We start from the raw sequence: 57,435 nt of genomic DNA, 5'->3' as shown, positions 1-57,435 counted from the left end.
CCGCCGACCGCGATGAAGGCGACCAGCACGCCGACCTTGATCGCGACGATGATCGTGTTGACCTTGGCCGATTCCGCTACGCCCCGCACCAGCAGCGCGGCGAGTGCTAAGCAGATCAGGAAGGCCGGCAGGTTGAAGATCGTCGTCACCGGCTGTCCGTCGACGAGCACGGGTACACCGCCCCGCATCAACGGGTACCCGGCCGGTCCCGTGAACTGCGGCGGAATGTGCACGCCGAAATCGGCCAGCAGGCTTACCATATAGCCCGACCACCCTACTGCCACCACCGACGCCGCCAGCCCGTATTCGAGCATCAGCAGCGCACCCATCATCCACGCGACGAACTCGCCCAGCGTCGTATAGCCATAGGTGTAGGCGGATCCGGACACCGGCAACGTCGAGGATAGCTCGGCATAGCACAGCCCGGCAAACGCACAGACGATGCCCGCTACGACGAACGACAGCAGCACCGCCGGTCCGGCATGCAGCGCGGCCGCCGAGCCGGTGCGCACGAAGATGCCCGCGCCGATGATGCAGCCGATGCCCAGCATCAGCAGGTTCCATTTGCCCAGCGTGCGCTTCAGTTCGCTCGCCGCGGTTTCCCGCTGCACCTGCGCGATGGACTTGCGCGCGAACATCCGCTCGACGATGCCCCTCCGGGCCTGAATTGCCATAGTTCCCCCGGCGTCAAAACGATCCAACCACTCCCGTCCATGCCTAGCGGACAACCGGGACGACGCAATCTTCTTAATGAACTACGGGGCTTAGCGGGTTAGCAAGCTGAACGATGCGCGCACCCCGCTCCCGGGACCATGCAACGCGACCTGGATATCGAACTCCCCCGGTTCCGCACGGGTCGTGCCGTCCTGTGTCACGAACGCGAGATCCGCACGAGTGAGAGACATAGCGAACCGCTGACGATCGCCGGCTCGTACGGCGACCCGCACGAAGCGCTTGAGCTGCTGCACCGGCCGCGTGCGGCTGGCGACGCGGTCGTGGATGTAGAGTTGAACGAGAGCAACGACATCGTGGGTGCCGGTATTGTTCACGAACCCGCCAACCGAAAGTTCGCCGTCCCACGTCATTATAGGGGCTACGACGACCTCTTCCAACACCGCGCGTCCATAGGTCAGCCCGTGCCCGAAAGCGTAGAGCGCACGGTCCGGCGCATCTCTCCACCGCGCGCGGCCCCCTTCCAGCGGGTCCGCGTCGCTCGCAGGGCGCCCGGTCGAGCGGTGATCGTAGGACCAGGGCTGTTGTCCGCTCGCCAGGGGAAAGCTGACCGGCAAATGTCCCGACGGCCCCTCGATCCCGAAGATCACGTCGGCGACTGCGTCTCCAGTCGCTTCGCCCAGAAACCACGTCGCGAGTATGGCGGCTGCGTCTCGTATCGCGCTCTCCAAAACCAGCGCGCGGCCGTGGCGCAACACTATGACGACCGGCGTACCGGTTGCCGCGACCGCCTCGGCAAGCTGGCGTTGTGCGGCGGGGACGTCGATCTCGACGCGGCTATTGCCCTCCCCCGACATGTCGCCGCTCTCCCCTACCGCCAGCAGCACGACGTCCGCCGATCGCGCTGCGGCGACTGCGCGCGCGATACCGTCCGGCAGGGGCTCTTGGATACCGGAGCCTGGTTCGACGACCAGCGACGTCGGGTTGGCAAGCCGCGCAAGGATGCCGGTTGCAAGGTCGATGCCCACACCCTGTTGGCCGGCGAACGACCAGGGACCGTTGAGATTGGCGCGATCGGTCGCGAACGGTCCGATCAGCGCGATCCGCTTCCCGGCACGCGGCACCGGCAGGATGTCGCGCTCGTTCTTCAGCAAGACGATCGACCGTGTCGCCACCTCGCGCGCCAGACGGCGGATCGCAGGGCTCCGCGTCTCGCGTCGTTCGACCCGCGCATCCATCGAGCGGTACGGATCGTCGAACAACCCGAGGGCATCCTTCAGCGCGAGCACCCGCCGCACTGCCTGATCGACGGCGGCGATCGGCACCGCCCCGCTCGCGACCAAGCCGGGCAGGTGACGATTGTACAGCCCGCTCTGCATCGACACGTCGATCCCGGCGAGGATTGCCAACCGCGCGGCATCGGCTTCGTCCGCCGCGATCCCGTGCGCGATCAGTTCGCGGTCGGCGTCATAGTCCGACACGCAGACGCCGGTAAAGCCAAGCTCGCCGCGCAGGACGTCCGTCAGCAGATGATGGTTCGCGGTTACCGGCACGCCCCCGAAATCCGTGAACGAGGCCATCGTCGCGCCGGCTCCTGCGGCGAACGCATTGGCGAACGGCGGGAGATAGGTCTCGCGCAGTTCCGCCTCGCTCATGTCGACCGCGGCATATTCCATCCCGCCACGCACCGCCGAATAGCCCGCGAAATGTTTAGGCGTGGCGAGCATCGTGTCGGCGCGCTTCAGGTCAGGGCCCTGGAACCCGCGCACCCGCGCGACCGCGAGCAGGCGGTTGAGATACACATCCTCGCCCGCACCCTCCGCCACCCGCCCCCAGCGCTGGTCCCGCGCGACGTCGACCACCGGCGCGAAGGTCCAGTGGAGCCCGCCCGCCGTCGCCTCTCGCGCCACCGCCCGCGCCGCGCGTTCGGACAGGTCGGGATCGAACGCAGCGGCCTCGGCCAGCGGGATGGGGAAGATCGTGCGACACCCGTGGATCACGTCGGCGGCCAGCACGAGCGGGATTTTCAACCGACTTTGCAACGCTGCCGCCTGCAACCGTCGCGCCCCCGCCACGCCGTAGCCGTTGAACAGCATCCCAACGCGTCCCGCCCGGACCTGCGCCAACATGGCGTCCGCGCTGCTGGCGTTGACGACCGGATTGAACACCGCGCCGACCGGGCGGACGTCGTCGTTGAAGCAACTAAGCTGGCCCGCCTTCTCCTCGATCGTCATCGCCGCGATCAGGTCGTCGATCCGCCGTGCCGCCGCCCCGGCCGGCATCGGCACCACGGTGGCAGCGGCGAGCAGTCCGGCACGCGTAAACAGCACGCGACGGTCGATCATCATTTCGGCGGGCGGAGCGCAAGAAACACCGTGCTCCACAATTGCGCCGCGTTGGACTCGTCGACGTCCGCACTCGACGCACCGAACGGCGCCACGGTGTAGCGGCCGTTCGCATACGCCCAGGACCAGAGCTCGGACGTCCGCACCTCACCCGCCGCGTCGATCGCGCGCCACAAGCGCGCGCGCGCCAACATCAGCCGGCTACGTGTCGCCCCCGAGAGATCGCCGCGCGCCAGCTGCCTATCAAGCCCCGCCGCGAGGATCGCCTGTTGCCACGACCACACCACCGTCCCGTGATAGGCGGTCGCACCGAACCGCGCTTGCACGTTCGCCGGCGCGAACGCAGGGTTGGCGACGAGCAGTCCGATATCCGTCATCAGTCCGGCCGGGAACGGCCGCATCATCGCGTCGACCGACCGATCCAGATCGGCAGCCGAAGGCGTGCCGAACAACAGCGCGAACCCGTCGTCCGAATGCACCACCGGGACCGGCTTACCCGCATCGTCCACCGATAGCGCGTTGAACGCGAGCGGTGCGGTCCCGAGCGACGTCAGAGCCGGCGCGGACGGCACTCCGACTTTGCGCGCATAGGCGGTGATGTCGGCACTAGCCTCCGCATTCGGCACGGTCATCATAAAGAACCGGGGCGCGCTGCGCTGCCAGACTTGCGCCTGCGTCGCCGCCTTCGCCATCGCCGCGCGGTCTTTGGTCGTGCCGTACCGATCGAGCAGGCCACTCGCGGCAAACCGCTCGATCGCGGCCAGCGCGGCCGGCACCCATACCGCATTCACGTCATACGCGTACCGACCGCGCCCCAGCCCTTCCTCGCTGTCACGCCACTGGCCGGTCAGTCGTCCGGCCTTGATCGCGACCAGTGCCTTGTATACCGGCTGCCTTGCGAACGCCGCCGTCCGATCGACAACCCAGGCAAAGTTTCGCGCGATCAGATCGCCCTGCCGCAACCCCTTCCCCGCCGGCGCAGCGAGAAACGCGGCGGCGCGCGCGCGACCCCGAGGTGCGTCCAGCAGCCACGCCCGCGCCACCGGCGCCAGCATGAAGTCGTCGTCGACCATCGCGTAATCATAAATTGGCATCGCGGTCCGCCCACGGCCTTCCCTGGCGTTACGCAGGACCGCGAACTCGCCGATATCCTCCTCGTGCGCGACCTCGCCATTGGCCGCGAGCCGTGCCAGCACCGCTCCGATGCCATCCTCGACTGCGGCAGGTTGCAGAACCGGCATCAGCAACCGCAGCGACATCAGCGTGTCGCGACCGAAATACGTGTCGAACCGCCACGACCCCGCCAGGAACTTTTCCTTGTACGACAGGTACGACAGCGCGTTGCGGGCACGCGGATCGGTGCGGGCGGTTGCAGTCAGCAGCGCAGCGCCACCAAGCGGGGTGAGCGGTGTCTCGCCACTGCCCGCGACGATCGCGATCCGGATGCGCCCGCCCTTCCCTGCGCGGATCCCGTCCCTGTCGACCACCGTCCCGTCGAGCCCGCGAACCGAGAGGACATAGCCTGCCGCGCCGTCGAACCGGTCGCGCGTCCAGACCATCCGGGGCCCACCGCGAAGATCGGGATCATACCGTCCCGCCACCAGGATCTCAGCAGGCGCCTTTCCCAAAGCCTCATAGTCGCGCAGCACCCGGATCGAAGACAGCACCGCCTGCCGGAAATGCAGCACCGGCACGTCGATGCTCGCGACTGCCTGCACCGCATGCAGCGGCCGCCCCTTCGCGTCCGTCATCGGCGACGGTGTCGGCGGCGTATCGAGCGTCCAGGTTGCGGGGCGATCGATCCTGTCGAACCACAACCCCACCGCGCTGTTGCCCGCCGGAAACGCCGACAGGATGCGCGGCACGTTGCCCGATCGCAGCAGCAGGTGCGCAGCGTTCTGGCCATCGCGCACGAACGCATTGATGTTTCGCCCTTCGTCGATCCGGAACGCAAGCGGTGCGGCATCGCGCTCGCTTGGGCTTTTAGTCGGCGTGCGTTGCGCGGACCCGGCGACACCGCCGGCAAGCGCGACGACGAGCGCCAGCGCGGAGGTGAAGCGGATCATGATGTCTCCGAAGGAAAAGGAGCGCGGTTGGGGTGAACCGCGCCCAAGGGGGACCTAGAAGTCGAAGCGCACGCTCGCCACCGCATTGCGGCCGTTGATCGGGCGTGCGAAATACGTGTTCTGACCGGTGTTCTCGACGAACCCGCCGCGCGGATTGCCTTCGGTCAGCCCGATCACGTTGCCGATATTCTCGACGCTCGCCGACAGCGACACACCTTCGTCGAGCCGGAACAGCACGCCGGCCGAAAACACCGAATAGGCGGGCAGTTCGAGCGAGTTGGACACGTCGGCATAGATCTTCCCGATCCGCTTCCAGCTGCCATAAATCTCGCCCAGATTGTTCGGCAGCACGATCGCCGGGGTCACGTTGATGTTGAGCGCCGGCGTCCGTTCCGGCCGGTTACCGCCGAAGCCCTGCACGGTCGCCCGTAGCGCAGGATCGATCGTGTTGAGATCCACGACGACACCGTTGCGGCGTGCGATCAACTCACCGATGCTGATGCTCGAATCCTGGATCACGCCGCTTGCCTGCAGGCGGAACCAGGTCGTCGGGCGCAGTGTCACATCGAACTCGCCGCCATACACCTTGATCCCCGAATTGGCGGTCAACTGCTGCGTGATCTGCACGCCGCCGACGGTCGAGGTGATGTCGCGCGACTGCGGGTAGTCGAGGAACTTGGTGTAGAAGCCGGTGATCGATGCCTGAAGGAAGCTGCTCGAGTAGCGCACGCCGCCTTCCGCGAAGCGCAGGTTGGTCGGCGTGTTCTGCTCCTGCGCCTGGAACCCGGTGGCGTAGCGGCCATAGACCGCCAGCTGCGGGGTGATCAGGTAGTTCGCACCCAGCGTCCACGCGACCTTGTTGAACTCGCGGCGCTGCGCCGTGTAGGTGCCGGCAAAGCTGTTGTTGATGTAGTTGTTGGCGATGATGTTGTCGTTGTCGACCAGCAGATTGCCCGCGGCGTCGTAGGTGCCCGAGCCGGGGACGGGTGCGCGGTTGAGCGTGTCGCCCGCCAGCCGGTTGAATACGAAATGCTCGAAGCGCGCGCCGCCATCGATCCGCAGCTTGTCCCAGAGCGTCAGCTGGTCGGTGGCATAGGCGGAGATAGAGCTGAACTTCGCACGGCTCGGGCCTTCGCCGAACGTGCCGTAGGTCAGGAAGCCGTTCTCGCTCAGCGATCCGACCACGTTGTTGGCGGCGTTCAGCGCGACCACGTCGACGCGGCGCGCCCGGTCCTGCACGTCGGTCAGGAACGTCGCGGTACCGATCGCATCGTTGTAACGGCTCGACCGCGTGAACAATCCGCCCAGCGTAAGCGAGTTGCTCGCCGTCTGCCACGTGATCCCGGTATCGCTGTTGAACTCCTTCACCGACGCGCGATTGCGGCCGATCACGCTCTCGGCGACCAGCCCGTTGCCGTTGATCGCGTTGAGCGCCGCGGTACCGGTAATGACTTGGCCGGTATCGACATAACGAAGGCCGAGTTTGTTGGCCCCCTGCGGCGCGAACCGCGCAAGCGTCTGCGCGCTGGTCGGGTTGTTCGCGAGCCGGTCAGAGGCGAGCCCCAGTCCGGAATTGTCGTACGAGAAGATCGAGTTGAAGTCGGTGCCGAAGTTCGTGTAGCGGCCGCGCGCGAAAAAGTTGAAGTCGCTGCCGATATCCTGCGTCAGGTCGTAGCCGTAGGACTGCGCCTTGGTATGTACGCCGTCCTCGAGGTCGATCGGCTGGAACGACCGCCCGGTGGTCGGCGAGGTGCGCGTCTGGACGAGCGCGAAGTCGCGGCTCTGCAACAGGCCGTGCGTGGCGGACAGGCCGGGGATCGACTTCGGATCGCCGACGCCGGTGAGCGGAATGCCGACATAGAAGATGTTGCTATCGTCGACGACCTTGGCCGACAGCGTCAACTTGCCGCCGGTCCAGCGCTGCGCGATCGCGCCGCGGAAGATGAAGCCGTGGTTCGCGTCGTAGCCCGGATCGCGGATGCCATCGTCCTTGCGGTAGAACCCGCCGATCGAGATCGCGGTGTTCTCGGCGATCGGCTTGGTCATGAATGCATCGACGCGGGACGTGCCGAAGCTCGACGTGGTCAGCTGGAACGTGCCGCCGGACTTGTCGAAATCGGGTTTGCGCGTGATGAAGTTGACCGTCGCGCCAGCACCGTTGACGGTCAGGATGCCGGACGAGCCCGAGCGGACCGCTTCGAGACGGTCGATCGAGACTTCCTGCTTCAAAATCGTGTCGCTCAGCGCGTTGATGTAGAAGACGGGCAGCCCGTCCTCCTGCAACTGCACGAATTGCTGGCCACCACCAGCGAGTCCGCGGACCGAGAAGTTGTTCGACACTTCGCCGCCCGAACCCTCGACGAACACGCCCGGGATCAGTTCGAGCGCCTGTGCGGTCGAGCGTGGCGCCTTACGGTCGAGGTCTTCACGGGTAGCGACGGTGACGGCGGACGACGAGGTCAGGACGGTCTGGCCGCGGGCGCGCGTGCCGGTGACGACGATCTCGTTGAGTTCGTTGCTGGCCTGCTGCGTCTCGGGCTGCACACCCACCGGGGTCCCGGGATTGGTCTGCGACACCTGCGGCGCGGCGATGGCACCGGTCGCGAGGACGGCGGTGCGGCCATCGAACGACACTAGCCTCAAGCCGGATGCGCTGGCGATGCGGCGAAGCCCGTCGGCGACCGCGAGGTTGCCGCGGATCGCGACGATCCGCCGACCGTGCGTGGCATCTTCGGGTGCTATGATCTGGATGCCCGCCTGGCGCGCGAAGGCGACGATGCCGGTCGAGGCGGACTGCGCGGCGACGTCGAAGCTGCGAGTCTGGCCAAAGGCGGCCGCGGGCGATGCAACGACCAGGGCGCTGGCCAGCACCAGACCCGTATACAGCTGTGAACGCATGATATTCCTCCCCTGCGATGTCCCGAACGCGTCTTCAGCGCGTCTATGGACAGAGATGCGTCGCCAACGGTTTTCCGTCAGGCCGTTTTGGATTTATTTGACGACGCGCAGGTCGCTGCCATCGCGCTCGATCCGCGCGCCCGTCATCGCCGCCGCCGACCGCGCGAACCCTTCCATGTCGTCGGTCCGGAACCAGCCGACGATCCGGCGATCCGCAAGCGGCGCCTCGACCGACAATTGCCGCGTGTTGTAGCGGTTGAACTCAGCGGCGGCATCGCCGAGCGTCATGCCGTCGAGCACGATCTCGCCCTTCCGCCATGCGAGCATCTCGGCAGGCTTGGCGGCCGTTACGATCGTCTCGGCGGTGCCGGATGCGTCGGCGACGACCGCGTGCTTGCCCGCATCGAGCGTGACGAACCGTTCGGGCGCTGCCACCGACCAGACTCGCACGCGCCCCTCGGTCACGGTCACTTCGGCGCGCCCGACATGACGCCGCACGGCAAAGGCGGTACCGACCGCCCGCACGCGGACGTCGCCCGCCGAAACGATGAACGGTCGCGCACGGTCCTTCGCGACCGCAAACCAGGCCTCGCCGTCGTCGAGCGCGACCGAGCGTTGCTCGGGCGTCATCCGCACATGCGTCCGGCTCGCGGTGTTCAGGACGATCGTCGAACCATCGTCGAGCTTGGCGATACGCCGCTCGCCGACTTTGGTGGCCAGCGCGGTATCGCGCTGCGCGCCCAACCAGACCGCACCGACGGCCGCGGCGGCAACCGCCAGCCCCCCGCTGGCGACCAGCACGCGACGACGTGACACCAGCGGCTCAGTCTCGATCGAGTCTTCGTCCACCTCATCCGCGCCGATCCCGCTCCACACCGCACGGGCGCGCAACAATGCGCCAGCGTGACGCGGATGCTCCGCGCACCAGTCCGCGATCTCGCGCACCAGATCGTCATCGTCCGGTGCCCGGTCCAGCCGGGCAACCCACCGCGCCGCAGCCGTTTGGATCGCGTCAGGCTGGTCGTGCATGACGGCTCCTCACGGTGCGGGCAGGCAGGTCGGCACGGTCTTCCGCCGAAAGTCCGTTCAAGATGGTCTTCAATCCGCGTGCCAAATCATTCTCGACGATGGTTTCGGTAATCCCCAGCGTGCACGCGATGTCGCGCTGAGACAGACCCTCGACCTTGCGCAGGCGAAAGATCGTGCGGCTACGCTCGGGAAGGTCGGCTAGCAGATGCTCGACCCGTGCCAGCAGCCCGCGCCCGGCGACGATCCGCTCGGGCGACAGATGATCGGCCGCCAGCGCGACTTCGAGGTCCGCGCTGGTCCCGACGGCATCGATCCGCACGACACGCGCACGACGCAGCTCGGCGAGGACAACGTTGCGCGCCGTCTGGAACAAGTATCGTCGAGGATCTTCCACCCGCCTGAAATCGGGCAGCGCCGCCAACCGGCAATAGGATTCCTGCACCACGTCATCGACATCGACGCCGGGGAACCCGGTACGGAGCCACCGCCGCAACGCCGGCTCGTGCGGCAGAATCTGCCGCGCGACCCATGTCACAAGCTCGGTACTCAAACGCGTCATATCACCCCTTGGCCGTAGCATGGATGCACGGCACGGACACTTCCGTCACGGTCTATCGCGAATGAGCCCGGCGCGCATCTTCATGAAAGCCGAGGTCGTTGGCGTTTGGCAGGGCATTCGCCTAAGCCGCATGGATGCGCATGCCAACGGTCTCCATCCTCATCCCGACATTCAATCGCGCGCATTACGTCGGTGATGCGGTCGCCAGCGCACTCGCACAGACGCTGACCGATACCGAGGTGATCGTCGTCGACGACGGATCGACCGATGCCACGCCCGACCTGCTTGCCAGCTTTTCCGATCCGCGGCTGCGGTACGTACGCCACGACGTCAATCGCGGCATCCCGGAGACGCGGAACACCGCCTTGGCCGCCGCGCGCGGAGACTATATCGCCTGGCTCGACAGCGACGACACGGCAAGACCGACCCGATTGCAGAAGCAGGTCGAGTTCCTCCACGACAATCCCGCCATAGCGATGGTCGGATCCGCCGCCGGCAAGATGAACATCGACGGATCGCCCAAGCGCGGCACCCGCATGCCGCCGCTCAGCCCGCCGATGATCGCAGCCTGGCTGTTGTTCCGGTCCGCCTTCCAGCAATCCTCCATTACGGGTCGCGCCGACATATTGAAGGCGTACCGATACGACCCGCGCTACCGTGTCTGCGAGGACGTCGACATGTTCGTCCGCCTGCAACGCGACCATGATCTCGCGAACCTGCCCGAGATCCTGATCGACCGTCGCCTCCACCCCGAGCAAACCGTCCGCCAATTCCGCGGCGAGATCCTGACCAGCCGACAAACGCTGATCCAGCCGATGCTCGCATCGCTGCAGATCGACGCCACGACCGAAGACGTCGAACGCCACGTGCTGCTGGGCTTCGCCGACTTGCGGGATGCCGATGTCGACGGGGCGTTCCTCGTCTGGGCCCGGGATTGGCTGGCGCGGCTACGCGAGGCGAACGACGCTACGCACGTGTTCGACAAGGACGCACTTGCCACGGCGAGCGACTATTTCTGGCTCCTTGCCTGCCGCGCCCTGATCCCGAAGATCGGCCGCGCTCAGGCGATCAAGGCGTTCCTGACGCGATTGCCGACCAACCTGCTCGGATCCAACGCCCGGCAATGGGCGAGAAGCGCGCTGCCGTCCTACCTGCCCTGCACCAGTCGGCGCAGCGTGCAATAAATCCGCACGCGCGTCAGGCGGTCTGGGTCTTCTTTGCGTAGGTGATGGCGAAGAGCAGGCTCGTCACCGTGACCGAACCAGCGACGACGGCGATCGCCATCCCGACTTCCCCCCAGAGCGGCAAAGTGACCAGCGCGGTCGCCAGCATGACCGCCACGCTGGCGATCCGGATCAGGAAAATACGTCCGGCGTAGCCGCGCGCGGTCAGCACGGTATCCAGCCCGACCGCGACCAGATCGATCGCCCCCGCGGCCGCCATCCAGGTCAGCACCAGATGACCCTGGCCGAACACGTGCCCACCCACCAGCTTGAGCACCGATTTCCCGAACAGCAGCGCGATCACCATGATCGCCGATCCCGCGACCGTACTCATCAGCACGGTTCGCAGCACGAGCCGTTGCACCGTATGATCCTTGGCCTCCTGCACCGCCCGCACGATTTCGGGGAACGCCGCGCGCGAGATGAGCTGGCCGATCTTCCCGAGCGACTGCGCGAGCTGGGCGGCAAGCCGAAACGTACCGGCCGCGGCGACGCCAAGTTCATTACCCACCGCCAGCAACGGCAATTGCTTGCTCGCCAGCGCCAGCGTCGAACTCGCGTTCGTACTCAGCGCGAAGTTCAATATGCCATCATTCTCCTCGACCATCCGCTTGAAACCGACACCGTTCCACAGCAGCTTCAGATCGCCGATATGCGCCACCATGCCCCAATAGGTCGCCGATGTGAGCACCTCGGCGATGGCCCACACCGCCAGGAACGCCTGCACGGTGGGATGGAAGATCATGACGAGGACGGCGCCGATCGCGCGCGCGATCGGCGTGATGCTGTCGGCGATCGCGGCCAGCCGAAACTTGTCCCTCAGGCGCAGGATGCCGACGGCGGCGGACCGGATCGTCACGAGCTGGACAACGGTGAATATCAGCGCGGCCCGCTTGAGCGTCGCGCCGATACCGAAGGCATCGCTCCAAAGCTCGAGAATGGCGATCGCAAGCGCGGCCCCGATCAACGCACTCCCCAGATCGAGAATGAAGCTGCCGCGAAACAGGCGGGCGAGCTTCGACTCGTCTTCGCCGTGCGAAAGCCCGACGCCGAACTGGACGATCACCTGCCAGCTCTGGAAGGCGACCAGCGTCGCCAGCGCCTGTGCCGCGCCGGTGATCAGCGAAAATCGACCGAAACCGGTCACGCCCAGCGTGCGCGCCGCGATCCCCAGATACAGCAACGACAGGACGGCAACGACGCCCCTGCTGCCGACGAGCCAACCGAGATTGTGCCCGATCGAGCGTAGCACATGGCCGCGGGATTGCGGGATCGGAGGACGCTGGACGCTGGACATGATGCTCTCGACCTACCGGGGGCGGCCCCGCCTCACAAGCGTCGCGATGTCACCCGAACCGGCATGACCGGGGTCGACGTCGGCCAAACGCCCCGCGATCGAGGTCGAGCGACGATATGGCGCGGCATCCAACGCGCATCGCCTGCGTTGTACGGCCGCTATCATCAGGAGACGCGGCATGAATCCGACCGGCAACACCATCCTCATCACCGGCGGCGGGTCGGGTATCGGCGCCGCTCTAGCGCAGCGTCTCCACGATGCGGGCAACGCGGTGATCGTCGCCAGCCGTCGCCAGGAAGCGCTCGACGAGGCAACCGCAGGGCGCGAGAACATGAGCGCGATGACGCTCGACATCGACGATCCCGCCGCGATCGAGGACTTCGCGCAGCGCCTCGTCGCTGAACATCCCGCGCTCAACGTGCTGGTCAACAATGCTGGCATCATGAAGCTGGAGGATATTTCGACCCGCCGCGATCTCGCCGACGCGGAGGCGACGATCGTCACCAACCTGCTCGGGCCGATCAGGCTGACCAACGCGCTGGTCGATCATCTCGCGGGACAGCCCGGCGGCACGATCGTCAACCTGACGTCCGGGCTGGCTTATATACCGCTAACGACCGCGCCGGTCTATTCGGCGACCAAGGCGGCGATCCACTCCTACACCGTCAGCCTGCGTCGAGCGCTGGACGGCAAGGTCGAGGTCATCGAGATCGTGCCCCCCGGCGTGCAGACCAGCCTCACCCCCGGACAGGAGACGCGCTCGGCCTACATGCCGCTGGATGCGTTTGCGGACGAGGTCATGGCGCTCTGGACGCAACAGCCAACGCCGAGCGAGATCCTCGTCGAACGCGTCCGCCCATTGCGCAATGCCGAAGCCGATCACCGCTTTTCGGAAACGCTCGACCAGTTCAACGAGATGGCCGAGCGCGCACGACGCGGAGACTGATGCTATCGCCTCGACGCCCTCCTGCGACGTCGAGGCACCACTCGTCATTTCTGCTAACTATTCTCAATAGCCTTGATCTGCCTGTCACGAGCCGATAGGCGGACATCTGTGAACGCGTCCCAAACTTCCCCGTCGCCTGCGACGACCGCCAAGCGCAAACGCAAGTGGCGAAGCTGGTGGCTCAAGCAATTGCACAGCTGGCACTGGATCAGCGCGGCGCTGTCGTTGACGGCCATGCTGCTGTTCGCGATCACCGGCATCACGCTTAATCACGCCGCGACGATCGGTGCCAAACCGGTCGTCGTGGAGAAAAGCGGCACGTTACCGCGCTCGCTGCTCCACATGCTGAGCGCACCGCATACCGCCGACGCGCCGCTTCCCGTTCCCGTGGCTAAGGCGGTCGTCACCGCGGTCGGGCTCGATCCCGCCGGCAAGCCCGTCGAATGGTCCGATAGCGACGCCTATGTCGCCTTGCCCCGCCCCGGTGGCGACGGCTGGGTCAGCATCGCGCGCGCGACCGGCGCGATCACCGCGGAAACCACCGATCGCGGCTGGATCTCGTATCTGAACGACCTGCACAAGGGTCGCAACGCGGGCGCGGCGTGGTTCTGGTTCATCGACGTCTTCGCTGGTGCGTGCATCCTCTTCACGCTCACCGGGCTGCTGTTGCTGCAACTCCACGCGCGGCACCGGCCTTCGACCTGGCCGATCGTCGCGGCCGGGCTCGCGCTCCCGGTCTTGCTCGCCATCCTGTTCATCCATTGAGGGGTTTCGCCATGCGTCCTACCGCGTTCCTGTTGCTCGGCGGGGCGATCACCGCGCCTGCCCTGTTGTCCCCTGCGGTTGCAGCGCCGCCCGGTGCCGTGACGATCACGATCCCGCGGCTCGACGTCGCGGAATATCATCGCCCCTATGTCGCGGTATGGCTGGAGCCGGTCGGCGGGGGCGCGCCGCGGACGCTGGCGGTCTGGTATGATCTCAAGAAGCGCGGCAACGATCCCGGTACCAAATGGCTCGCGGACCTGCGCGCGTGGTGGCGCAAGGGCGGCCGCAGCATGACGATGCCCGCCGACGGCGTCAGCGGGGCGACGCGGACGCCGGGCCAGTACACGATTCCCCTGCCCGCCGACGTCAAGCCCGGCCAGTATGTCCTCAACGTCGAGGCTGCGCGCGAGACCGGCGGTCGCGAACTCGTCTCCGTACCGCTTACCGCCGGAGCCCGCACCACGGGCAAGACCGAGCTCGGCGCCGTCGCCATCTCCGCCCGCTAAGGATCACAGCATGAAGCCTTTTGTTGCACGCCTGATGGCCGCCGCCGCGCTGCTGTCGATCCCCGCCGCACTGTCGGCGCACCGCATGTGGCTGTTGCCGTCGGCCACCGTGTTCTCGGGGACCGATGGCTGGGTGACGGTCGACGCTGCCGTCTCGAACGACCTGTTCTTCTTCGATCATCAGCCGCTTCGCTTGGACGGCATGAAGGTGTGGCAACCCGACGGTAGCGAAGGCGCACTGCAGAACGGCGCGACCGGGCGCTATCGCTCGGTGTTCGACGTGAAGCTCGACAAGCCGGGCACCTGGAAGATCGGCACGCAGATGTCTGCGGTCATGGGCAGCTTCAAGGTCGATGGCGTCGAGAAGCGCCTCGGCGGTCGTCGTGGTCCGCCGCAGCCGAACGCGCCCGCCCCGCTGACCGTCGCCGACATCCCCGCCAACGCGACCGACGTGAAGGTCACCGAGGTTTCGGGCCGCAACGAGATCTTCGTGACCGCGGGTGCGCCGACCACCACCGTCTTCAAGACGACCGGCAAGGGCCTCGAATTCGCACCGATCACGCACCCCGACGAACTGGTCGCAGGCGAGACCGCCAAGTTCCGCTTCCTCGTCGACGGCATACCCGCTGCGGGGCTGAAGGTGGCAGTGATCCCCGGCGGCAAGCGCTATCGCAACGACGAGGGCGCACGCGAGCTGACCACCGGCGCGGACGGCGTGCTCAGCGTCTCGTGGCCGACCGCCGGGATGTATTGGCTCAACGCGACGCTCACCGACGCCAAGGCAACGAGCCCGCGCGCGACCGAGCGCCGGATGAGCTACGTCACGACGCTCGAAGTCCTCACGCCCTGAGGCGTCCGGGTCTAAGTTTGGCGGCATGAGTTTGGCGGCATGAGGATCGCACTGCCACCGACGATCGACGCCGCGGCGTTCGCGGCGCGCGATCCGTCGGCGGTGGTGCTCGATCTGCACGGCGAGACGATGGGGACGTCGTGGAGCGTGCGCTTCGCGGCGCCCGTCGGCACCGATCCGTCGTCGATCCGCGCGGCGATCATCGCGCGGCTGGCCGGGCTCGTCGCCGAGATGAGCCACTGGGCCCCAGACTCACTCCTGTCCCGCTTCAACCGGGCGCCGGGCGGCACCTGGACGACGCTTCCACCCGACTTCGCGCATGTCATGACGCGCGGCCTGGCGATCGCCGAGATAACCGGCGGCGCGTTCGATCCGACGATCGGCAAGCTCGCCGATGCCTGGGGTTTCGGCCCCGTGCCTGTTGCTTCCCCCCCAAGCACTGCCGAAATCGAGACAGCGCGCGCGACATCGGGTTGGCCCCGGCTCTCGTTCGCCCCCACCGACGCGCATCTCCGCCAACCCGGCGGCACCGCGCTCGACCTGTCGGGGATCGCCAAGGGCCACGCGGTCGACGCCATCGCGGACCTGCTTCACGACGCCGGTATCGCGAACGCACTGGTCGAGATCGGCGGCGAACTCGCCGGTCGCGGGATCAAGCCGGACGGCGATCCCTGGTGGGTCGACCTCGAAAGCCCGCCCGGCCTGACACTCCCCCCGCTCCGGATCGCGCTGCACGGCCAAGCGGTGGCGACCTCCGGCGACTACCGCCGCGGCGCGCACACGCTAGATCCCCGCACCGGACGCCCGATCGACACTGCCGTCGTCTCCGCCAGCGTCATCCACGAGACCGCGCTCGACGCCGACGCTTGGGCAACCGCACTCACCGTCCTCGGCCCGGACGGCCTCGACCTCGCCAACGGCATCGCCGCTCGCCTCGTCACCGAGATCGACGGCACCGCGCAGGAGTACCTGTCGCCTGCCCTGTCGGCGATGCTCGAAGACTGACCACCACCGTCATTCCCGCGGAGGCGAGAACCCATATCGGCAAGCCTCACGATACGATCATGAACTTTCCGAGGGTAAGCATTTCCGTCGGCGCAGCGATCAAGCCTGCACGAAACCAGCCTTCGCAAAGTTGGGACGCAGGAGGATACCCCCTCTACCCCACGACGCTACCCGATCCCGCCCTCGCGCGTTACCAAAGCCAATGACCGACGCGCTCCCCCCCGCCATTCCCGCCGCGACGCTCGTCATCTTCCGCGACACGCCAGCCGGCCCCCCGGAACTGCTGATGGTCGAGCGTGCCAAGGCGATGGCGTTCGCGGGCGGCGCCTTGGTATTCCCCGGCGGCCGCGTCGATCCCGGCGACCACGCGCTGGCGGCGGTACTAGGCTCGCCCGACGACGAAACCGCCGCGCGCATCGCCGCGATCCGCGAAACGATCGAGGAGGCCGGCCTGCCGATCGGATTGTCGCCGATACCTTCCACACAAGTCTTCGAACGGTTGCGCGCCGCCCTTCACGCCGGAACAGCGTTCGGCGAAGCATTGGCGGAAGCAGGCACATCCCTCGACCTCGAAACGCTGGAGTATTTCGCCCGCTGGCGGCCAGCACACGCCCACGCGCGCATCTTCGACACGCGTTTCTATCTTGCCCGCCTGCCCGCCGACGCCCCCGCGGCGCGGGTCGACGAAACCGAGAATGTCCGCCTGTTCTGGGCAACCGCCGCGCACATTCTCGCTGAGACCGACGCCGGACGCGCGACTATCATCTTCCCGACCCGCCGCAATCTCGAACGCCTCGCGCAATTCGCCGATTTCGACGCCGCGGTCGCTGACGCCCGCGCGCATCCGATCCGCACCGTCACGCCGTGGACCGAGATAAGCAACGGCGTCGAGCATCTCTGCATCCCCGACGACCTCGGCTATCCGATAACGTCGGAGCCGATGTCGGACGCGGTGCGCGGCTGACATGCGCGCGGTGCGAAGGACGATCGGGTGGCTGGTGGCGCTGGTCGTCATCGCGAAGCTCGCGCTGATGCTGTGGGCGGGCCTGCGCGGCCGGCCGCAGGACGTGCCTTGGGCGCCGCTCGATCTCGGCCAGCCGGTCGGCCTGTTCACTGGGCGCAAGCTCACCGCACTGACCGAGGATTTCCCGCAATGCCGCGTGCTGCTCGACCGCGCCGGCGTCCGCTACACCGTACTGCCGCCACGCAAGGGCGAGGGGCAATGCGGCTATGCAGACGGCGTGCTTCTAACCGGCGGTGCTCGAAAGATCGCCTTCGCGCCTGCCGGGTTGGGCGTCGCCTGTCCCGTCGCAGCTGCGCTGGCGATGTGGGAATGGAACATCGTCCAGCCTGCCGCCGAACGGCACTTCGGCGCACGCGTCGCGACGATCGATCATTTCGGCAGCTATAGTTGCCGCCGCATCGCCGGCAGCCATTCGAGCAACTGGAGCGAACACGCGACCGCCGACGCGGTCGACATCGCGGGATTCCGCCTGACCGACGGCACCCGCATCACCGTCGCGCGAGACTGGAAGGGCGACGATCCCAAAGCCGCATTCCTCCGCGACGTCCGCGACGGCGCCTGCCAGCTGTTCGCGACGACGCTGTCCCCCGACTACAACGCCGCGCACGCCGATCACCTGCATCTCGACCAGGCAAACCGCGGCGCCACCGGCTGGCGCGCGTGCCGGTGAGTCAAGGACGAAGATCGATCCTCCCCCGCCAGGGGGAGGATCAGGAGGGGTCAGCTCGCCAAGGTCGTCCCCGAATCCACCTTCTCGACCCAGTACGGAAAGAACGCCGGCTGCCGGTTCGACCAGCCCGACGCGGTTGCCGCCGCCTCGCTGATCGACTGGAGTAGCTTCCGCCGCAATTCCGGATGCAGATGCGGCAGCGCCGCCGCCGCGCAGAATGCCGACGGCAGCCAAGGCCGAACCTCCGCGCCGATCAACCGCTCGTACAGGAAGCGCAACGCCGAGAAACTCGTCAGCCGCCCCTGCCCCAGGTCGAACGCCACCAGCGTCATCAACGGCGCCAGGAACGGCTCGATCGCATCCAGGCCGCTGTCGTCCGGCACCATCGCGCGCAGATCGGGGAGGTTGTTGTAAAGCCGCGCTTGCGCCCTGATGCTTGCCGCCTCGACCACATCGCGCGACCAGCGCTGCATCGCATCCTCGCGGTCCAGGCCTACATCGAGCGAACGCCGGATATACCGCTGCGTCGAACTCGGAAAAGCCGCGAATTCCTTCATCTCGGCGAGGGTCATCGATCCCTGTGCCGGTTTCATTCTGGAAGCCATGTCGTCACCCCGCTCTCGTCAAGGAACCGGCAGACTATGCGCTCGGATGGTTAACAACGACCCTAATGCGCGTCATCTTTCCGTAACACCAAGCGACCATGAAAGCTGTTGCGCTGCAACAAGGCTGCGACGAACCGAACGAAACTAAGCGATTTGATCGTCTTGCGAGGCGTTTGGGCAACAAAAAAGCGCCGGTCGTTGCCGACCGACGCCCGTTCGTTGAGCAGATGCAAGGGTTACGCCTGCTTTTCGCGCAGCGCTCGTTCTGCGTCCTCGTCATAGCCCGAAGATTTTGCCGGCTCGCTGCCCGACCCCGGCTGCGTCGCCGAAATCGGATCGCTGCCGTCCATCGACTCGTCGAGCCCGTTGTCGAGACGTGCGTCGGCGCTATCCGGGTTCTTCTGCAGCCGCTTGCCGATCGACTTGTCCTGGCCCGCTTCCTGGCGCGGATCGCGACCGGAGCTCTTGCCCTCGGCATCCTTGTCGTCGGGCGCTACGGACAGGCTATCCAGCGCGCTCTTGTCTATGTCGGTCATTGCGACGTCCCTTTTTAATCTTGGCGATGACCAACGGTCGAAGGGGCGGACCGTTCCGCCACTGCGCCCCTCCCTGGAAGGGAGGGAAGAACAACCCTCAATCCAGCGGTGTCACCTTGACCGTCTGCTCCCACAGATACGCTTGCCCGAACACCGTCATGAACGCGATATCGGTCGCATCGCGCCCGACGCAGACCCGCGCAATATCGCTGCACGTCGCCATCTTCGTCGCATCGATCAGCCGCCAGTCGCCCGCGAGCCACAGCTCCGCGACCGCATGGAAGTCGGGCGGATCGACCCCCGGCGCATAGGCCGACACGCACCGCGCCGGGATCCCGCCCGCCCGCGCGAGCGACACCAGCAGATGCGAATAATCCCGACACACCCCCGAGCGCGATGCAAACGTATCGAGCGCGGTCGTCTCTCCGCTGCTCGATCCACAGCGGTAGTCGAGCGACTGGTACACCCACTCGGTCAGGGCCGCCGCCAGCGGACCACCTTCCAGCCCACCGAACTCGCGCGCGACGAAGCCCTCGAAACGGTCCGAGGGACAATAGCGGCTCGGCATCAGATACGGCGTCAGCTCGCCGTCTAGCATCCGCGGCGGCGTCGGCGGATACAGCTCGAGCTGCACCCGCTCGCGCTTCACCGCGACGATGGCCTTATACTCGGCCGTGAACCGCCCATGCCCGCGCGACCAGCAACGCTGACCTATCCCGTCCTCGCCGCGCACAGCGCGGATCGGACTGTCGGACCACAAGGTGAGTGATTCCGACTCGATCGTCTGATCGGCCATCGCCGCAGCCTCGATCTGGACGAGAACATCGGCGTCCCCCGTGATCCCATAGTCCAGACGCACGTCGATCGAGAGCCGCATTGCGCGTCCCATTCCTGTCTCGAGCCATAAGAAAAAGGGCCCGGCGGTGTCCCGCCGAGCCCTGCGTTCGTCACACCCTTAGCGGGAGTTAGTTGCGGCTGCTACCAAACAGACGCAGCACGAACATGAACATGTTGATGAAGTCGAGGTACAGGCTCAGCGCCGACATGATGACGACCTTACCGACCATGTCCGTGCCAGCGACCTGCGCGTACAGGCTCTTGGTACGCTGCGTGTCGTAGGCGGTTAGGCCCGCGAACAGCAGCACGCCGACGCCACTGATGACCAGCTGCATCACGCCCGACTGCAGGAACATGTTGATCAGGCTCGCGACCAGCAGGCCGACGACGCCGATGATCAGGAACGTCCCGAACGCCGACAGGTCGCGCTTGGTGGTGTAGCCGTACAGGCTGAGACCAGCGAAACCGGCTGCGGTGGCGAAGAACGCACCCGCGATCGACGTGCCGCTATAGACCAGGAAGATCGTCGACATCGACAGCCCCATCAGGACGGCAAAGCCCCAGAAGAGCATCTGCATCGTGCCGGTCGACATCTTGTTCTGGCCATAGCTCATGCCGAACACGATCGCGAGCGGCGAGAACATGATGACGTACTTCAGGATGCCACCGCTCATGAACACCTGTGCGGCAGGCGACTCTGCGCCGCCCCATGCGAACAGCATCGCGACGATGCCCGTCAGCAGGACAGCCGAGCCCATGTAGTTATACACGGACAGCATGTACGACCGGAGACCAGCGTCGTAGGCCTCGGTGCGCTGGCCCGTGGCCGTCGTTCCGAACGGCGCGGCGCGGGGCCGGGGGTCAGACCAATTAGCCATTGTGAAATCAGCTCCTTTGTCCGGCATGGTGCCGGTTACAGTGAATATCGTCCTTTACAGGACGCTTTTCAAGCAGAGTGGTTGCATCGGTACGGTGGTTCGCGGTTAACCTGCCGCAATCCATGATCCGCCTTTTCGTAGCCCTCCGCCCGCCACCCGCTATCCGTCAGAGCTTGCTCGACATAATGGAGGGCGTGCCGTCCGCCCGCTGGCAGGACGAGGAACAGCTGCACGTGACGCTGCGCTTCATCGGCGAGGTCGAACGGCCGGTCGCCGAGGACATCGCGGTCGCGCTGAGCCAAGTCGTCGCGCCGATCCCGAGCGTCTCGTTGACCGGAGTCAGCCGTTTCGAGAAGCGTGGGCGGACCGATACGCTCTGGGCCGGCGTGACGCCGCACGAGGCGCTCGCCGCGCTCCACCGTAAGGTCGACCAGGCATGCGTTCGCGCCGGCCTCCCGCCCGAACATCGCGCGTATCTTCCGCACATCACCGTCGCGCGGCTGGCGCGGTCGGCGGGCGTCGGGTTCGCGATCGAGGACTGGCTCGCCACCCACGCCGCGCTATCGAGCGCACCCTTCCCGCTACCCCATCTCGTACTGTACCAGAGCCATCTCGGCCGCGACGGCGCGACGTACGAACCCGTCGCTCGCTGGGCGCTCGATACCGAGGGTGGAACCTGAGCCACGGCGAAGGGTTCGCCAAGAGATCAACAGGGAGAGACACTATGCGGATTGCGACACTGGCACTGCTCGGCGCGGCAACGATCGGGCTGACCGCCTGCGAGAAGACTGGCATGGAGACCGGTGCCCCCGTATCCGGCGGGCAGCGCGCCACGGCAACGCTCCAGACCGCGACCGGCAGCGATGTCGGCCGCGCGACGGCGACCGAAGTGGCCGGCGGCCTCCGCTTCACGCTCGACGCCAAGGCAATGCCCCCCGGCACGCACGGCGCGCATATCCACATGGTCGGCCGCTGCGACGCCCCCGACTTCACGACCGCGGGCGGCCACTGGAACCCGACCGGCATGAAGCACGGCAGCATGAACCCGCAGGGCCCACACGAAGGCGACCTGCCCAACCTCGTCATCGGCACCGATGGCCGCGGCACGATCGGCATCACGATCCCAGGCGCGACGATGGCAGGCCTGATGGATGCGGACGGCTCGGCGTTCGTGGTGCATGCGGGTCCGGACGATCTGATGACCGACCCGGCCGGCAACAGTGGCGGGCGGATCGCCTGCGGGGTGTTCCAGGCGGGGTGAGTGCATGGCCCCTCCTATGCTTCCGGAGGGGCGCCTTTGCGTGTATAATTTCCGTTAGTGCTGAGTAGAGACCGAGTAGTCGCCGAAGGCGGCGTATAGAGGGCTCGTATCGAAGCACAGGTTCCGTACGCCAACCTGTCCTTCGATACGCCATCTCGATACGCTGCTGACGCAGCTACTCGACGGCTACTCAGGACGAACGGGAGAATTAAATGTCCTCGCCCGCGGCCCGCGCCCGAGCCTCCCGCGTAGCCTCGGCCCCCGGCGCAAGCCGGTACGCCGCCACCGCACAAACCAGCGTGATCGGCGTCACCACCAGCAACGATAACATCCCGATCGACAAGCTCCCGGTCAGCGTCGACACCCGCCCCGCCATATACGGCCCGAGCGCCAGCCCGATCAGCGTCGTCCCGATGAAGAACGTCGCCGTCGCCGTCCCCCGCATCCGCGGCAACACCATGTCCTGCGTGGTCGCCGCCGCCGCCCCCAGCGCGCACGACGCGGTCAACTGCGCGAGGAATATCCCGGTATAGAACGCGACCGGCGACGACGCGGTGAAAGCGAGGATCAGGAACGGCACCGGCACCACCGCGCCGAAGATCACCACCCACAACCGCCCCGCCGGATTGCGCTGCCGCAACCGATCCGACACCACGCCGCCGATCGTTAGCCCGAGGAACCCCGCGGTCGCGCCAAGGCTGCCGATCATGAACCCAGCCGACGCCGGCGTCGCGCCAAGCTCGCGCAACGCATACGGCGCCGCCCAGAAACTCGCCGCATAGCTGAGGAACGCGTTCAGCCCATACGCTACGACAGTGCACAGGAACGCCGGCGTCCCGACGATCAGCGCAAACGTCGGCGGATCACGCCGCTTGAGCGCGGACGCCCACGAGAACACCGCATACACGCCGATCCCAATTGCCACCCATTGCGGCCACGGCTCGCCCGCCGCCACCAGCCCCGACACAGCCGCGACCACCAGCGCTAGCGCAACAAGGTTGTACCCAAGCGCCCGCGCTCCACCCATCGCCGCACCGATCAACGTCAGCGGTGGCACGATCGTCACCAGTTCGGCCCCGAACGCGCGGAACGGCGCCGGATGCTTCTCCGGCTCGGGCAGCCCCTCGACGAGGCCACGGATCGGCTCCTTCAACGTCGCGATCCAAACGGCGAGCAACAGCCCCGGCACGCCGACCGCCATGAACGCCGCCTGCCAACCGACCAGCCCGAGCGGCCCGCCGCCCGGATAGGCCTTGTTCCAGCCCTGCACGATCAGCCCGCCGATGAACAACGAGCAGCCGCCGCCCACGTACAATCCAGCGGAATAGATCGACAAAGCCGTTGCCCGCAGCCGCTTCGGGAAATAGTCGGAGATAATCGAATATGCCGAAGGACTAGCCGTCGCCTCGCCGATCCCGACGCCGATCCGTGCCGCGGCAAGATGCCCGCCGGTCTTCGAAAAGCCCGATAGCGCGGTCATCACCGACCACAGCGACAACCCGATCGTCATCAGCCTGACGCGGTGCCAATTGTCCGCCAACCGCCCCAGCGGAATACCGAACAGCGAATAGAACACGCCGAACGCAGTGCCGTACAGGAACCCGAGATCCTGGTCCTTGAGCCCCAGGTCGCGCTTGATGTCCTCCGCCAGGATCGAAATGATTTGCCGGTCGACGAAGTTCAGGACGTAGACGAGGAACAGGATCGACAGCACGTACCAAGCGTAGCGCGATGCACCTTTCGCCGGCTCGCCCATAACGGTTTCGGCGTTTGCCATGATCCCTCCCCGATGTTTTTCGAGCTATGGGTATCAGAGGCGAGAAGAGAGAAACAGCGCTTTCGGCAGGCTCGGGTACGCCAGAGCGAGCGGCGAGCATCTACCTCAGTGCGACCCGATCCGACCCCGACGCAGCGCCCCCTGTTCCAGTCGCTGCAACAGCGTCTCGATCGTCGGCGGCACAGTCGGCTCGGCCTGCGCACGCAAAGGCCGGGCAATCGGCGTCGGCGCGCTGACCTCCTCCACCGGTTCGGACGTTTCGACGACCGGCGGCTCGACCGGCTTCGGCACGGGCGCGGTCACGAACGTGTCCGGCTCGGCGGTCGGCGACATTTCGATCACCGGCGCGACCATCGTTGGCTGCGCCAGCGGCGCGACCGGCCGGGCAGGCTCCATCGGCACGGGCCGCATCGCCTTCGGATCATAGGCGGCCAGCGGCAGGTCGAGATCGGCGGGAATAGCCCGCTCATCGCGCGCGGTTCCGTCGGCGGCGCCCGCAACGCCGACCTCCATCAAGGGCGTACCGAGATCAGCCGCCGACATCGGCTTGCGCGGCGGTGCGTCGGGATGTGCGTCGGCGCGGCGGATCACCGGTACGCCGTCTTCCCGTGGCCGCGCACCGGCAAACGCCCCACCCGGCCCGAACAATAGGTACAGCGACGACCACAGGATCGCCGCGACCAACGCCCCCGCCCCCAGCGCGAGGATCGCGCGCGCAGTGGCACCGAGCGGTGGCGCCGCCATCGGGATAAGCGCCGCTATACCCGTGTCCGACACGAGCGCCTCCAGCGCATCGCCCGACGACAGCATCACGCCCACCGCCGCGATCACGCCCCCGGCGATCGCACCGACGATCGGCGCCAGACGATTCAGATTGCCACGCTGCAAAGTCCGAAGAGCAAACTCTGCCATTAATTTTCCCGCACCGCGGCCGCGATCAGCCGTTCATAGACTGGAGCATAACGGCGAATGTTTGACGACCAGTTACGCTCTTCCTGCACGAAAGCACGCCCCCGCGCACGCCGCTCGTCCCACCCCGAGCGATCCGCGAACATCCCCGCCAGAGCATTCGCAATCGCCGGCGGACTGTCGGGCGGAAACAGCGTGCCGGTATCGCCATCGCGGATCAGTTCGCGGTGCCCGCCGACGTCCGACGCCGCGACCAGCCGCCCCTGCGCCATCGCCTCCAGCGGCTTCAGCGGCGTGACCAGATCGGTCAGCCGCATGCGCTTGCGTGGATAGGCAAGAATGTCGACCAGCCCGTAATAGCGCTCGACCTCCTGGTGCGGCACCCGCCCGACGAAGCGGATCGCATCCGCCACCGGCGAAGCTTCCGCCTGCGCGCGCAACGTCACCTCCATCGGCCCGCCGCCGACCATCAACAGCCGCGCCTTGGGCCGCAGCGCCACCAGCGCTGGCATCGCCGCGATCAGATCGTCGAGCCCTTCGTAATCGTAGAAGCTGCCGATGAACCCGACGACATCGGCACCGTCGAGCCCCAGCTTAGCCCCCAGCGCATCGTCACGCGGCGGCGCGTTGCCGAACAGATCGAGATCGACGCCGTTGGGCGACACCATGATCTTGTCCCCCGAGATTCCCCGCGCGATCAGATCGCCGCGCAGGCCCTCGCAGATCACGGCAACCGCATCCGCCCGCCGCACCGCCCACGTCTCCAGCGCCCGCGTCGCCCGATAGCGCAACGACGTCGCGGTGCCCGTCCCGTTGCCGACCGCCGCATCTTCCCAGAACGCGCGGATCTCATACACCAGAGGCAGCTTGCGTTTCCGCGCGACGATCAGCGCGGCAAGCGCATCGATCACCGGCGAATGCGCATGGAGAATGTCGGGCTTGAAGGCATCGACCGCCGCCTCGATCCGCTTGGCGAACGCCGCGATCCCGACGACCTCGCCGACCGGTCCCGGCTTCACGCCAGCATCCGTACGGTGGAAGGTCAGCCCGTCGACCGACTCAACCGAAGCAGGCGCGACACCGTGCCGCGGGCCGGTCACCGCAGCGACAGTCCAGCCGAGCGCCTCCTGCGCCTTGAGGATCGCCCGCGTGCGGAACGTGTAGCCACTTTGCAGCGGCAGGCCGTGATCGAGGATATGAAGGATACGCATCGTGCTATCCCCCTGCCACAGATCGCTTAACGGCGCGTCAACCGACTATACCTACAGACGATTCCGTGATGTCCGCATATTCGGAAAGGAGGCCGTACCCATGATCGACAATCTCGCGCTCGGCCTCAGCCACGGGTTGATGATGCTTGCCGCGTTCCTGTTGCTCAAACGTCCCGATCTCGATCGCGAGCCCAGCCCGCACGACAGTTCGGATACCAAGCGCAAGGCTAGCGAGAAACCCCGCCGCGATGCGTGATCTCGCGTTCATCGCGTTCCTGCTCGCGTTCTTCGGAATGGGGTTCAAGCGGCCGTTCCTTCTCGTGCTCGTCTATGTCTATATCGACATCGTATCGCCGCAGCGGCTGACCTACCTGCTACTCAATTCGGTACCGATCTCGCTGATCGCGGTCACGCTGGCGGTCGGCGGGTGGATCCTCGCCGACGACAAGCGCGACACGCGCGTCGGTGGGCGACAGGTGCTGATCGTGCTGCTGCTGCTCTATTGCTGGGGGACGACGATCGCCGCTGACTTTCCCGTCGAGGCCAAGGAGAAATGGGACTGGGTGTGGAAGGCGCTCGCCTTCGCCGCGTTCCTCCCCCTGACGCTGCGCACGCGCGTCCGGATCGAGGCGCTGCTGCTGTTCATGATCCTCGCCGCCTCGTCGATCATCGTCGTCGGCGGGATCAAGACGATCGCCAGCGGCGGCGGCGGTTACGGCCAGTTGAACCTGATGGTCGACAATAATTCAGGGCTCTACGAGGGCAGCACGATCAGCGCGGTGGCGATCGCGATCGTCCCGATCATCGTCTGGTTCATGCACCACGGCACGATCTTCAGGCCGGACTGGCGCGTGAAGGCCTATTGTCTGGCGCTCGTCTTCGCCTGCCTGCTGATCCCGGTCGGCACGTCGACGCGCACCGGGCTGCTCTGCATCGGCCTGCTCTCGCTGCTGTCGATCCGCAACGTGAAACGCAAGGTCGCGTATCTGGCGATGCTGGGCGTCCTCGGGCTGGCAGCGATCCCGTTCCTGCCCTCGACCTTCACCAACCGCATGAACACCATCAAGACCTATGACGCGGACGAATCCGCCTCGACGCGGCTCGCGGTGTGGAAGTGGACGATCGAATACGCAAAGGCGAACCCGTTCGGCGGGGGCTTCAACGCGTATCTGGGCAACCACATCCGCTACGATTTAAAGACCACGCCCGGCGCTGCCGAGGCCCCCAAGGTCGAGGTCGACAAGGCCCGCGCGTATCACAGCGCGTATTTCGAGATGCTCGGCGAGCAGGGCTATCCCGGTCTTGCGATATGGCTCGCGATCAACCTGATCGGCATCGTCCGCATGGAATTCATTCGCCGCCGCTACCGCGATCCGGACGGGGAATTCGCCTGGGCCGGACCGCTCGCCGCCGCGCTGCAAAGCGGACACATCGTCTACCTGCTCGGAGCAGGGTTCATCGCGATCGCGTTCCAGCCATTCATCTACATGCTGATCGGCGCGCAGATCGGTCTGGACACGTATCTCGCGCGCAAGCGGAGCGAGCAGTCGTTCCGGCCGATGCGCCGTGTGGCCCCTGCCGCCCAACCTGTAGCTAACGGCGTAACCTCCACGTGATCGACCGAGCGCCGGTCCACGAACTGCGCGCGCTCACCGGCGTTCGAGGAATCGCCGCGTGGTTCGTCGTCTTCTACCACATTCGCCTGTCGATCGCGGGGCTGCCCAGCGGCGTGCGCGACGTCTTCGCCAAAGGGTATCTGGCGGTCGACTTCTTCTTCCTGCTGTCCGGCTTCGTGATCTGGCTGACCTGGTCCGAGCGCATTCGTACCGGCGGCGCGGCAAGCATTCCGCGCTTCCTGCAAAAGCGTATCGCCCGTATCTGGCCTCTGCATCTTGTCACGTTAGGCGGCGCCGTCGCACTGGCGCTGCTGCTCCGCGCGACCGGCCGCAGCGACCCGCAGTTCGTGTTTCCGGAATTGCCGCTGCACGTCTTGCTGCTCCAGAACTGGGGCTTCACGCATCACCTCGCCTGGAACGACCCGGCCTGGTCGATCAGCGCGGAACTGGGCGCGTACCTGCTGTTTCCGTTGCTGGTTATGGCGGTGGACTGGCGGCGCTTGCCGAGCTGGGCATTGCTGGCGATTGCCGGCGGCATGCTGGTCGGCCTGCACCTGGCGATGGACGCGCCGACGCTCGGCACCGACATCCCGCGCTACGGCCTGCTTCGCTGCCTGATGGAGTTTACGACCGGCAGCATCGTCTGCGCGCTATGGCTGCGCTGGCGTAGCGCGTCACGAGCGCCGGTATGGGCGGCGCTCGTGGCTGTGCTTTTCACAGGCGGCTGGATCGCCGGCATGCTGGAAACGCTGGTCGTTCCGGCACTGTTCGCCGTGGTCCTGCTTTTGCTAGCATTGACCGCCGACAAGCCGGCCAATCCGTTCGAACTGAGATGGACACACTATCTCGGCGAGATCAGCTACGCGACCTATCTCAGCCACTTCATTCTCTGGAAGGCGTTCAAACTCGTCTTCGTCAGCGACGCGACCGCAGTCCCGCCAACCAGGATCGCGCTGTATCTCGGCCTGGTTCTGCTAGCCTCGATCGCCCTCTACCACCTGATAGAACGCCCCGCTCAACGCTGGCTCAACGGGCTCCCCTCCCGCTTGCGGGAGGGGTCGGGGGAGGGGCGTCCGTAACAGGTCGGTGCCCACTCCCCTCCCCTAGCCCCTCCCGCAAGCGGGAGGGGAACAGGTCAGTCGACTGGTTCGTCGGCCAGTTCTTCCTCCAGCGCGTCGATGATCGCCTTGTTGAACGCAGGGATATCGTCCGGCTTGCGGCTCGTGATCAAATTGCCATCGACCACGACCTCCTCGTCCACCACGTCCGCGCCCGCATTCTCCAGGTCCGTCCGGATCGACGGGAAGCTCGTCACGCGGCGACCATCGATCACGTCCGCCTCGGCCAGCAGCCACGGCGCATGGCAGATCGCGGCGATAATCTTGCCGTCCTCCATGAACTCGGTGATGATCTCGATCGCGCGCTCCTGCTGGCGCATCGTGTCGGGATTGGCGACGCCGCCCGGCAGCACCAGCGCGTCGTAATCGTCGGTATCGACCTCGTCGAGCGTCAAGTCGGGCGTCGCCGTCTCGGCCTTGTTGATGTCGCCCTTCATGCCCTGGATCGGGTCGGTCTTGATCGACGCGAGCGTCACTTTCGCCCCCGCCGCCTCCAGCGCTTTGCGCGGTTCGAACAGTTCGACGGTCTCGAAACCATCGGCAGCGAGCATCAATACGCGAGCTTGGGAAAGATCGGCCATGTCATGTCTCCAGTGAAATCCCGTGCCCCCTCAACCAAGCGCAGCCCGCCTCGTTCCGGAACGATGCGCCTTCCCGAACATTTGCAGAGATAGTCAGAATCAGACGCCCCCAAGGGACCACCGCATTGCCCACCAAGATCGTGTATTCCGACGACTCCAAGCCCGGCATCACCCGCAAGAAGATGCGGAACGGCTGGGGCTATTGGGATGCCAAGGGCGAACGCATCACCGACCGCGACGAGATCGACCGGCTGAACGCAGTCGGCCTACCCCCCGCCTACCGCGACGCCTGGTTCTGCCCAAAGCCCAACGGCCATATCCAGGCGGTCGGCTGGGACGAGAAGGGGCGCAAGCAATACCGCTATCACCTGGGTTTTCGCGAAGCACAGGAAGCCGCCAAGTACGAGCGCTGCGCCGATTTCGGCCACGCACTCCCCAAGATCCGCAAGGCGGTCGAGGCCGACCTCCGCAAGCGCTCGCTGACCCGCGAACGCGCAGTCGCAGCGGTCATCCGCCTGCTCGACGGCGGCCACATCCGTATCGGCAATGAGGCTTACGCAGAGGCAAACGAGAGCTTCGGCGCCACCACGCTCCGCAAGCGCCACGGCGAAGTGAAGGGCTCGACTCTGAAACTCCAGTACAAGGGCAAGTCCGGCAAGATGCGGACGCTCAGGATCACCGATCGGTCGCTCAGCAGCTTCGTCAAGAAATGCCAGGACCTCGACGAACAGCATCTGTTCGCATGGCTCGACGATGCCGGCGTCGCGCACCCAGTCACCTCGACCGACGTCAACTGCTACATCCGCGACGTCACCGGCACCGATTTCACCGCAAAGAACTTCCGCACCTGGGCTGCCAGCGTTGCCGCGTTCGAGGCGCTCGCGTCCGCCGAACGCGACCTCAGCCTCAAGACGATGCTCGAACCCGTAGTCGCCCGCCTGGGCAACACCCACGCGATCGCGCGGAAGAGTTATGTTCACCCGTCACTCATCGCGCTGGTGAAGACCGGTCAATCGACCTTCCGCAAGGCGCTCCGCCTTCCCCGCGCCAAGCGCTATCTCAGCCGCGAGGAATGTGGCCTGATCACCTTCCTCGAAGCCGGCACGCCTGCTGTTGCGACACTGGCCAAAGCGGCCTGACGAGTATTTCCATGACCAATACCACTGCCGCCGCCAAGCAACCGATCTTCGACGCGGGCGATGTCGGCGATCAGGCCCAAGGCTTCGTCACTGCCAGCGTCGCCTGGATTCAAGCCTATTGGCTCCAGATCCTGATCGCATTCGGAATCGGCGCGGTGATCGTCGTCGCGCTCCACACCGCGCGCCGTTTCGGCAGCAAACTCTGCGAACGTCCGCGCGCGCTCAACGGCTGGGGCATCGTCGTCGGCAAGGCGATCGCCCGCACCGGCAATTTCTTCATCGTCATGCTGGCCGCCAAGCTGGTCGCCGGCTATTCCGCCGCCCCCGGCGAAGTCGCGACGACGATCAACTTCCTCTTCACCGTCGCCGCGGTGTTTCAGGCGGCCGTCTGGGTCCGCGAGATCATCCTCGGCGCGATCGAGCACCGTACGCAGTCCGAACATTATTCGGGTGAAGCGTTGCTCTCCGCGATGGGCCTGATCCGCCTGCTCGTCACTTTCGTGGTCTTCGCGGTCGCACTGGTCGTCGTGCTCGACAATCTCGGCGTCAACGTCACCGGCCTCGTCGCGGGTCTGGGCGTCGGCGGCATCGCGATCGGCCTGGCGGCGCAGGGCATCTTCGCCGACCTGTTCGCCGCGCTCGCGATCATCTTCGACCGCCCGTTCCGCCGCGGCGACTCGATCAGCTACGACACCGCCTCGGGCAGCGTCGAGGCGATCGGCCTCAAATCGACACGCATCCGCGGCATCGATGGCGAGGAGCGCGTGATCTCGAACAAGAACCTCCTCAACAAGGAGATCCTCAACAACACGCAGCGCAACCATCGCCGCGCGAAGTTCCTCATCGGTGTCACCTATTCGACGCCCCCGGAGGTCTGCTCGCGCATCCCCGCGATGCTGAAGGAGATCGTCGAGGCCAACGACAAGATCTTCACCCGCGCAGGATTCACCGGCTTCGGCGCGTCGAGCCTCGATTTCGAGGTACAGTTCGACAGCAAGGGGCCCGATTATGCGAGCTTCTACGACGGTCGGACGGCGGTCGGAATCGCGATCCTGAAGCGCTTCAACGACGAGAAGATCGAAATCGCCTTCCCGACGCAGGTCAACATGATGGCCGCACCGGATGGCTCGGTCGTGATGCCGTATCCCGAAGGGCGACGGTCGGACGCGGAAGCAACGCTTGCCTGATTATCTACCCGGCCGCTCGAGGCCTTCCTTCGGCTTCGGAATGTACGCGCCGGTTAGGGCAGCCCTACCCTACCTTGTTCTCCCGCGAAGGCGGGAGCTCAGTCTGGGTCCCCGCCTTCGCGGGGAACATTTCCGGACTAGCATACTGCAAAGTTGCCGCTGTCAGACTACGCTCGGCGTGAGGAGCCTGCCGCCATACCCCGGCACCACCCCGGCGAAGGCCGGGGTCCAGTTGGTGAGGTCGCAGTAACGAAGCGCAACACCCGTCAGCAACGTCTCCCAGCTGGACCCCGGCCTCCGCCGGGGAGGTGCTCGATCGGTACGTTAGCTGACACGCTTCGGTGTCCCGCCGGTCCGCTTAAATCCCACCCTCATCCAACGACAACAACGTCGCGTTCCCCCCCGCACTCGTCGTATCCACCGAAATCGCCCGCTCCGCACAGAACCGATACAGATACCGCGGCCCCCCAGCCTTAGGCCCAGTCCCCGAAAGCCCCTCGCCCCCAAAAGGCTGAGACCCCACAACCGCCCCGATCATCGACCGGTTGATATACAAATTCCCCACCGCAGCCTCGGCCTCGATCACCTCGGCCGCCCGCGCGATACGGCTATGCAGGCCCATCGTCAGCCCATACCCCTTCGCGTTGACCCGAGCGATCGTCTCGCTCAGCTTCCCCGCCTCCCACGTCGCGACGTGCAGGATCGGCCCGAACCACTCCTGGTTGAGGTCCTCGATCGCCCCGATCCGCACCAGAGTCGGCGGCACGAACAGCCCATCAGCCGGCGCATCGAGCGTCTTGACGATCTTCGCCTTCACGCTCTCACGATACACCATCAGCCGGTCATACGCGGCCTGGTCGATCACCGGCCCGACATCGGTCGCGGGATCGCCCGAGCGCCCGATCCGCAGCGTCTCCATCGCCCCCGACAGCATCTCGATCACGCCGTCGGCGATATCCTCCTGCACCAGCAGCAGGCGCAATGCCGAGCAACGCTGCCCCGCCGACCGGAACGACGAGGCGATCACGTCCGCCACCACCTGCTCGGGCAGCGCGGTGGAATCGACGATCATCGCGTTGATCCCGCCGGTCTCCGCGATCAGCGGCACGATCGGCCGCGTCTCGTCGTCGAGCAACGACCGCGCGATCTTCCGCGACGTCGCGGTCGATCCGGTGAACGCGACACCCTGGATGCGCACGTCCACGGTCAGCGCGGCGCCGACCTCCGGCCCGCCGGTCACGAGCACCAGCGCATCGACCGGCACGCCAGCCTCGTGCGCCAGTTCCACCGCACGCGCCGCGATCCGCGGGGTCTGCGGCGCAGGCTTGGCGACCACGGTGTTGCCGGTGACGAGCGCCGCCACCGTCTGCCCGAGGAAGATCGCCAGCGGGAAGTTCCACGGCGCGATCGTCGCCCAGACACCGCGACCCTCGATATGCAGCGTGTTCCGCTCGCCCGTCGGCCCCGGCAGTTCGATCGGATGCAGGTTCAGCCGCGCCTGCTGCGCATAATAGCGACAGAAGTCCGCCGCTTCGCGCACCTCGCCGATCGCATCGCCAATCGTCTTGAACGCCTCCTGCACACAGATCGCCATGAGTTCGTCGCGATGCTTCTCGAGCAGGTCGGCGAGCCGTTCGAGGCAAGCCGCGCGCTCGTCGACCGGCGTAGTCGACCAACCGGGGAACGCCGCATGCGCACGTCCAACGGCAGCCGCAACCGCATCCCCCTCCCGCGAGCGGGAGGGGCTAGGGGTGGGCACGCGCTCACCACTGGCCGCAACGCTTGCGGCTGCCCGCTCATCACCAGCCGTAGCCGACGACGATAGCGCGAGCCCACCCCCGGCCCCTCCCGCATGCGGGAGGGGGGAATTAACGGCAGCAACCGTCGCCTCCAACGTCCCCACATCACTCAAATCCAACCCGGCGGAATTCCGGTGCCCCCCAGCCCCGAACAGATCCACCGGCAATGGAATGCTAGGATGCCGCTTCCCCCCCACCGCAGCGATCTTCGCCACAGGATCCGCCAAAATCTCAGCCTCGGTCAGCCGCTCATCCGCCAACTGGTGCACGAAGCTGGAGTTCGCCCCATTCTCCAGCAACCGCCGAACCAGATACGCGAGCAGGTCACGGTGCCCGCCAACCGGCGCATACACCCGGCAATGATAGCCGTTCTCCTGCACCAGCCGCTCGTACAGCCCGTCACCCATCCCGTGCAGCCGCTGGAACTCGAAGTCGCGCGAGTTGCCCGCCCACTCCATGATCGTCGCGACCGTCAGCGCGTTGTGGCTCGCGAACGCCGGCCGGATATTCTCGGCCGCCAGCATGTCCTTCGCCACCGCCAGATACGACACGTCGGTCGCCGCCTTGCGCGTGAACAGCGGGTAATCCGCCAGCCCCTCGACCTGCGTGCGCTTGATCTCGCTATCCCAATACGCGCCCTTCACCAGCCGCACGTTCATCACGCGGTCCAGCCCGTTCGCCCATTCGATCACCGGCCGCGCGCGCTTGCCATAGGCCTGCACCGCCATGCCGAACCCGTCCCAGCCCTTCAGCGAAGGAAGCCCCGCGACCGTGCCGATGATGTCGAGGCTCATTTCGAGCCGCTCGGATTCCTCCGCGTCGACGGTCAGCGCGATGCCCTTCGACGCCGCCTGCACCGCCAGTGCCTCCAGCATCTCGGTCAGCGCGGGGACGCACTCGCTCCACCGCGCCACCTCGTACCGCGGGTGCAACGCCGACAGCTTGACCGAGATCGAGTGCCCCGCCGCCGGATCGCGCCCGACCGCATCGACCGCGCCGACATACGCCTGGAAGTATCGCTGCGCATCGGCATGCGTCCGCGCCGCCTCGCCGAGCATGTCGAAGCTCGCCGTAAAGCCCTTGTTCTCAGGTCGCCGCATCCGCTTCATCGCCTCGTCGATGGTGCGGCCCATCACGAAGATCTCTCCCATCATCTTCATCGCTGCGCCGACCGCCTGGCGCACGAACGGCTCGCCCGCGCGGCTGATCAGGCGCCGCAGCGGTCCGGTCGATCCCTCGCCGACCAGCACGCGGCCGACCACCAGCCCCCAGGTCGCCGAATTGACGAGCTTCGAATTCGACTTGCCCGCATGCGCGCGCCAGTCGGCATCGCCCAGCTTGTCCGCGATCAGCAGATCCGCGGTCTCGGGATCCGGCACGCGCAGGAACGCCTCCGCCAGCGACAGCAACGCGACGCCTTCCGACGAATTCAGCCGATATTCCTGGAGGAACTGGTTCACCCAACCCTTGCTCTGCGCCGCGCGCAGGTCCGCGAGCAGGCCCAGCGCGTGCCCCATCACCCGCTCGCGCGAGTCCGAATCGAGCGCGGCGCGGTCCAGCAACGGTTTTAGAACATCGGGTTCGCTCGCGCGGTACAGCTTTGCCATGATATCGCGGGCATTGGACGTTACGGCAGTCGACATTTTCCAGCTTCCGGTTGGGTGAGGCTTGCGATCCGCTTGCCTGTACGCCTAGAGACATTTCAGCGCTTAGCGCCAAATGAGCTTTGAGGGGAATGCCGTGGCGACGATCACCACCGCGCAGATGCAGCAGCGCATCGGCACCGAGACGGTCTCCGACTGGGTCGAGGTCACGCAAGAGATGATCGACAAGTTCGCCGACGCGACCGGCGACCACCAGTTCATCCACATCGATCCGGTCCGTGCCGCGCAGACCCCGTTCGGCGGGACGATCGCGCACGGTTTCCTGACGCTCTCGCTGATGCCTTTGCTGTCGTCGAAGGTCCCCGAGGCGCCAACGATCAAGGGAGCAAAGATGGGCGTGAATTACGGCGGCAATTCGGTCCGCTTCCTCACGCCGGTCCGCTCGGGCTCGAAGGTGCGCGGCCGCTTCAAGCTGCTCTCGTTCGACGAGAAACGCCCCGGCCAGTGGCAGCAGACCAACGCGTTTTCCGTCGAGATCGAGGGCCAGGAAAAGCCCGCCCTGATCGCCGAATGGATCAGCCAGGTCTTCGTTTGATTCTGCTCCCCCGCCCGCTTGCGGGAGGGGGCCGGGGGGGGGTGGGCTGCCGCTCTCCACAACCGTTTCGCCCGCATTGGCCGGGCGCCCACCCCAAACCCCTCCCGCACGCGGGAGGGGCGTGAAGAAGAGGAATACCCATGCGTTCAGCCGTCATCGTCTCCACCGCCCGCACCCCCATCGGCCGCGCCTATCGCGGCGGCTTCAACAACACCCCCGCCCCGACTTTGGCGTCGCATTCGATCAAGGCCGCGGTCGAACGTGCCGGCATCGACGGCGCCGAAGTTGACGATGTCGTCTTCGGCTGCGCCCTCCAGCAAGGCCACCAAGCCGGCAACATCGCCCGCACGTCGCTGCTGCGCGCCGGCCTCCCCGTCACCGTCTCGGGCATGTCGGTCGACCGCCAGTGCGCCTCCGGCCTGATGGCGATCGCCACCGCGGCCAAGCAGATCATCACCGACAACATGGACATCACGATCGGCGGCGGCGTCGAGAGCATCAGCCTCGTCCAGACCCCGCAGATGCGCGTCGCGCCCGATCCCCAGCTGATCGCGATGCACAAGGACGTCTACATGCCGATGCTGCAGACCGCCGAGGTCGTCGCCAAGCGCTACGGCATCAGCCGCGACGCGATGGACGCCTATGCGCTTCAGTCGCAGCAGCGCACCGCCGCCGCGCAGGCCGCCGGCTATTTCGATGCCGAGATCGTGCCGGTCGATGCCAACATGGCCATCGTCAACAAGGAGACGAAGGAAGTCACGTACAAGGACGTGACGATCACCAAGGACGAGGGCAACCGCGCCGACACCACGCTCGAAGGTCTCCAGTCGCTGAAGCCGGTGATGGGTCCCGACTTCACGATCACCGCTGGCAACGCGTCGCAGTTGTCGGACGGATCGTCGTCGTCGGTGCTGATGGAAGAGAAGATCGCCTCGCAGCGCGGTCTCCAGCCGCTCGGTCGCTATGTCGGCATAGCGGTCGGCGGCACCGAGCCCGACGAGATGGGTATCGGGCCTGTGGTGGCGATCCCCAAGCTGCTCAAGCGCTTCGGCCTGAAGATGGACGATATCGGCCTGTGGGAACTGAACGAGGCGTTCGCGGTGCAGGTGCTCTATTGCCGCGATAACCTCGGCATCCCCGACGAGCTGCTCAACGTCAGCGGCGGCGCGATCTCGATCGGCCACCCCTACGGCATGACCGGCGCCCGCGCGACCGGCCACGCGCTGATCGAGGGCAAACGTCGCGGCGCGAAGTACGTCGTCGTCACGATGTGCGTCGGCGGCGGCATGGGCGCAGCCGGGTTGTTCGAAGTACTGTGACCTTGAAATCTACGCTGGTGTAGCGCATGTACTGTACCGGCGTTGCATACACCGCCTTTCTTGTCTGAGCCTCGGTCGTGCTAGCGGCCGGGGCTCAATACGTTTGGGACTCGACTGCTAGATCGAGCCCCTCCCGTGCACCTAGCCTTTGCGTGACACTTCGATGATCTTCACGACTAATGTCGCGAAGGCGAAGAGCATGCCGAGGATGATGCACAGATCGGCAAGTTGCATACACCTTACCTTTCTTGTTCGGCAGCAGAACTACTGCCATCGCTATCATGGCGCCCTCCACACGCTTTCACCAAGCGGCATCGCGTAACGGTACGCGCAACCAACCTCCGCCCCGCCCGTTCTCAGTGGCAATCCAAGCCAATAGGAGAATGACGATGGCCGACAAGGATACCCCGCAGGAAGTCGCAGCGAAGTTCATCGAGAAGCTGAAGGCCAGCCCGTTCGTGATGATCGGCTTGCATGACGGCCAGCATTCCGAGCCGATGACCGCGCAGATCGACGACGATCAGCCCAACACGCTGTTCTTCTTCGCCGGCCGCGACAACCGCATCGCCAAGGGCGGCGCGGCGATGGCGCAGTTCGTCGGCAAGGGCCATGACTTCTTTGCATGCATGGCGGGCGACGTCTCGACGTCGAACGACCGCACGCAGATCGACAAGCTTTGGAACAACCAGGTCGAGGCATGGTTTCCGGGCGGCAAGGAAGACCCGAACCTGACGCTGCTGCGCTTCGACATCGACAGCGCCGAGCTTTGGGAAACCGATATCTCGGTCGGCGGCCGCCTGAAGATGCTGTTCGGCGGCACGATCCGCTCGGACGAGTCGAGCAGCCACGCGGTGGTGAACTCGATCGCCTGAACCAAATATGGGCGGCCCGCAAAAGGCCGCCCATTTCTCTTACCCGTTCGCGGTGATGAACTCTTCCACCACGGGCGCGATTTTGTCCCGCCAACGCGAGCCGTTGAAGATGCCGTAGTGACCGGCCCCCTCCGCCATCAGATAGCGCTTCTTCTCGTCGGGTAGCACAGTCGCCAGCGTCAGTGCCGCCTTGGTCTGCCCCAACCCCGAAATATCATCGCGCTCACCCTCGACCGCGAGCAACCCAATGTCGGTGATCGCCGCCGGATCGACCAGCCGGCCGCGATGCGTCATGATACCACGCGGCAGCGCATGGTTCTGGAACACGACGTCGATCGTCTGGAGATAGAATTCCGCGGTCATGTCGCAGACCGAGCGGTATTCCTCGTAGAAATCCTGGCTCTGCGACGCGCTTTCGCCGTCGCCCTGAACGAGATGCTTATACATCTCCCAGTGCGAGACCATATGGTTGCCCAAATTCATCGACATGAACCCGGCAAGCTGGAGGAAGCCGGGATACACCTTCCGCCCCGCACCCGGATAATTGCCCGGCACGGTCGCGATGACGTTATGCTCGAACCACGCATGCGGCCGCTCGGTCGCCAGCGTGTTCACCGCGGTCGGCGCCTCGCGCGTATCGACGGGACCACCCATCATCGTCAGCGTCTTGGGACGGCACGGGTTCTTGTCCGCACTCATCAGTGCGACGGCGGCGTAACAGGGAACCGAGGGCTGGCAGACGGCGAGCATGTGCGTGCCCCCCTGACCCTCGTTTGCGCCGATCGTCTCCAGATATTCGATCAGATAATCGATGTAGTCGTCGAGATCGAACCGCCCCGCCGATAGAGGCACGCTGCGCGCGTCGCGCCAGTCGGTGATGTAGACGTCGGCGAACGGCAGCATCCGCTCGACCGTCCCGCGCAGCAAGGTCGCGTAATGCCCCGACATCGGCGCGACGATCAGCAGCTTCGGACCGCCCTCCACACCCTCGCGCACGAACCGCTTCAGCTGCCCGAAGTCCTTCCGCAGCACGATCTCCTCGCGCACCGCGACCTCCCGGCCGTCGACCGTCGTCGTGTCGAGCCCGAACGCCGGCTTGCCACGAGTGGCATTCGCGTGTGCGAACACTTCGAGCGCCGATGCGACCACCGTGCCGCCGCCCAAATAGGCGAACGGGTTTGCCGGATTGTTGAGCATATCCGCGCCGAAGCTGGCCATCTTGCTGGCACCGGCCATTATCGAACGCTGGAATTCATAGGCATCGTAGAGCATGCGGTATCCTCTCGCCTCATCGGGCTTTGCACGGTGGTAACGCAATTTTGCCGCAGTGCAACGCGCGATCGACCGTCGCTCCCTCTCGCGCGACCGGATCACCGCTCTCGGCGACGCCCGGTTCTCGTTGAGCGCCACCCCCGCCACTGCTAGGCACCGCGCATGGCCAAGCCGATACCCGAAGAGAAGACGTCCCGCCGGATCGGCGATCTTGCGATGGTATGGCGTCACGCCTCCCAATATCCTCGCCAGATCGCGTTCGCGGGGCTCGCGCTGATGATGACCTCGGCCGCGACGATCGGCATCCCATACGGATTCAAGCGCGTGATCGACCGCGGCTTCGGCCCCGGTGCAGGCGGGTCGGTCGCCAACTCGTTCCACTATTTGCTGATGATCGTCGTGGTGCTCGCGCTCGCGACCGCGGTGCGCTTCTATTACGTCTCGTGGCTAGGCGAGCGCGTCGTCGCGGACATCCGCACCAACGTGCAGCTCCACCTCCTCCGCCTGACGCCGCGCTTCTTCGAGGAGAACCGCCCGTCCGAAATCGCCTCGCGGCTCACGTCGGATACTGCGCTGATCGAACAGGTCGTCGGCAGCACGGTGTCGATAGCCCTGCGCAACACCTTCACCGGGATCGGCGGGCTGATCTACCTGTTCGCGATCTCGCCGAAGCTCGCGGGCATGCTGATGATCGGGATCCCGCTGATCATCCTGCCGATCGCGCTGCTCGGCAAACGCGTCCGCAACTACTCCCGCACCTCGCAGGACCGCGTCGCCGACGTCGGCTCCATCGCTACCGAGACGCTCGGCGCGATGAAGGTCGTGCAGGCATTCGGGCAAGAAGGCCGCGAGGCGATCCGCTTCGGAGACGCGGTCGCCGCGACGTTTGCTGCGGCTCGCGCGCGGATCATGCTGCGTGCGGTCATGACCGCGATCGTCATAGGGCTCGTGTTCGGGTCGATCACGCTGGTCCTGTGGGAAGGCGCGATCGACGTCGCGGCGGGGCGGATCAGCGGCGGCGCGATCGCCGCGTTCGTGCTGACCGGAGGGATCGTCGCAGGCGCATTCGGCGCGCTCACCGAAGTCTATGGCGACCTGTTGCGCGGCGCCGGTGCGGCCGGACGCCTGTCAGAGTTGCTACGCGAAAGGCCCGAGATCGCCGCGCCCGCCAACCCGGTCGCCCTGCCCCAACCGCCACGCGGCGCGATCGCGTTCGAGGGCGTGCAGTTTCACTACCCGACACGCCGCGACGTCGCCGCGCTCAACGGCTTCTCGCTCGACGTGAAGCCGGGCGAGACGGTCGCCGTCGTCGGCCCCTCAGGCGCGGGCAAGACGACGCTCTTCCAGTTGGTCCAGCGCTTCTACGACCCCGACGCCGGCCGCGTGACGCTCGACGGGATCGACCTGCGCGATGCCGATCCGGCGGAGGTCCGCGCGCGGATCGCGATGGTGCCGCAGGAGACGATCATCTTCGGTGCCTCGGCCCGCGACAACCTCCGCTACGGCGACTGGTCCGCAACCGACGACCAGCTCTGGGCCGCCGCCGAAGCCGCCAACGCCGACGAATTCCTGCGCAAGCTGCCCGAAGGCCTCGACACCTTCCTCGGCGAAGGCGGCGCGCGGCTGTCGGGCGGCCAGCGCCAGCGCGTCACGATCGCCCGCGCGCTGCTTCGCGATGCGCCGATCCTGCTGCTCGACGAGGCTACCAGTGCGCTCGATGCCGAAAGCGAGCGGCTCGTGCAGGAGGCGCTCGAGCGGCTGATGACGAACCGCACCACGCTGGTCATCGCGCACCGCCTAGCGACCGTACGCGCGGCCGAGCGGATCATCGTGATGAGCGACGGGCAGATCGTCGAGGAAGGCTCACACGGGTCGTTGATGACCAACAGCGGGCTCTACGCGCGGCTCGCCAGCCTGCAGTTCAACGAGGCCGCCTAGACCTTCTTGGGCTTGGGTTTCTTCGGTTTCGGCATCGGCAATTCGGCGGTCGAGATGCGGACGAGTTCGGCGAGCCACTTCGCATCGTCCCAGCGATCCGCATCGACCAACAGGCACGGTTTCGCGCCCGGATAAGGCGGCGCCTCGTCGATCGCCCCTGCGAACGCGCGGCCGCCCGGTGTCGGTTTGACGAAGAGCTGCTCGTCACAGATCAGCGCGACCATCTTGCCGTCGCAATAGAAGCCGTATTCGCCGAACATCGGCTTTGCCGAGACCTCCCCCGCCGCGGCGAGCTGGTCGACGATGAACGCGACGGTCTTGCGATCGGATGCCATCGGGCGATCCTCGCAGATCGGCGCGGCCTTGGCGAGCCACGCCGACGATGGCGTTTCACTTGCGATGCCATGCCCCCGCGCGCAAACTCGGCAAAAGAGGAGATGGATATGCGCGACTTCGACATCGTCATCTACGGCGCGACCGGGTTCACCGGCCGGCTCGTGGCGGAGTATCTCGTCCAGACCTATCCCAGCGGCGTTCGGTGGGCGATGGCGGGGCGCTCGCTGTCGAAACTGCAGGAGGTCCGCGACCTGATCGGAGCGCCTGCCGACACCGCGCTGATCACCGCCGACTCCGACGACCCCGCCAGCCTGCGCACGTTGGCCGAACGCGCTACCGTCGTCATCTCAACCGTCGGACCGTACCAGCTCTACGGCTCCGCACTCGTCGCCGCCTGCACCGCGACCGGCACCGGGTATGTCGACCTGTGCGGCGAGCCCGCCTGGATGCGCCACATGATCGACGCGCATGAGGGCGAGGCGACGCGGACGGGCGCGCGGATCGTCTTCTCGTGTGGGTTCGACAGCATTCCGTTCGATCTCGGCGTGCTGACATTGCAAGAGGCGGCAAAGGCCAAATACGGCGCCCCCGCTCCCCGCGTGAAAGGTCGCGTGCGAAAAATGCAGGGGACGTTCTCCGGCGGCACTGCGGCCAGCCTCAAGGCGACGCTCGCCGCCGCCGCGCGCGATCCCGGCATCGTCAAGCTGCTGACCAGCCCGTTCGCGCTAACTCCCGGCTTCCGGGGACCGCACCAGCCGACCGGCCTGATCCCCGAATACGATACGACCCTCTCGGCCTGGGTCGCGCCGTTCGTGATGGCGCCGATCAACACCAAGAACGTCCACCGCACCAATTTCCTGCTCGGCGAGGCGTATGGCGCGGACTTCGTCTACGACGAGATGATGGTCGCGGGGCTGGGCGATCTCGGCAAGGTCGCGGCCGAGGCGATCGCCAAGTTCAATCCGTTCTCGGGCGACAAGGGGCCGAAACCCGGCGAAGGCCCGTCGAAGGAAGAGCGCGATGCCGGCCATTACGACCTGTTGTTCGCCGGCATCATGCCGGATGGCGAGCGGATCGACACGGTCGTCACCGGCGACCGCGATCCGGGCTATGGCTCGACCAGCAAGATGATCGCCGAGGCGGCGCTGTGCCTCGTCCAGGACGTGGAGGGCGATGGCGGGATCTGGACGCCGGGTGCGCTGATGGGGGCGAAGTTGCGCGATCGGCTGGTGGCGAAGGCGGGGCTGACCTTCACGGTCGGGTGATCAACCGCGGAAGAACCGCGGGGCGATCCAGGCGATCAGCACCGACACGATGATGGCGATCGGCACGGCGAGACGTCGGCGTCGCTCGATCGCGGCTCAATGCGATGCGAGATCGAAATAGAAGCGACCTGGCACGGTTTCGCGGACGATGCCGTTGGCGCGTAGCCGATCGAACGTCGCCTGCTCCGGAGCGTCACGAGGTTGGAACGCGATCGCATCGTCGGGTCCGATCGCGTGTCGTACCAGAAGCAGTGCCGGGACGACTCCGCGAATCCGATGCGGACGCAACGCCATCGGCATGCCGGATGGGCTTGGCCTTTCCGGCGAAAGCTTATTCGGCAAGCGTGAAGACCGTCGCCGCCGCCGCAACGCTTGCAGCGACGCCCGATACCCCGACGATCGCTGCGGCTCGAAGTCGCACCGAAGCGCGAAATGCGCCGAGCTTTCGCGCATCGAGATGATAGCGCCCGGCTCCGTCGTCGACAATCGCGCCATAGACTCGAAGTTGGCGGAATATCCGCGCGTCCTTCGCGACATAGCCGATCGCACGATCAGCCGACGTGGCCCGTGCCGCGACGAAATCCTTGACGATCCGTCGTCGCGATCGGCCTAGAATAAGTCCCCGCATACTCTTCCCCCCGCGCCGATCTCGCATAGCGCGAGGGGTTTGCGCAATTCCTAACGCCGCTTGCCCTGATGGCGGATGTTCGTTGGGCGACCACGCCGCTTGATCTCGCGCACCGGCTTGCGTCCGCCACGCAGAGGCTGGGCCGCGCCCTTCCCCTCGGGCATCTCGAAGCGTAGCGCGCCCGACACCGGGTTCGCCTCCGCCAGCCGCAACTCCAGCGTCTGACCCTGCGCGAAGACGTCGCCGCTATGCTCCCCGGTCAGCGTCCGCGCGCCCTCGTCGAAGCGGAAATATTCGCCGCCCAGATCGCGCACCGGCATCAGGCCGTCGCCGCCGATCCCCTCGACCGTCGCGAAGAAGCCGAAATTGGTGACGCCGGTGATCCGCACGTCCATCACCTGGCCGACGCGCTCCGACAGGAACGCCGCGACGTAGCGGTCGGTCGTGTCGCGCTCGGCCTCCATCGCGCGGCGTTCGAGCCGGCTGATGATCTCGCCGACCGACTCCATGTTGGCCGCGTCGTCCGCCGGCAACCCGCCCTCGCCAAGCCCGTAAGCCGAGACCAGCGAACGGTGGACGAGCAGATCGGCATAGCGCCGGATCGGCGATGTAAAATGCGCATAGCTGCCGAGGCTGAGGCCGAAATGCCCGTGATTGCCGGGCGCGTAATAAGCCTGGGTCTGGGTACGCAGGATCTGCTCCATGACCTGAGGCCGGAAATCCGCATCGCCGATCCGCTCGATAATGTGGTTGAACGTGGACGGACGGACGACCTGCCCGAGCGCGAACGGCACGTCGAACGTCTCGAGATATTCCTTCAACGCCGCCAACTTCTCGCGACTCGGCGGCTCGTGGATGCGATACATGACCGGCGCCTTCTTCGCCTCGAGCGCCTTGGCGGCCGCGACGTTTGCGGCGATCATGTAATCCTCGATCAGCCGGTGCGCATCGAGGCGTTCACGCGGGGAGACCGACATAATGCGGCCCTGCTCGTCGAGCACGACCCGGCGTTCGGGAAGGTCGAGATCGAGCGGCGCCCGGGCATCCCGTGCCTTGGCAAGCGCGTGCCAGCAGGCCCACAGCGGATGTAGCACGCTCAGCATGTCTCCCCTCCCGTCTACGGGAGAGGTCGGGGGAGGAGTTCCCTGACTTGCGACCGGGTCGAGCGCGGCACCGCCATCCCCCGACCCCTCCCGCAAGGCGGGAGGGGAGGAGGCGTCGATGATCGCCTGCGCCTCCTCATACGCCAGGTTCGCCGCGATCCGCACCACCGCGCGCGTGAAGCGCCACGACTTCAGCGAGCCATCCTTGCCGATCCGCAAATGACACGCGAGCGCGGCACGGTCGGCACCCTCCTTCAGCGAACACACCTCCGCGGAGAGGATCTCCGGCAGCATCGGCACCACGCGGTCGGGAAAATACACCGAGTTCCCGCGCCGCCGAGCCTCGCGATCGACCTCGGATTTCGGTCGCACGTAGAAGCTGACGTCCGCGATCGCGACGATCGCCTTCCAGCCGCCGGCATTCGCGGGATCGTCGTCCGCTTCCGCCCAGACGGCGTCGTCGTGATCGCGCGCATCTTCTGGGTCGATCGCGACGATCGGCAGGTCGCGCAGATCTTCACGCCCCTCCCCCAACGGCAGCTTCGAGACCCGCTCCGCTTCGTCGAGCGCCTCCTGCGAGAAAACGTCGGGAATGCCGAGCTTATGGATCGCGATCAGCGAGAAGCTGCGTGCCGCGAACGGATCACCCAACTTCTGCACCACACGGGCGGCAATCTTGGGCGGTTTCCCCGCGAGTTCCGCCAACACCAGATCGCCCGGCGCCGCGCCACCTGCGTCTGCAACCGCGAACTCACGCCGCTCACGCTTGTCGACACCCGTCAGCCAGAGGCGTCCGGCCTCTTCGCGCAACACGCCGAGCACCTGCTCGGATGCCGGCGCAAGCACCTTCATCGGATGCGCGATCCAGCCGTTCCCAGCCTCCTCGGTACGCGCAAGAATTCGCTCACCGACCCCAAGCGCACCACGCTTGCGTTCGCGCACACGCAGCCGCGGCGGGGGAACACCTTCCGCCTCCCATCGCTCGGGAACCGCCCAGACGTTGCCGCCGTCGTCGACATCGGCGATCCGCAGCACCGTCACCTTCGGGATGCCACCCATCTTGTGGAACGCGCGACCGGGGGCGCTGTCGATCAGCCCCTCGTCGGCCATGTCCTTCAACAGCGCTTTCAGCCCGATCTTGTCCTGCGCGCTGAGCCCGAAGCCCTTGGCGATCTCGCGCTTGCCCGCGGGCACATCGGAAGAGGCGATAAAGTCGAGGATCTGCTCGCGCGTCGGAAGACCGGCTTTTGGTTTGTACATCGCGCAGAGATAAGCACACCGATGCGTTCCGTCACCCCGCAACCGCTCCGCCAGTTCGCTCGACCGTACTGACCGCCAGAACGACGATCGTTTTCGCCCGACTGGCCGTTTGTAGCCGGTCCGGTACGCTGGCCTGTGCAGCGGCCACTGCCACCAGAACGCCATTGTTTGAGAAATCGGTATGTTTTACGCTTTAGCGCTTGCAACCGGCCCGGATGGGCATAGTCTGCTCAAAACGATTAGGAGAGAGATCATGGCAATGTCCCTGAAGCTCGAGGCGGATCCCGAGGACAAGAACCTCGTCATCCTCCAGAGCCTCATCTGCCTTCTGCGCGAGAAGAACATTCTGTCGCGCGCGGATATCGAGGAGTTATGCGACAAGGTCCAGGCGCGGGTAGCGAACCACGACAGCGATCCATTGCCCTGCCAGATGGAAGGTGCACGCGCCGCGGCAACCGAAGTTGCCCAGATCGGCGATTATATCGGCCGTAAATACGGTGGGAAACATCGTCGCTCGCTGTGACCTCGTGAAGCGGTCAGCGATGATAGTCCGACGGGCAGGCCGGCACCGACTGTTGCTAGCGGACCTTGCCGATCGCCGGATCAGATAGCGTCACGACGCACTATAAGTCGAGCGGACACAGGTGTTCGTCAACGACCTTTTCACAACGCCAGGCAGCGCTGAGCAGATCGTAAAGCGGAGCGCACGCGATCTTCGCGTGAGCCAAGCGCTACCCGGCCTTCGCCCCCTTAGTCTTTAGCGACCGAAAACTCCGGACCTGGCGAGCAACGTGGTTCAGATCGACGGCTCCCGCTTCCGGGAGCCGATTGGCAAATCAGACAGTACGCTCAGCTCGCAACGAAGCAGGTTTCGCCCGCCACGCGCAACCGACCGCAGATATCCGCCGCCTGGTTCGCGCTGCCGGCGTTCACGCGCAAACGATACAAGGTGCGTCCGCCCGTAGCGACCGGCTGGACCGACTTGCCCAGTGCGGCGACATACGCGAACCGCTTCGAGAAATTCGTCCACGCCGCATTGGCGACCGGCTCGCTCGGATACGCGCCGAGCTGGACCAGCGAACCGCCCGCGGCAGCGCCTGCGGTGCCCGAGCGGGACGGCGCCATCGGTGCGGCCGCGACCAGGCGGCCACTCGAAGCCGGGACCTGCGCTACGGCATTGCGGCCGGCAGCGTCGGCGGTCTTGGGCGAGACCGCGCGCTTGCCGTCGACGGGGGCTTCCGGCACGCCGCGCAGGTCGATCGCGCCGTTACCCGATTTGCCCGCGCTGGTCGCGATCGCCGAGTCGCCCTCGCCCTTGACCTTCAGGCCGCCGGCGTCGTCGGGCTTGACCTTGTAGTCGCCTTCCTGCGCCGCGATCAGCTGGCCGTCGCCGGTCGGCGCGCGCTGTTGCAGCTTGTAGATGCCGAAGATGATCGCCGCGAGCACGGCCAAGCCGAGCACGACGAGCGCGATGACGCGGCCTATACCGACGGTTTCCTGCTCGTCTGGCTCGACGGTTTCGAGCCAGGGGAGGCGGTCTTCCTCGCGCAGATCCATGTCGTTGGCCATTTACTTCATCTCCGAAACCGCTTCCACACCCATGATGGCGAGGCCATTATGAATAATCTGCCCTATCGCGGACGCCAGGAAAAGCCTTGCCGCGGTCGCCTGCGGATCCTCGACCACAAGGAAGCGCCGATCCGGACGGTCGTTCCCGACATTCCATAGCGCATGAAACGCGGCCGCCAAGTCGTAGAGATAGAACGCAATTCTGTGCGGTTCACGCGCCGTCGAGGCGATCTCTACAAGCCGTGGAAATTGCGCCGCGCGCTGCACCAGTGCCAGTTCGTCCGTATCAAGCCGGGACAGGTCGGCCGACATCGGCGTAATTCCCGCCTCCGCCGCGCGCCGATGCAGCGATGCGATGCGGGCGTGAGCGTACTGGACGTAAAACACCGGATTGTCCTTCGATGCCTCTACGACCTTCGCAAAGTCGAAATCCATCTGGGCATCGGACCGTCGCGTCAACATCGTGAAGCGCACGACATCCTTGCCGACTTCGCGCACGACATCGGCGAGCGTAACGAAATTGCCCGAGCGCTTCGACATTTTGACCGGCTCGCCGTTGCGCAACAGCCGGACCATCTGGACGAGCTTGACGTCGAACCGCGTCTTGCCGCCGGTCAGTGCCGCCACTGCGGCGACGATCCGCTTGACCGTGCCGCCATGATCCGCGCCCCATATGTCGATCAGCTGATCGGCGCTCTGGCTCTTCTGGAAATGATAGGCGAGATCGGCGCCGAAATAGGTCCACGACCCGTTCGACTTCTTGATCGGCCGATCCTGATCGTCGCCGAACTGCGACGAGCGGAACAGCGGCAGCTCGACCGGCTCCCAATCGTCGGGCGTCTCACCCTTCGGCGCTTCGAGTACGCCGTCATAGACCAAGTCGCGCGACCGCAGTTCAGCCTCGGCTGCCTCAGGCTTTTTCGCGGCTTGGAGTTCGGCTTCGGACGCGAACACCTCGTGTTCAATCCCGAGCAGCGCGAGATCGGCGCGGATCATCACCATCATCGCGGCAACCGCCTGCGTGCGGAAGACGACCAGCCATTCGCTCTCGGGCGCGCCGACATAGCGGTCGCCGAACTCCGTCGCGAGCGACTGGCCGACGGGAACGAGATAATCGCCGGGATACAGGCCCTCGGGGATCTCGACGGTCTCACCGAGCGCCTCGCGGTACCGCAGGTGGACCGAGCGCGCGAGCACGTCGACCTGGCCGCCGGCATCGTTGACGTAATATTCGCGAATGACCTTGTGGCCAGCGAACTCAAGCAGGCTGGCGAGCGCATCGCCGACCACCGCACCGCGGCAATGGCCCATGTGCATCGGGCCGGTCGGGTTGGCCGACACATACTCGATGTTGACGGTGATCCCGTCACCCTGCTTCGAACGGCCGTAGTCGGCACCGGCCTCGGGAATCGCGGCGAGTTCGGCGCGCCACGCGTCATCGGTCAGCTTCATGTTGATGAAGCCGGGGCCCGCCACGCTCGCCGAGGCGACGTCCTCGAGTTTCGACAGTTCGGCGACCAGCGCATCGGCGAGCACGCGCGGATTGGTCTTGGCGGGCTTCGCGAGCACCATCGCGGCGTTGGTCGCGAGATCGCCGTGGCTGGTGTCGCGCGGTGGCTCGACCGTGACGTTCTTGCGATCGAGACCGTCCGGCAGCATCCCCGCCGCGGTCAGCGTGTCGAGCGCCGCATCGATATGCGCGGCGAAACGGGTGTAGAGCGTCATGGCAGTCCCGGTACGTCAAGGAAACGCGCGCTCTAGACCATCGCGGCGCGACGCTCAATTTTAATCCCGTCGGGGGGGGCGGCCGCCAGCACTGCCCGACTATCCGCCAGATCGGAAAGCCATCCCCGTTCCCCCGCGGACGCGGGGGCCCAGCTAAACCAAATGCACCACCCAAGATCCTGGGCCCCCGCGTTCGCGAGGGAACAGCAGTGTATTGAGACGAGAATCTTGGGAAACGGAGGCGAACCTCAAACCCGAACCAACCCCTCGATCGCCGCCGTCTTCGCGCTCGCCGGGAACAGCGCGGCCATCGCCCGCTCCGGCTCGACGGCAAAATGCGACGAGACCGCACCGCCGATAAACGCATCGAGCTGCATCGTCGGCTTCAGATCGCGTGCCTCGTACAGTGCGGCGGGAGCCAGGCTCGGCCAATCCGACAAGACGCGCCCCCCCTTCACGGCGCCGCCAAACAGCATCGCAGACGTGCCCGTGCCATGGTCCGTCCCCCCGGTCCCATTGACCGCGACGGTCCGTCCGAACTCGGTCGCGACCAGCACCATCGTATCCGCCCATAACGGTCCCAGCCCCGCCTGCAGCGATGCGACCATCGCGTCGAGGCCCTTCAACTGCGCGGTCAGTCGGCCGCGCTGGCCGGTGTGCGTATCCCAGCCGCCGGTCTCGATCATCGCGATCCGTGCGCCGGTATCGGGCTTGAGCAACCGCGCGGCGAGCGCGCCGGTCGCAGCCGCATTGCGCCCGCCGTCCTGCGCGAGATCGCTGGTGAGTTGCCGCGTCGCCATCGCCTCGCTCCACAGGCCGTGCAGTTGCTGGTCGCCGTCGTAGAGCATCGCCACGCGTTGCAGCAGGTCGTCGGATGCGTCGGGCAGGCTCGACGGCGCATAGGATGCCACCTCGCGCCGCCCCCGCAACGCCATCGGCACAGTCGCCGCGACCGCGATCGCGCGTGCCTCGTCGGCGGGCAGCACGCCGAGTAGTCGGTTGAGCCAGCCGTCGCGGACCTGATACGCGCTGACGCCGCCCGTCTCGAGCACGTTCTGGCCGTCGAAATGCGACCTGTCGCGATAGGGCGACGCGATCGCGTGCGCGAACAGCGCTTGGCCTTGGGTGTAGAGCCCTGCACTCGCGGTCATCGCCGGGTGCAGGGTGAACATGCCGTCGAGCTTCGAACCCGTCGCAAAATCCGCCGCGAGATCGCCGCGGACGCCTGCAAAGGCCGGATCGCCGACCGCACCGATCGTGCCGAGACCATCGGCCGCGCCGCGCTGGATGATGAACACGAACCGTTTGTCGGTCGCCGCGCGTGCGAAGGCGATGCGGGGGGCGAAGGCGGAGGCCAGAACGCCTAGCGTACCGGTCGAGAGGAAGGAACGGCGGTCGAGCATGACTATCTCCGCAGCGATTCGGGGGCGACGAGCAACAGGGCGAGCGCCTGTGCAGGACTTTCCGCGCGCGACAGGCCTTGCGCGGTCGTGGGGCTGAGCGAGGCGGGGAACAGAGTCGGCGCCAACGCCCGCGCATCGACCGGCCCGGCGCGCGCCGCGAACCGCTCCGCCGCCTCGACACGTCGCATGATCGCATCGGGCCCGGCCCAGGCTGCGGCGACGTCGTCATACCCGATCGGCTGCCCGGGCTGCCAGATCGGCTGGCCGAGCTGGTTCATCATCCCCACCGTCACGCCGGGCTGGACCGTCGTCGTGCCGAGCGCGCGCTGGGTCGAGACATACCATTCCCAGGGCGACTTGAACTTCACCGGCCGGGTCACCCAAGCCTCGGGCGAGGCGACCAGCGCGCGATAGACCGTCGGCAGGTCGCCGCTCGATTTCAGGAACGCCGTCTTCAGCCGCGCGACCATCGCTGTTGGCGGCGTATCGCCGGCAAAATGCCGCGCGAGCTTGGTCGCGATGTGCGTCGCGGTCGCCGGGTGGACGGCAAGGTCGGAGAGCACCGCCTGTGCCTGCGCCTCCCCCGCCGCGGGATAAAGCTTACCCATCACTGTGCGGTCGCCGGGCTGGTGAACGTCGTCGAGGAACAGGAAGCTGCCCGCGCGAGAATCATCCTGGATGCGAGCGCCGGGACCGCGGCCGATGCCTGCGACCGTCCAGCCGGTCATCGCCCGTGCGAACTCGGTGACGTCGGCCTGGCTGTAGCCGCTGCGGACGCCAAGCGTGTGCAACTCCATGATCTCGCGCGCGAGGTTCTCGTTCAGCCCGGTGCGGCGCCTGGTCTTTCGAACGGCGAACGGACTGTCCGGGCCGATCGACACCGCCTGGTCGAGATACAGCAGCATCGCCGGATGCCGCTCGACCGCGTTCAGCATGTCGGCGAACTTGCCGAGCACATGCGGGCGGATCGCCTCGAACTCCATTGGCCCGGCGAGCGCCATCACCTCGAACTTCTCGGTCGAGACCGCAAAATGGTTCGCCCAGAAATGCACGAGACGCTCGACGAACGGCGCATCGCCGGTGAGCGCGGCCATCGTCCGTGCCGCGACCGCCGCGCCGTAATCGTTGCGACTCTGCTTGCCGATGGCTTGTCGCGCTTCCTGTCGTGCGGCCGCGCCTGGATCGATCGCCGCCGGCGCCACAGGGGCTTGAGCCATGCCGGAGGGTGCAACGCCCGGCGACATGGGCGCGGGGGTCATCGCGCCGGACATCGTTGGAGCGGCGACCGCGGGTTTCCCGTCCATGCCGATCGCGGCTTTCGGCGTGTGCGGACCGAATTGCGCCCTGATCGCCTTTTCCTGAACATAATAGGCGACGAGACCTGTCGAAATGCCCGTCGTCGCGGGCGCGCGCGCGATGACCGGTGGCCGCGGCTCGAACCGGTCGCACTGCGCCATCACCCACTTCGCCGGATCGCCGACGATAGCATCGCCCGGCCTTGCGCCGAGGCCGAACCGATTGAGCGCGATACTGGAAGCAGACACGACACTTCTCCTTCGCGTGCGAGTGTACGCGGCAAATGTCGTGCAAGTATGTCACCCGCCGCGCTGGTCGCATGCAGAGGGCCGTTCATCGTTGCAGTCGATGCAATCGCGACGGATAGGTTTGCAATTGCAACTCATGCTGCACCGCAATATTTCCCTGGCTCGAGAGTTGGGTGAAGACCTGATCCGGCTCGACGCACTTCGGGAGATACGATCATGCGCACGACCATCAAGATCATCGCAGCAGCAGCGGCCGCCCTCACCTCGACGATCGGCATGGCCGCCGAAGCAAAGCAGAGCTTCGTCCACGAGGGCAGCACGTACGTCTACACCTCGACGCAGGACGGTGGCCGCCAGGTCATCGACGGCCATCGCTATCCGTCGGGCCAGAAGTTCCACCTGATCGTCCGCGGCGACCGCGTGTCGGGTGTGTCGGGCGGCGTCCCGGTCGCGTTCAAGACCGACGAGGCCAATGGCGCGGCTGGCGGGATCGCTGCGGTTACGCGTTGAGCTAGTTAGCTTTTGGAAATTGCAGCGGCGGTCGGACCTCGGTCCGGCCGCCGTTTTCCGTTGTGAGGTAATCCTCCCCCGCAAGGGGGAGGTGGCGCCGAAGGTGACGGAGGGGGAGGAAGCACAACGGCGGTTTCGCGTCCTCCCCCTCCGTCTGGCAAGTGCCAGCCACCTCCCCCTGGCGGGGGAGGATCAGTCGCTCAGAACCCTTCGGGCAAGTCGATCGGGCCGACCAGTTCGCGGTAGCGCGATACGGCGTACCGATCCGTCATCCCCGCGATAAAGTCGGCGATGTGACGGCTGCGGTCGGGATCCTCGGTCGGCAGCCGCTCGCGCCATTCCTCGGGGATCGTCAGCGGGTCGTCATGGTAGACCGCGAACAGACCGGAGACGATCCCATGCGCCGCATCCGCCGCCGCGAGCTGGCGCGGGTGATGATAGAGGTTGGCGTACATGAAGCGCTTCAGGTCGCGCTCGGCCTCGCGCATTTCGGGCGAGAAGCCGACCAGGCACTGCCCCGCATCGCGGACGTCGTCGACGCTCGTCACGCCGCTCGCCGCGATCCGCTGGCGGGTCTCGGCGATCAGGTCGTTGACCATCGTGCCGATCTGCGTGCGGACGAGTTCGCCGACCAGGCGCTTCGGGTCGATATCGGGAAAGCGCCGCCGCACGTCGTCCCAGCCGCGCGCAACCAGCGGCACCGCGAGCATCTGGTCGAGCGTCAGCAGCCCTGCGCGCAGGCCATCGTCGATATCGTGATTGTCGTAGGCGATATCGTCGGCGATCGCCGCGACCTGTGCCTCCAGCGACGAGAAGCTCGTCAGCGCGAGGGCGAACTCGGCATCGGCCGCGGCCAGAGCCCATCCCGGATGCCGGACCGGTCCATTATGCTTGGCGAGGCCTTCGAGCGTTTCCCATGTCAGGTTCAGCCCGTTCCACATCGGATAGGGCCGCTCAATCGTGACGAGCGTGCGCAATGTATGGCCGTTGTGATCAAAGCCACCCTGCCCGGTCAGCGCCGCCTTCAACGCATCCTCGCCGGCATGACCGAACGGCGGATGACCGATGTCGTGCGCGAGACACAGCGCCTCGGTCAGGTCCTCGTTCAGCGCCAGCGTCCGCGCGATCGTCCGGCCGATCTGCGCGACCTCAAGGCTGTGCGTCAGGCGGACGCGGAAATGATCGCCGTCTGGCGCCATGAACACCTGCGTCTTGTGACGAAGCCGACGAAAGCTGATCGAGTGGATGATCCGGTCGCGGTCGCGCTGAAAGGCATCGCGGGGGCCACGAACGGACCCGTTCTGTTCCTCGTGAAGCCGTCCTTTGCTGCGCGCCGGGTCCGATGCCCAGGGCGCGCGGTAACTCACTTGGCCGGCAACTTGGTGATGATTTCGCCCGGATCGCTGGTGAAGGTGAACGTCGAGACGCCTTCCTTGGCAAGCTGATTGACGAACGTGCGTGCCTCGGCATCGGTTTTGAACGGGCCGGCGAGCACGCGGTTGGTCGCCTTCCACGGCGCGGTCCAGCCGCCGCGAGCGCCGAACACGGTCGGCGCCTTGGCCTTCGCCTTCTTCCATGCCTTGGGCAGGTCGCCCTCGGTCGCGCCGGTCGACACCTGCACCCAGGTCCGCGCGGGATTGGCACGGGCGATCCGCTTTTCCTCGGCCGCAGCCTTGTCGGCGGCGAGCTTCTCGGCGGCGGCGGCCTTCTTCTCGGCGAGCGCCTTCTTGTCGGCGATGGCCTTTTTCGCCGCGGCCTTCTTGTCGAGCGCCGCCTTCTTGTCGGCGGCGAGCTTGTCCGCAGCCAGCGTCTTCGCCGCGATCGCCTTGGCCGCTGCGTCGCGCTCGGTCTTGGCCTTTGCCTCGGCGAGCACGCGCTCGGAATCATCCGGGACGGGGATGGCGGCGGGGGTCACGACCGGCGCGGGATGCATCGGCGCGACGTCGAGCTCGGACGCGGGGATCGACAGGCCTGCGACGATCCGCGCGAGGATCGAGTCCTCGCTCGCGGCAACCGCGTGGGTGCGTGGCGACGATGTGGCGGCTACCGGCGCGGGCGTGGACGAACTGGTGAAGCCGGGCGTCGGCGTCTCGGCGCTGGCACTTTGCGTTGGGGCGACCTGCTGAACGGGCGCCTGCTGTATCGGAGTCGGGAACGGCGAAACCGACGGCGCCGCTGCTGCCGACGCTGCGAGCGCATTCGCCGCGCGGGTCGGATCGGTTCGCGCTTGTCCCACCGGGATGCCCGCCATCTGCGTCGCGACGTTCTGGGGAAGCGTTCCCGTCGTCGATGGCGCCGGGACGGTACGAGCGACAGACGATGGGCTAGGCTGGATAGTGGCCGAGACTACCGAGTTCGTCTCCGCAGCCGGATTGGTACGAGTGCCCTGAACCGCAACGTTCGGTGCCGAATAGCTTGGTTGCGAAGGCTGAACAGTACGCGCCGGAAGCGGCTGGACCGTCTGCATCGGCGCAGCTGCAAGCTGGACGGGGGCGGCGTACGGGGCCCGAGCTGGAACCGTCGTCAGCGTACGTGGCGCGGTGGTCGTCGGCGGGACCGGTGCCGACGTCGTCACGGGTACTGGTGTTGACGACGGTCGCGTCACCGCGGCCATCTGGACACGGTCGCGGCTCGAGCGGCGATCGCGCTTGTCCTTCTTGCCGGTTGTCGCAGCGACTGCGGGTTGCGGCGTTACGGCTGCCAGCATTACCGGTGCGGTCGGATCTGCGGCGAGAATGCCCAAGGGTGGCGCCATCCGAGCATCCGCGAGGCGGGCGGGCGTCGCGTGGACCTCGCCGAAATGTACTGCGAAAGCGCGGTCGCTTGCGGGCAGGTTCGGCAGGCGTTGGAAGAAGGGTTGCAGGCCTTGCGCGGTGCCCGATGGCATCATCGTGGTCGCGATCTTCTCGGCGCCGGCGACGTCCCCGTTCATCGCGAGGATGAAGGCGCGGGAGCGCCATGCGCCGCGATCGCTCTTGAGCAGGAGCGGATTGAGCTGCTGGATCGCGAGATCGGGCTTGCCCGAGATGCCGAGCGACAACGCATAGCGCCGCGTCGTCTCGTCGTCGGGCGCATCGCGGAGTGCCACACGGTAATCGCGCTGCGCCCGGTCCTGCTGGCCGATCAGGTCGTAGGCGAGCCCGCGATCGGCGGCGAAGTTACGCGGATCGAGGCCGAGACCCTCCGCCTGCGCATAATAGCGGAGCGCCTCGCCCGGACGCTCGGACCGGACGAGGATCGATGCCATCCCCGCCTTCGCCCGACCATCGCGCGGGTTCACCTTTTCGGCGCGCGCGAACAGCGCGGCGGCACCGCTGAGATCTCCGAGGCCCATCGACAGGTCGCCGGCCTTGATCAGCGCGTCGATGTTGCGGGGGTTGCTGGCGAGCTGACGCATCACATCGCCGAGCTTGTCGGCATCGGTCGTGCCGGGGATCGCCTGGACGACGGCTTGCGCGGACGCGGCGGCTGGCACGGCCGCGAGCACGAGGGCCAGCGCGGCGGTCAGGAGATGATGGGAGGACCGGGTCATGAGGATCATCTGTCTAGACGCCAGCCCGACCGAACCGGCAATGTCTCGCACGCATCGGCGCGGCGAACTGGGCTGGGGCGGCGACGAATGCAAGGTTTGGGATGCAATGAGCACGGTAGCCTTGCTCGGCGTGCCCTCACCCTTCGCCGCCTTTGGCGTCTCTCCCTCTCCCGATGGGAGAGGGGAGATCAAGACTGGATCGCGCAAGATATTGATAAGTCGGGATGTTCCCGGATTACTGGTTGTTCTGACGATGCAGGAAGCGCGGGATGTCGAGCGGGTCCTGGGGAGCCGCTTCGCCGTCTTCCTTCGCAGCACCGCGCGCCGCGTTCGACATGCGCTCAAACAGCGTACCGCCGAGCTTCACGCGCGGTGCGGCCGGAACCGCCTCGGGGGCAGCCTCGGCGCCTGGAGCGAGCCAGCGGCGACGTGCGCCACCTTCGTCCGCAGCCGGAGTCGGCACCGGAATAGCCGGCGCGATCGGCGCGCGAGCGGGCGGCACCGACGATGCCGAAGCCGGACGCGCGATCGGGCCACGGCCGTAAGGCTCGTCGCCATAGGTGCGCGGTGCGGGCGCCGGCTGCGGTGCAGGAGCAACCGGCGCAGGCGCGGCCTGCGGCACCATCGTCTCGGCACCGAGCACCAGCTCGTCATCCGACTTCGACGCCGACGGCTCGACTTCCGACGACGCGTTCAGGTCGAGCGGCTCTTCGTCGGCGGACGACGCAGCAGGCGCGGCCGACGAAGCGGCGGGCTCGCTCGGACGGAACGAGGTGTTCTCGTCGGTCTTGCGCGATCCGAAGCTGAACGAGCGGGTCGGCTCGGGAGCAACTTCCGGCGGACGCGCATCGGCATCGATCCCGGTCGCGACGACCGAGACGCGGATCTTGCCCTCGAGCTCCTGGTTGAATGCCGAACCCCAGATGATGTTCGCATCGGGATCGACCAGGTCGCGGATGTGATTCGCGGCTTCGTCGACTTCGAGCAGGCGCATGTCGTCGCCGCCGGTGATCGAGATGATGACACCCTTCGCACCGCGCATGCTGACGCCTTCGAGCAGCGGGTTCGAGATCGCCTTCTGCGCGGCTTCGAGCGCGCGGTTGTCGCCACTTGCCTCGCCGGTGCCCATCATGGCCTTGCCCATCTCCTGCATCACCGAGCGGACGTCGGCGAAATCGAGGTTGATGAGGCCCGGCATCACCATCAGGTCGGTGATGCTGCGAACGCCCTGCTGGAGTACCTCGTCCGCCATCGTGAACGCTTCCTTGAAGGTCGTGTTCGCGTTGGCGATGAGGAACAGATTCTGGTTCGGGATGACGATCAGCGTGTCGACATACTTCTGCAGCTCGTCGATGCCGCCCTCGGCCGACTTGGCGCGACGGTTGCCCTCGAACGCGAACGGCTTGGTCACGACGCCGACGGTCAGGATGCCCATGTCGCGCGCCGCCTTGGCGATGACCGGTGCAGCGCCCGTACCCGTACCGCCGCCCATGCCGGCGGTGATGAAGCACATGTGCGCGCCTTCGAGCATCTTGGCGAGCTGGTCGATCGTCTCTTCGGCGGCCGCGCGACCGATCTCGGGACGGCTACCGGCGCCGAGACCCTGCGTGATCTTGGTGCCGAGCTGGATCCGCTGCGGCGCGGTCGACTG

Annotated in this window: 50 protein-coding genes (2 of these 50 cut by a window edge); 22 read left to right on the top strand and 28 right to left on the bottom strand. The window is 66.4% G+C overall.

Translation table 11 applies throughout. From position 1 onward, the window contains the following. From AC1ME3_RS11175 to AC1ME3_RS11150, 6 genes are all read right to left on the bottom strand, one after another. Positions 1-674: the start of an amino acid permease gene (locus AC1ME3_RS11175; RefSeq protein WP_480953198.1), read on the bottom strand. Its footprint begins 892 nt before the window's first position; the window shows 674 of its 1,566 coding nt (coding positions 1-674); it begins with the start codon at positions 672-674; the stop codon falls past the left edge of the window. 90 nt (positions 675-764) lie between these two features. After that, complete coding sequence (locus tag AC1ME3_RS11170) at positions 765-3,020, bottom strand: glycoside hydrolase family 3 N-terminal domain-containing protein (RefSeq protein ID WP_480953197.1); 2,256 nt, start codon at positions 3,018-3,020, stop codon at positions 765-767. Then, on the bottom strand, positions 3,017-5,083 hold the full coding sequence (locus AC1ME3_RS11165) for a hypothetical protein (RefSeq protein ID WP_480953196.1): 2,067 nt from the start codon (positions 5,081-5,083) through the stop codon (positions 3,017-3,019). Before AC1ME3_RS11165 ends, AC1ME3_RS11170 begins: the two co-directional genes overlap by 4 nt. 54 nt (positions 5,084-5,137) lie before the next feature. Then, the gene (locus tag AC1ME3_RS11160; protein ID WP_480953195.1) at positions 5,138-7,981 is read right to left on the bottom strand and encodes a TonB-dependent receptor domain-containing protein; all 2,844 of its coding nucleotides are present in this window, start codon (positions 7,979-7,981) and stop codon (positions 5,138-5,140) included. A gap of 93 nt (positions 7,982-8,074) precedes the next feature. Next, a complete protein-coding gene (locus AC1ME3_RS11155; RefSeq protein ID WP_480953194.1) occupies positions 8,075-9,010 on the bottom strand; it encodes a FecR family protein in 936 nt (311 codons plus the stop codon). Beyond that, positions 8,994-9,569 carry an RNA polymerase sigma factor gene (locus AC1ME3_RS11150; RefSeq protein ID WP_480953193.1) on the bottom strand — a complete coding sequence of 192 codons (576 nt, stop codon included), beginning with the start codon at positions 9,567-9,569 and terminating at the stop codon, positions 8,994-8,996. The genes AC1ME3_RS11155 and AC1ME3_RS11150 overlap by 17 nt, the downstream gene beginning before the upstream one ends. 140 nt (positions 9,570-9,709) lie before the next feature. Here AC1ME3_RS11150 and AC1ME3_RS11145 point away from each other — a divergent pair, with 140 nt between their 5' ends. Then, positions 9,710-10,753 carry a glycosyltransferase family 2 protein gene (locus tag AC1ME3_RS11145; protein WP_480953192.1) on the top strand — a complete coding sequence of 348 codons (1,044 nt, stop codon included), beginning with the start codon at positions 9,710-9,712 and terminating at the stop codon, positions 10,751-10,753. 13 nt (positions 10,754-10,766) lie between these two features. Here AC1ME3_RS11145 and AC1ME3_RS11140 read toward each other — a convergent pair whose 3' ends face one another. Next, positions 10,767-12,089 (bottom strand): lipopolysaccharide biosynthesis protein, encoded by a 1,323-nt coding sequence (locus AC1ME3_RS11140; RefSeq protein ID WP_480953191.1) that lies wholly within the window; start codon positions 12,087-12,089, stop codon positions 10,767-10,769. 178 nt (positions 12,090-12,267) lie between these two features. Between AC1ME3_RS11140 and AC1ME3_RS11135 the strand changes: the two genes are divergently transcribed. From AC1ME3_RS11135 to AC1ME3_RS11105, 7 genes are all read left to right on the top strand, one after another. Next, positions 12,268-13,035 carry an SDR family oxidoreductase gene (locus AC1ME3_RS11135; RefSeq protein ID WP_480953190.1) on the top strand — a complete coding sequence of 256 codons (768 nt, stop codon included), beginning with the start codon at positions 12,268-12,270 and terminating at the stop codon, positions 13,033-13,035. A gap of 108 nt (positions 13,036-13,143) precedes the next feature. Further along, complete coding sequence (locus tag AC1ME3_RS11130; RefSeq protein WP_480953189.1) at positions 13,144-13,800, top strand: PepSY-associated TM helix domain-containing protein; 657 nt, start codon at positions 13,144-13,146, stop codon at positions 13,798-13,800. 11 nt (positions 13,801-13,811) lie between these two features. After that, entirely contained in the window at positions 13,812-14,306 is a 495-nt protein-coding gene (locus AC1ME3_RS11125; protein ID WP_082453308.1) for a DUF2271 domain-containing protein, read from the top strand. 10 nt (positions 14,307-14,316) lie between these two features. After that, positions 14,317-15,156: a DUF4198 domain-containing protein gene (locus tag AC1ME3_RS11120; protein ID WP_480953188.1), complete on the top strand. Its 840-nt coding sequence runs from the start codon at positions 14,317-14,319 to the stop codon at positions 15,154-15,156. Positions 15,157-15,195: 39 nt separating this feature from the next. Then, the gene (locus AC1ME3_RS11115; protein ID WP_480953187.1) at positions 15,196-16,161 is read left to right on the top strand and encodes an FAD:protein FMN transferase; all 966 of its coding nucleotides are present in this window, start codon (positions 15,196-15,198) and stop codon (positions 16,159-16,161) included. A gap of 202 nt (positions 16,162-16,363) precedes the next feature. Beyond that, positions 16,364-17,125, top strand: a complete 762-nt coding sequence (locus AC1ME3_RS11110; protein WP_480953186.1) for an NUDIX hydrolase — start codon at positions 16,364-16,366, stop codon at positions 17,123-17,125. Position 17,126: 1 nt separating this feature from the next. Then, entirely contained in the window at positions 17,127-17,855 is a 729-nt protein-coding gene (locus AC1ME3_RS11105; RefSeq protein ID WP_480953185.1) for an extensin-like domain-containing protein, read from the top strand. Positions 17,856-17,905: 50 nt separating this feature from the next. Here the strand turns inward: AC1ME3_RS11105 and AC1ME3_RS11100 are convergent, their stop codons facing one another. From AC1ME3_RS11100 to AC1ME3_RS11085, 4 genes are all read right to left on the bottom strand, one after another. Next, a complete protein-coding gene (locus AC1ME3_RS11100; RefSeq protein WP_056065323.1) occupies positions 17,906-18,460 on the bottom strand; it encodes a hypothetical protein in 555 nt (184 codons plus the stop codon). Between the two features lie 236 nt (positions 18,461-18,696). Further along, the gene (locus AC1ME3_RS11095; RefSeq protein ID WP_060526722.1) at positions 18,697-18,996 is read right to left on the bottom strand and encodes a hypothetical protein; all 300 of its coding nucleotides are present in this window, start codon (positions 18,994-18,996) and stop codon (positions 18,697-18,699) included. Positions 18,997-19,093: 97 nt separating this feature from the next. After that, positions 19,094-19,873: a transglutaminase-like domain-containing protein gene (locus AC1ME3_RS11090; protein ID WP_480953184.1), complete on the bottom strand. Its 780-nt coding sequence runs from the start codon at positions 19,871-19,873 to the stop codon at positions 19,094-19,096. An 88-nt stretch (positions 19,874-19,961) separates the two neighbouring features. After that, positions 19,962-20,711 (bottom strand): Bax inhibitor-1/YccA family protein, encoded by a 750-nt coding sequence (locus tag AC1ME3_RS11085; RefSeq protein WP_056052897.1) that lies wholly within the window; start codon positions 20,709-20,711, stop codon positions 19,962-19,964. 122 nt (positions 20,712-20,833) lie between these two features. Here AC1ME3_RS11085 and thpR point away from each other — a divergent pair, with 122 nt between their 5' ends. Together thpR and AC1ME3_RS11075 are read left to right on the top strand one after the other, a co-directional pair. Then, complete coding sequence (thpR, locus tag AC1ME3_RS11080) at positions 20,834-21,391, top strand: RNA 2',3'-cyclic phosphodiesterase (protein WP_480953183.1); 558 nt, start codon at positions 20,834-20,836, stop codon at positions 21,389-21,391. A gap of 44 nt (positions 21,392-21,435) precedes the next feature. Beyond that, positions 21,436-21,972, top strand: coding sequence for a superoxide dismutase family protein (locus AC1ME3_RS11075; protein ID WP_480953182.1), 537 nt, complete (start codon positions 21,436-21,438; stop codon positions 21,970-21,972). A 208-nt stretch (positions 21,973-22,180) separates the two neighbouring features. On the opposite strand, the gene AC1ME3_RS11070 is transcribed toward AC1ME3_RS11075, so the two are convergent. The 3 genes from AC1ME3_RS11070 to AC1ME3_RS11060 all read right to left on the bottom strand — a co-directional run bounded on the left by AC1ME3_RS11070 (position 22,181) and on the right by AC1ME3_RS11060 (position 25,869). After that, entirely contained in the window at positions 22,181-23,749 is a 1,569-nt protein-coding gene (locus AC1ME3_RS11070; RefSeq protein WP_480953181.1) for a spinster family MFS transporter, read from the bottom strand. A 105-nt stretch (positions 23,750-23,854) separates the two neighbouring features. After that, positions 23,855-24,661: a hypothetical protein gene (locus AC1ME3_RS11065; RefSeq protein ID WP_480953180.1), complete on the bottom strand. Its 807-nt coding sequence runs from the start codon at positions 24,659-24,661 to the stop codon at positions 23,855-23,857. After that, complete coding sequence (locus AC1ME3_RS11060) at positions 24,661-25,869, bottom strand: TIGR04063 family PEP-CTERM/XrtA system glycosyltransferase (protein WP_480953179.1); 1,209 nt, start codon at positions 25,867-25,869, stop codon at positions 24,661-24,663. The genes AC1ME3_RS11065 and AC1ME3_RS11060 overlap by 1 nt, the downstream gene beginning before the upstream one ends. A gap of 100 nt (positions 25,870-25,969) precedes the next feature. Between AC1ME3_RS11060 and AC1ME3_RS11055 the strand changes: the two genes are divergently transcribed. The 3 genes from AC1ME3_RS11055 to AC1ME3_RS11045 are packed head-to-tail and all read left to right on the top strand — an operon-like array spanning position 25,970 to position 28,564. Next, positions 25,970-26,125, top strand: coding sequence for a hypothetical protein (locus AC1ME3_RS11055; protein WP_480953178.1), 156 nt, complete (start codon positions 25,970-25,972; stop codon positions 26,123-26,125). Then, positions 26,118-27,485 carry a putative O-glycosylation ligase, exosortase A system-associated gene (locus AC1ME3_RS11050; RefSeq protein ID WP_480953177.1) on the top strand — a complete coding sequence of 456 codons (1,368 nt, stop codon included), beginning with the start codon at positions 26,118-26,120 and terminating at the stop codon, positions 27,483-27,485. The genes AC1ME3_RS11055 and AC1ME3_RS11050 overlap by 8 nt, the downstream gene beginning before the upstream one ends. Then, complete coding sequence (locus AC1ME3_RS11045; protein ID WP_480953176.1) at positions 27,482-28,564, top strand: acyltransferase family protein; 1,083 nt, start codon at positions 27,482-27,484, stop codon at positions 28,562-28,564. The genes AC1ME3_RS11050 and AC1ME3_RS11045 overlap by 4 nt, the downstream gene beginning before the upstream one ends. Before the next feature lie 56 nt (positions 28,565-28,620). On the opposite strand, the gene AC1ME3_RS11040 is transcribed toward AC1ME3_RS11045, so the two are convergent. Continuing rightward, positions 28,621-29,184 (bottom strand): type 1 glutamine amidotransferase domain-containing protein, encoded by a 564-nt coding sequence (locus AC1ME3_RS11040; RefSeq protein WP_120301195.1) that lies wholly within the window; start codon positions 29,182-29,184, stop codon positions 28,621-28,623. A gap of 182 nt (positions 29,185-29,366) precedes the next feature. On the opposite strand from AC1ME3_RS11040, the gene AC1ME3_RS11035 reads away from it, so the two are divergent. Next, complete coding sequence (locus AC1ME3_RS11035) at positions 29,367-30,323, top strand: DNA topoisomerase IB (protein WP_480955814.1); 957 nt, start codon at positions 29,367-29,369, stop codon at positions 30,321-30,323. A gap of 11 nt (positions 30,324-30,334) precedes the next feature. Beyond that, a complete protein-coding gene (locus AC1ME3_RS11030; RefSeq protein WP_480953175.1) occupies positions 30,335-31,510 on the top strand; it encodes a mechanosensitive ion channel family protein in 1,176 nt (391 codons plus the stop codon). A 358-nt stretch (positions 31,511-31,868) separates the two neighbouring features. Here AC1ME3_RS11030 and putA read toward each other — a convergent pair whose 3' ends face one another. After that, positions 31,869-34,916 (bottom strand): bifunctional proline dehydrogenase/L-glutamate gamma-semialdehyde dehydrogenase PutA, encoded by a 3,048-nt coding sequence (gene putA / locus AC1ME3_RS11025; protein ID WP_480955813.1) that lies wholly within the window; start codon positions 34,914-34,916, stop codon positions 31,869-31,871. Positions 34,917-35,028: 112 nt separating this feature from the next. Here putA and AC1ME3_RS11020 point away from each other — a divergent pair, with 112 nt between their 5' ends. From AC1ME3_RS11020 to AC1ME3_RS11010, 3 genes are all read left to right on the top strand, one after another. Next, positions 35,029-35,508, top strand: coding sequence for a MaoC family dehydratase (locus AC1ME3_RS11020; RefSeq protein WP_480953174.1), 480 nt, complete (start codon positions 35,029-35,031; stop codon positions 35,506-35,508). Between the two features lie 140 nt (positions 35,509-35,648). Beyond that, positions 35,649-36,827: an acetyl-CoA C-acyltransferase gene (locus AC1ME3_RS11015; RefSeq protein WP_480953173.1), complete on the top strand. Its 1,179-nt coding sequence runs from the start codon at positions 35,649-35,651 to the stop codon at positions 36,825-36,827. Positions 36,828-37,216: 389 nt separating this feature from the next. Then, complete coding sequence (locus tag AC1ME3_RS11010) at positions 37,217-37,699, top strand: pyridoxamine 5'-phosphate oxidase family protein (protein ID WP_480953172.1); 483 nt, start codon at positions 37,217-37,219, stop codon at positions 37,697-37,699. Positions 37,700-37,738: 39 nt separating this feature from the next. Here AC1ME3_RS11010 and AC1ME3_RS11005 read toward each other — a convergent pair whose 3' ends face one another. Further along, positions 37,739-38,971 (bottom strand): polyhydroxyalkanoate depolymerase, encoded by a 1,233-nt coding sequence (locus AC1ME3_RS11005; protein ID WP_480953171.1) that lies wholly within the window; start codon positions 38,969-38,971, stop codon positions 37,739-37,741. Between the two features lie 162 nt (positions 38,972-39,133). Between AC1ME3_RS11005 and AC1ME3_RS11000 the strand changes: the two genes are divergently transcribed. Beyond that, on the top strand, positions 39,134-40,909 hold the full coding sequence (locus tag AC1ME3_RS11000; RefSeq protein WP_480953170.1) for an ABC transporter transmembrane domain-containing protein: 1,776 nt from the start codon (positions 39,134-39,136) through the stop codon (positions 40,907-40,909). On the opposite strand, the gene AC1ME3_RS10995 is transcribed toward AC1ME3_RS11000, so the two are convergent. Further along, a complete protein-coding gene (locus AC1ME3_RS10995; RefSeq protein ID WP_480953169.1) occupies positions 40,906-41,244 on the bottom strand; it encodes a TfoX/Sxy family protein in 339 nt (112 codons plus the stop codon). The genes AC1ME3_RS11000 and AC1ME3_RS10995 overlap by 4 nt on opposite strands. A 108-nt stretch (positions 41,245-41,352) precedes the next feature. Between AC1ME3_RS10995 and AC1ME3_RS10990 the strand changes: the two genes are divergently transcribed. Continuing rightward, entirely contained in the window at positions 41,353-42,510 is a 1,158-nt protein-coding gene (locus AC1ME3_RS10990; protein ID WP_480953168.1) for a saccharopine dehydrogenase family protein, read from the top strand. A gap of 96 nt (positions 42,511-42,606) precedes the next feature. Here AC1ME3_RS10990 and AC1ME3_RS10985 read toward each other — a convergent pair whose 3' ends face one another. Genes AC1ME3_RS10985 through AC1ME3_RS10975 form a run of 3 tightly spaced genes read right to left on the bottom strand, consistent with a single transcriptional unit; the run spans position 42,607 to position 45,501 of the window. Continuing rightward, a complete protein-coding gene (locus AC1ME3_RS10985; RefSeq protein ID WP_480953167.1) occupies positions 42,607-42,804 on the bottom strand; it encodes a hypothetical protein in 198 nt (65 codons plus the stop codon). Positions 42,805-42,841: 37 nt separating this feature from the next. Beyond that, positions 42,842-43,138 carry a hypothetical protein gene (locus tag AC1ME3_RS10980; RefSeq protein ID WP_480953166.1) on the bottom strand — a complete coding sequence of 99 codons (297 nt, stop codon included), beginning with the start codon at positions 43,136-43,138 and terminating at the stop codon, positions 42,842-42,844. Between the two features lie 50 nt (positions 43,139-43,188). Next, positions 43,189-45,501: a ribonuclease R family protein gene (locus tag AC1ME3_RS10975; RefSeq protein ID WP_480953165.1), complete on the bottom strand. Its 2,313-nt coding sequence runs from the start codon at positions 45,499-45,501 to the stop codon at positions 43,189-43,191. 253 nt (positions 45,502-45,754) lie between these two features. On the opposite strand from AC1ME3_RS10975, the gene AC1ME3_RS10970 reads away from it, so the two are divergent. Further along, complete coding sequence (locus AC1ME3_RS10970) at positions 45,755-46,024, top strand: hypothetical protein (RefSeq protein WP_480953164.1); 270 nt, start codon at positions 45,755-45,757, stop codon at positions 46,022-46,024. 326 nt (positions 46,025-46,350) lie between these two features. Here AC1ME3_RS10970 and AC1ME3_RS10965 read toward each other — a convergent pair whose 3' ends face one another. The 4 genes from AC1ME3_RS10965 to AC1ME3_RS10950 all read right to left on the bottom strand — a co-directional run bounded on the left by AC1ME3_RS10965 (position 46,351) and on the right by AC1ME3_RS10950 (position 51,742). Then, positions 46,351-47,070, bottom strand: coding sequence for an SPOR domain-containing protein (locus tag AC1ME3_RS10965; protein WP_480953163.1), 720 nt, complete (start codon positions 47,068-47,070; stop codon positions 46,351-46,353). Next, positions 47,071-48,795, bottom strand: coding sequence for an arginine--tRNA ligase (gene argS, locus AC1ME3_RS10960; protein ID WP_480953162.1), 1,725 nt, complete (start codon positions 48,793-48,795; stop codon positions 47,071-47,073). Positions 48,796-49,043: 248 nt separating this feature from the next. Further along, on the bottom strand, positions 49,044-50,198 hold the full coding sequence (locus AC1ME3_RS10955) for a DUF1501 domain-containing protein (RefSeq protein WP_480953161.1): 1,155 nt from the start codon (positions 50,196-50,198) through the stop codon (positions 49,044-49,046). A 2-nt stretch (positions 50,199-50,200) separates the two neighbouring features. Next, on the bottom strand, positions 50,201-51,742 hold the full coding sequence (locus tag AC1ME3_RS10950; RefSeq protein WP_480953160.1) for a DUF1800 domain-containing protein: 1,542 nt from the start codon (positions 51,740-51,742) through the stop codon (positions 50,201-50,203). Positions 51,743-51,958: 216 nt separating this feature from the next. Between AC1ME3_RS10950 and AC1ME3_RS10945 the strand changes: the two genes are divergently transcribed. Continuing rightward, positions 51,959-52,252, top strand: a complete 294-nt coding sequence (locus tag AC1ME3_RS10945) for a hypothetical protein (protein ID WP_480953159.1) — start codon at positions 51,959-51,961, stop codon at positions 52,250-52,252. Between the two features lie 200 nt (positions 52,253-52,452). Here AC1ME3_RS10945 and AC1ME3_RS10940 read toward each other — a convergent pair whose 3' ends face one another. From AC1ME3_RS10940 to ftsZ, 3 genes are all read right to left on the bottom strand, one after another. Beyond that, positions 52,453-53,619 carry a deoxyguanosinetriphosphate triphosphohydrolase gene (locus AC1ME3_RS10940; RefSeq protein WP_480953158.1) on the bottom strand — a complete coding sequence of 389 codons (1,167 nt, stop codon included), beginning with the start codon at positions 53,617-53,619 and terminating at the stop codon, positions 52,453-52,455. Further along, positions 53,616-55,793, bottom strand: a complete 2,178-nt coding sequence (locus AC1ME3_RS10935; RefSeq protein ID WP_480953157.1) for a tetratricopeptide repeat protein — start codon at positions 55,791-55,793, stop codon at positions 53,616-53,618. The genes AC1ME3_RS10940 and AC1ME3_RS10935 overlap by 4 nt, the downstream gene beginning before the upstream one ends. A gap of 226 nt (positions 55,794-56,019) precedes the next feature. Next, on the bottom strand, positions 56,020-57,435 hold the 3' portion of the coding sequence (ftsZ, locus tag AC1ME3_RS10930; protein WP_480953156.1) for a cell division protein FtsZ. The gene runs 162 nt beyond the window's last position; the window shows 1,416 of its 1,578 coding nt (coding positions 163-1,578); its start codon lies beyond the right edge, outside the window — the gene reads right to left on this strand; it ends in the stop codon at positions 56,020-56,022.

Source organism: Sphingomonas sp. BL2, assembly GCF_056680015.1.
This window is presented reverse-complemented; position numbering and strand designations above follow the sequence as displayed.

Bases quoted from the DNA above. Each gene is read 5' to 3' on its own strand.
- AC1ME3_RS11170 (WP_480953197.1), bottom strand. From the start codon at position 3,020: ATGATGATCGACCGTCGCGTGCTGTTTACGCGTGCCGGACTGCTCGCC.
- AC1ME3_RS11165 (WP_480953196.1), bottom strand. From the start codon at position 5,083: ATGATCCGCTTCACCTCCGCGCTGGCGCTCGTCGTCGCGCTTGCCGGC.
- AC1ME3_RS11160 (WP_480953195.1), bottom strand. From the start codon at position 7,981: ATGCGTTCACAGCTGTATACGGGTCTGGTGCTGGCCAGCGCCCTGGTC.
- AC1ME3_RS11155 (WP_480953194.1), bottom strand. From the start codon at position 9,010: ATGCACGACCAGCCTGACGCGATCCAAACGGCTGCGGCGCGGTGGGTT.
- AC1ME3_RS11150 (WP_480953193.1), bottom strand. From the start codon at position 9,569: ATGACGCGTTTGAGTACCGAGCTTGTGACATGGGTCGCGCGGCAGATT.
- AC1ME3_RS11145 (WP_480953192.1), top strand. From the start codon at position 9,710: ATGCCAACGGTCTCCATCCTCATCCCGACATTCAATCGCGCGCATTAC.
- AC1ME3_RS11140 (WP_480953191.1), bottom strand. From the start codon at position 12,089: ATGTCCAGCGTCCAGCGTCCTCCGATCCCGCAATCCCGCGGCCATGTG.
- AC1ME3_RS11135 (WP_480953190.1), top strand. From the start codon at position 12,268: ATGAATCCGACCGGCAACACCATCCTCATCACCGGCGGCGGGTCGGGT.
- AC1ME3_RS11125 (WP_082453308.1), top strand. From the start codon at position 13,812: ATGCGTCCTACCGCGTTCCTGTTGCTCGGCGGGGCGATCACCGCGCCT.
- AC1ME3_RS11120 (WP_480953188.1), top strand. From the start codon at position 14,317: ATGAAGCCTTTTGTTGCACGCCTGATGGCCGCCGCCGCGCTGCTGTCG.
- AC1ME3_RS11115 (WP_480953187.1), top strand. From the start codon at position 15,196: ATGAGGATCGCACTGCCACCGACGATCGACGCCGCGGCGTTCGCGGCG.
- AC1ME3_RS11110 (WP_480953186.1), top strand. From the start codon at position 16,364: ATGACCGACGCGCTCCCCCCCGCCATTCCCGCCGCGACGCTCGTCATC.
- AC1ME3_RS11105 (WP_480953185.1), top strand. From the start codon at position 17,127: ATGCGCGCGGTGCGAAGGACGATCGGGTGGCTGGTGGCGCTGGTCGTC.
- AC1ME3_RS11100 (WP_056065323.1), bottom strand. From the start codon at position 18,460: ATGGCTTCCAGAATGAAACCGGCACAGGGATCGATGACCCTCGCCGAG.
- AC1ME3_RS11095 (WP_060526722.1), bottom strand. From the start codon at position 18,996: ATGACCGACATAGACAAGAGCGCGCTGGATAGCCTGTCCGTAGCGCCC.
- AC1ME3_RS11090 (WP_480953184.1), bottom strand. From the start codon at position 19,873: ATGCGGCTCTCGATCGACGTGCGTCTGGACTATGGGATCACGGGGGAC.
- AC1ME3_RS11085 (WP_056052897.1), bottom strand. From the start codon at position 20,711: ATGGCTAATTGGTCTGACCCCCGGCCCCGCGCCGCGCCGTTCGGAACG.
- thpR (WP_480953183.1), top strand. From the start codon at position 20,834: ATGATCCGCCTTTTCGTAGCCCTCCGCCCGCCACCCGCTATCCGTCAG.
- AC1ME3_RS11075 (WP_480953182.1), top strand. From the start codon at position 21,436: ATGCGGATTGCGACACTGGCACTGCTCGGCGCGGCAACGATCGGGCTG.
- AC1ME3_RS11070 (WP_480953181.1), bottom strand. From the start codon at position 23,749: ATGGCAAACGCCGAAACCGTTATGGGCGAGCCGGCGAAAGGTGCATCG.
- AC1ME3_RS11065 (WP_480953180.1), bottom strand. From the start codon at position 24,661: ATGGCAGAGTTTGCTCTTCGGACTTTGCAGCGTGGCAATCTGAATCGT.
- AC1ME3_RS11060 (WP_480953179.1), bottom strand. From the start codon at position 25,869: ATGCGTATCCTTCATATCCTCGATCACGGCCTGCCGCTGCAAAGTGGC.
- AC1ME3_RS11055 (WP_480953178.1), top strand. From the start codon at position 25,970: ATGATCGACAATCTCGCGCTCGGCCTCAGCCACGGGTTGATGATGCTT.
- AC1ME3_RS11050 (WP_480953177.1), top strand. From the start codon at position 26,118: ATGCGTGATCTCGCGTTCATCGCGTTCCTGCTCGCGTTCTTCGGAATG.
- AC1ME3_RS11040 (WP_120301195.1), bottom strand. From the start codon at position 29,184: ATGGCCGATCTTTCCCAAGCTCGCGTATTGATGCTCGCTGCCGATGGT.
- AC1ME3_RS11035 (WP_480955814.1), top strand. From the start codon at position 29,367: ATGCGGAACGGCTGGGGCTATTGGGATGCCAAGGGCGAACGCATCACC.
- AC1ME3_RS11030 (WP_480953175.1), top strand. From the start codon at position 30,335: ATGACCAATACCACTGCCGCCGCCAAGCAACCGATCTTCGACGCGGGC.
- putA (WP_480955813.1), bottom strand. From the start codon at position 34,916: ATGGCAAAGCTGTACCGCGCGAGCGAACCCGATGTTCTAAAACCGTTG.
- AC1ME3_RS11020 (WP_480953174.1), top strand. From the start codon at position 35,029: ATGAGCTTTGAGGGGAATGCCGTGGCGACGATCACCACCGCGCAGATG.
- AC1ME3_RS11015 (WP_480953173.1), top strand. From the start codon at position 35,649: ATGCGTTCAGCCGTCATCGTCTCCACCGCCCGCACCCCCATCGGCCGC.
- AC1ME3_RS11010 (WP_480953172.1), top strand. From the start codon at position 37,217: ATGGCCGACAAGGATACCCCGCAGGAAGTCGCAGCGAAGTTCATCGAG.
- AC1ME3_RS11005 (WP_480953171.1), bottom strand. From the start codon at position 38,971: ATGCTCTACGATGCCTATGAATTCCAGCGTTCGATAATGGCCGGTGCC.
- AC1ME3_RS11000 (WP_480953170.1), top strand. From the start codon at position 39,134: ATGGCCAAGCCGATACCCGAAGAGAAGACGTCCCGCCGGATCGGCGAT.
- AC1ME3_RS10995 (WP_480953169.1), bottom strand. From the start codon at position 41,244: ATGGCATCCGATCGCAAGACCGTCGCGTTCATCGTCGACCAGCTCGCC.
- AC1ME3_RS10990 (WP_480953168.1), top strand. From the start codon at position 41,353: ATGCGCGACTTCGACATCGTCATCTACGGCGCGACCGGGTTCACCGGC.
- AC1ME3_RS10985 (WP_480953167.1), bottom strand. From the start codon at position 42,804: ATGGCGTTGCGTCCGCATCGGATTCGCGGAGTCGTCCCGGCACTGCTT.
- AC1ME3_RS10980 (WP_480953166.1), bottom strand. From the start codon at position 43,138: ATGCGGGGACTTATTCTAGGCCGATCGCGACGACGGATCGTCAAGGAT.
- AC1ME3_RS10975 (WP_480953165.1), bottom strand. From the start codon at position 45,501: ATGTACAAACCAAAAGCCGGTCTTCCGACGCGCGAGCAGATCCTCGAC.
- AC1ME3_RS10970 (WP_480953164.1), top strand. From the start codon at position 45,755: ATGGCAATGTCCCTGAAGCTCGAGGCGGATCCCGAGGACAAGAACCTC.
- AC1ME3_RS10965 (WP_480953163.1), bottom strand. From the start codon at position 47,070: ATGGCCAACGACATGGATCTGCGCGAGGAAGACCGCCTCCCCTGGCTC.
- argS (WP_480953162.1), bottom strand. From the start codon at position 48,795: ATGACGCTCTACACCCGTTTCGCCGCGCATATCGATGCGGCGCTCGAC.
- AC1ME3_RS10955 (WP_480953161.1), bottom strand. From the start codon at position 50,198: ATGCTCGACCGCCGTTCCTTCCTCTCGACCGGTACGCTAGGCGTTCTG.
- AC1ME3_RS10945 (WP_480953159.1), top strand. From the start codon at position 51,959: ATGCGCACGACCATCAAGATCATCGCAGCAGCAGCGGCCGCCCTCACC.
- AC1ME3_RS10935 (WP_480953157.1), bottom strand. From the start codon at position 55,793: ATGATCCTCATGACCCGGTCCTCCCATCATCTCCTGACCGCCGCGCTG.